Source organism: Citrobacter sp. S39, from assembly GCF_009495675.1.
In the GTDB taxonomy this organism is placed as follows: Bacteria; Pseudomonadota; Gammaproteobacteria; order Enterobacterales; family Enterobacteriaceae; genus Citrobacter; species Citrobacter freundii.
Genome location: NZ_CP045558.1, coordinates 1 through 41,152 on the forward strand (window position 1 = coordinate 1; position 41,152 = coordinate 41,152).

At 53.3% G+C, this 41,152-nt stretch carries 42 protein-coding genes and 3 pseudogenes; 33 read left to right on the plus strand and 12 right to left on the minus strand.

Annotation, left to right across the window (positions count from 1 at the left end; genetic code table 11):
• Nucleotide 1 precedes the first annotated feature (1 nt).
• On the plus strand, nucleotides 2-265 hold the full coding sequence (locus GFB57_RS25495) for a hypothetical protein (protein WP_001531263.1): 264 nt from the start codon (nucleotides 2-4) through the stop codon (nucleotides 263-265).
• Between the two features lie 47 nt (nucleotides 266-312).
• Here GFB57_RS25495 and GFB57_RS25500 read toward each other — a convergent pair whose 3' ends face one another.
• The gene (locus GFB57_RS25500) at nucleotides 313-1,290 is read right to left on the minus strand and encodes a tyrosine-type recombinase/integrase (RefSeq protein ID WP_000600827.1); all 978 of its coding nucleotides are present in this window, start codon (nucleotides 1,288-1,290) and stop codon (nucleotides 313-315) included.
• A 191-nt stretch (nucleotides 1,291-1,481) separates the two neighbouring features.
• Between GFB57_RS25500 and GFB57_RS25505 the strand changes: the two are divergent.
• A pseudogene (locus tag GFB57_RS25505) lies at nucleotides 1,482-1,839 on the plus strand (IS1 family transposase); the annotation flags it as partial.
• Nucleotides 1,840-2,697: 858 nt separating this feature from the next.
• Here the strand turns inward: GFB57_RS25505 and GFB57_RS25510 are convergent.
• Genes GFB57_RS25510 through GFB57_RS25525 form a run of 4 tightly spaced genes read right to left on the minus strand, consistent with a single transcriptional unit; the run spans nucleotide 2,698 to nucleotide 6,795 of the window.
• Nucleotides 2,698-4,416, minus strand: coding sequence for a hybrid sensor histidine kinase/response regulator (locus tag GFB57_RS25510; protein ID WP_000739198.1), 1,719 nt, complete (start codon nucleotides 4,414-4,416; stop codon nucleotides 2,698-2,700).
• Complete coding sequence (locus tag GFB57_RS25515) at nucleotides 4,413-4,901, minus strand: molybdopterin-dependent oxidoreductase (RefSeq protein WP_000238872.1); 489 nt, start codon at nucleotides 4,899-4,901, stop codon at nucleotides 4,413-4,415. The genes GFB57_RS25510 and GFB57_RS25515 overlap by 4 nt, the downstream gene beginning before the upstream one ends.
• Nucleotides 4,894-5,877, minus strand: coding sequence for a hypothetical protein (locus GFB57_RS25520; RefSeq protein ID WP_032201035.1), 984 nt, complete (start codon nucleotides 5,875-5,877; stop codon nucleotides 4,894-4,896). Before GFB57_RS25520 ends, GFB57_RS25515 begins: the two co-directional genes overlap by 8 nt.
• Before the next feature lie 3 nt (nucleotides 5,878-5,880).
• Nucleotides 5,881-6,795 carry a helix-turn-helix domain-containing protein gene (locus tag GFB57_RS25525; protein WP_000891983.1) on the minus strand — a complete coding sequence of 305 codons (915 nt, stop codon included), beginning with the start codon at nucleotides 6,793-6,795 and terminating at the stop codon, nucleotides 5,881-5,883.
• 313 nt (nucleotides 6,796-7,108) lie between these two features.
• Between GFB57_RS25525 and GFB57_RS25530 the strand changes: the two genes are divergently transcribed.
• The 22 genes from GFB57_RS25530 to GFB57_RS25635 all read left to right on the plus strand — a co-directional run bounded on the left by GFB57_RS25530 (nucleotide 7,109) and on the right by GFB57_RS25635 (nucleotide 25,370).
• Nucleotides 7,109-7,417, plus strand: a complete 309-nt coding sequence (locus GFB57_RS25530) for a hypothetical protein (RefSeq protein ID WP_064195765.1) — start codon at nucleotides 7,109-7,111, stop codon at nucleotides 7,415-7,417.
• Complete coding sequence (locus tag GFB57_RS25535; protein WP_001112907.1) at nucleotides 7,410-7,625, plus strand: hypothetical protein; 216 nt, start codon at nucleotides 7,410-7,412, stop codon at nucleotides 7,623-7,625. Before GFB57_RS25530 ends, GFB57_RS25535 begins: the two co-directional genes overlap by 8 nt.
• Nucleotides 7,626-7,627: 2 nt before the next feature.
• Nucleotides 7,628-8,290 (plus strand): lytic transglycosylase domain-containing protein, encoded by a 663-nt coding sequence (locus GFB57_RS25540; protein ID WP_000958205.1) that lies wholly within the window; start codon nucleotides 7,628-7,630, stop codon nucleotides 8,288-8,290.
• A 10-nt stretch (nucleotides 8,291-8,300) separates the two neighbouring features.
• Complete coding sequence (locus GFB57_RS25545; RefSeq protein ID WP_000175462.1) at nucleotides 8,301-8,600, plus strand: TrbC/VirB2 family protein; 300 nt, start codon at nucleotides 8,301-8,303, stop codon at nucleotides 8,598-8,600.
• Between the two features lie 9 nt (nucleotides 8,601-8,609).
• The gene (locus tag GFB57_RS25550; RefSeq protein WP_032201036.1) at nucleotides 8,610-11,360 is read left to right on the plus strand and encodes a VirB3 family type IV secretion system protein; all 2,751 of its coding nucleotides are present in this window, start codon (nucleotides 8,610-8,612) and stop codon (nucleotides 11,358-11,360) included.
• 18 nt (nucleotides 11,361-11,378) lie between these two features.
• A complete protein-coding gene (locus GFB57_RS25555; RefSeq protein WP_000770034.1) occupies nucleotides 11,379-12,095 on the plus strand; it encodes a type IV secretion system protein in 717 nt (238 codons plus the stop codon).
• 11 nt (nucleotides 12,096-12,106) lie between these two features.
• Complete coding sequence (locus tag GFB57_RS25560; protein ID WP_000769859.1) at nucleotides 12,107-12,391, plus strand: EexN family lipoprotein; 285 nt, start codon at nucleotides 12,107-12,109, stop codon at nucleotides 12,389-12,391.
• Between the two features lie 17 nt (nucleotides 12,392-12,408).
• On the plus strand, nucleotides 12,409-13,416 hold the full coding sequence (locus GFB57_RS25565; RefSeq protein ID WP_032201037.1) for a type IV secretion system protein: 1,008 nt from the start codon (nucleotides 12,409-12,411) through the stop codon (nucleotides 13,414-13,416).
• Nucleotides 13,417-13,492: 76 nt separating this feature from the next.
• Entirely contained in the window at nucleotides 13,493-13,633 is a 141-nt protein-coding gene (locus GFB57_RS25570) for a hypothetical protein (protein ID WP_000873539.1), read from the plus strand.
• Entirely contained in the window at nucleotides 13,626-14,312 is a 687-nt protein-coding gene (locus GFB57_RS25575; RefSeq protein WP_001293055.1) for a type IV secretion system protein, read from the plus strand. Before GFB57_RS25570 ends, GFB57_RS25575 begins: the two co-directional genes overlap by 8 nt.
• On the plus strand, nucleotides 14,305-15,198 hold the full coding sequence (gene virB9, locus GFB57_RS25580; RefSeq protein WP_001045307.1) for a P-type conjugative transfer protein VirB9: 894 nt from the start codon (nucleotides 14,305-14,307) through the stop codon (nucleotides 15,196-15,198). Before GFB57_RS25575 ends, virB9 begins: the two co-directional genes overlap by 8 nt.
• Entirely contained in the window at nucleotides 15,195-16,391 is a 1,197-nt protein-coding gene (gene virB10 / locus GFB57_RS25585; RefSeq protein ID WP_000980841.1) for a VirB10/TraB/TrbI family type IV secretion system protein, read from the plus strand. The genes virB9 and virB10 overlap by 4 nt, the downstream gene beginning before the upstream one ends.
• Before the next feature lie 3 nt (nucleotides 16,392-16,394).
• Entirely contained in the window at nucleotides 16,395-17,444 is a 1,050-nt protein-coding gene (gene virB11 / locus GFB57_RS25590; RefSeq protein ID WP_000342114.1) for a P-type DNA transfer ATPase VirB11, read from the plus strand.
• A complete protein-coding gene (locus GFB57_RS25595) occupies nucleotides 17,431-17,832 on the plus strand; it encodes a cag pathogenicity island Cag12 family protein (RefSeq protein ID WP_000979494.1) in 402 nt (133 codons plus the stop codon). The genes virB11 and GFB57_RS25595 overlap by 14 nt, the downstream gene beginning before the upstream one ends.
• A gap of 90 nt (nucleotides 17,833-17,922) precedes the next feature.
• Nucleotides 17,923-18,240, plus strand: a complete 318-nt coding sequence (locus GFB57_RS25600) for a TrbM/KikA/MpfK family conjugal transfer protein (RefSeq protein WP_000683352.1) — start codon at nucleotides 17,923-17,925, stop codon at nucleotides 18,238-18,240.
• Nucleotides 18,241-18,266: 26 nt separating this feature from the next.
• On the plus strand, nucleotides 18,267-18,602 hold the full coding sequence (locus GFB57_RS25605) for a hypothetical protein (protein ID WP_000610141.1): 336 nt from the start codon (nucleotides 18,267-18,269) through the stop codon (nucleotides 18,600-18,602).
• Nucleotides 18,578-18,886 carry a hypothetical protein gene (locus tag GFB57_RS25610; RefSeq protein WP_000212005.1) on the plus strand — a complete coding sequence of 103 codons (309 nt, stop codon included), beginning with the start codon at nucleotides 18,578-18,580 and terminating at the stop codon, nucleotides 18,884-18,886. Before GFB57_RS25605 ends, GFB57_RS25610 begins: the two co-directional genes overlap by 25 nt.
• The gene (locus GFB57_RS25615) at nucleotides 18,883-21,084 is read left to right on the plus strand and encodes a type IA DNA topoisomerase (RefSeq protein WP_001241818.1); all 2,202 of its coding nucleotides are present in this window, start codon (nucleotides 18,883-18,885) and stop codon (nucleotides 21,082-21,084) included. Before GFB57_RS25610 ends, GFB57_RS25615 begins: the two co-directional genes overlap by 4 nt.
• The gene (locus tag GFB57_RS25620) at nucleotides 21,081-21,473 is read left to right on the plus strand and encodes an H-NS family nucleoid-associated regulatory protein (protein WP_001079960.1); all 393 of its coding nucleotides are present in this window, start codon (nucleotides 21,081-21,083) and stop codon (nucleotides 21,471-21,473) included. The genes GFB57_RS25615 and GFB57_RS25620 overlap by 4 nt, the downstream gene beginning before the upstream one ends.
• A 708-nt stretch (nucleotides 21,474-22,181) precedes the next feature.
• Complete coding sequence (locus tag GFB57_RS25625; RefSeq protein ID WP_000575554.1) at nucleotides 22,182-24,089, plus strand: type IV secretion system DNA-binding domain-containing protein; 1,908 nt, start codon at nucleotides 22,182-22,184, stop codon at nucleotides 24,087-24,089.
• A gap of 14 nt (nucleotides 24,090-24,103) precedes the next feature.
• A complete protein-coding gene (gene mobC / locus GFB57_RS25630; RefSeq protein ID WP_000909125.1) occupies nucleotides 24,104-24,850 on the plus strand; it encodes a MobC family replication-relaxation protein in 747 nt (248 codons plus the stop codon).
• On the plus strand, nucleotides 24,843-25,370 hold the full coding sequence (locus GFB57_RS25635; RefSeq protein WP_290367007.1) for a phospholipase D family protein: 528 nt from the start codon (nucleotides 24,843-24,845) through the stop codon (nucleotides 25,368-25,370). The genes mobC and GFB57_RS25635 overlap by 8 nt, the downstream gene beginning before the upstream one ends.
• Before the next feature lie 31 nt (nucleotides 25,371-25,401).
• Here GFB57_RS25635 and GFB57_RS25640 read toward each other — a convergent pair whose 3' ends face one another.
• From GFB57_RS25640 to GFB57_RS25655, 4 genes and pseudogenes are all read right to left on the minus strand, one after another.
• A complete protein-coding gene (locus GFB57_RS25640; protein ID WP_001531161.1) occupies nucleotides 25,402-25,833 on the minus strand; it encodes a hypothetical protein in 432 nt (143 codons plus the stop codon).
• A 131-nt stretch (nucleotides 25,834-25,964) separates the two neighbouring features.
• Nucleotides 25,965-26,141, minus strand: a complete 177-nt coding sequence (locus GFB57_RS25645) for a hypothetical protein (protein ID WP_013438824.1) — start codon at nucleotides 26,139-26,141, stop codon at nucleotides 25,965-25,967.
• Nucleotides 26,142-26,312: 171 nt separating this feature from the next.
• On the minus strand, nucleotides 26,313-27,278 hold the full coding sequence (locus tag GFB57_RS25650) for a zincin-like metallopeptidase domain-containing protein (protein ID WP_001743098.1): 966 nt from the start codon (nucleotides 27,276-27,278) through the stop codon (nucleotides 26,313-26,315).
• Between the two features lie 454 nt (nucleotides 27,279-27,732).
• A pseudogene (locus GFB57_RS25655) lies at nucleotides 27,733-28,953 on the minus strand (ISL3-like element ISKox3 family transposase).
• A 100-nt stretch (nucleotides 28,954-29,053) separates the two neighbouring features.
• On the opposite strand from GFB57_RS25655, the gene umuD reads away from it, so the two are divergent.
• The 4 genes from umuD (at nucleotide 29,054) to GFB57_RS25675 (ending at nucleotide 31,439) form a co-directional block, all read left to right on the plus strand.
• Nucleotides 29,054-29,479: a translesion error-prone DNA polymerase V autoproteolytic subunit gene (umuD, locus tag GFB57_RS25660; RefSeq protein ID WP_000668788.1), complete on the plus strand. Its 426-nt coding sequence runs from the start codon at nucleotides 29,054-29,056 to the stop codon at nucleotides 29,477-29,479.
• Nucleotides 29,479-30,750, plus strand: coding sequence for a Y-family DNA polymerase (locus GFB57_RS25665; protein WP_000457544.1), 1,272 nt, complete (start codon nucleotides 29,479-29,481; stop codon nucleotides 30,748-30,750). The genes umuD and GFB57_RS25665 overlap by 1 nt, the downstream gene beginning before the upstream one ends.
• Nucleotides 30,751-30,828: 78 nt before the next feature.
• Complete coding sequence (locus tag GFB57_RS25670) at nucleotides 30,829-31,080, plus strand: hypothetical protein (protein ID WP_000181753.1); 252 nt, start codon at nucleotides 30,829-30,831, stop codon at nucleotides 31,078-31,080.
• 53 nt (nucleotides 31,081-31,133) lie between these two features.
• Nucleotides 31,134-31,439, plus strand: a complete 306-nt coding sequence (locus GFB57_RS25675; protein ID WP_000534920.1) for a hypothetical protein — start codon at nucleotides 31,134-31,136, stop codon at nucleotides 31,437-31,439.
• Nucleotides 31,440-32,386: 947 nt separating this feature from the next.
• On the opposite strand, the gene GFB57_RS25680 is transcribed toward GFB57_RS25675, so the two are convergent.
• On the minus strand, nucleotides 32,387-33,358 hold the full coding sequence (locus GFB57_RS25680) for a ParB/RepB/Spo0J family plasmid partition protein (protein ID WP_000817037.1): 972 nt from the start codon (nucleotides 33,356-33,358) through the stop codon (nucleotides 32,387-32,389).
• A complete protein-coding gene (sopA, locus tag GFB57_RS25685) occupies nucleotides 33,358-34,524 on the minus strand; it encodes a plasmid-partitioning protein SopA (protein ID WP_000523812.1) in 1,167 nt (388 codons plus the stop codon). The genes GFB57_RS25680 and sopA overlap by 1 nt, the downstream gene beginning before the upstream one ends.
• Nucleotides 34,525-35,264: 740 nt before the next feature.
• Here sopA and GFB57_RS25690 point away from each other — a divergent pair.
• Nucleotides 35,265-36,275 (plus strand): RepB family plasmid replication initiator protein, encoded by a 1,011-nt coding sequence (locus GFB57_RS25690; protein ID WP_000200069.1) that lies wholly within the window; start codon nucleotides 35,265-35,267, stop codon nucleotides 36,273-36,275.
• Nucleotides 36,276-37,086: 811 nt separating this feature from the next.
• Here GFB57_RS25690 and GFB57_RS25695 read toward each other — a convergent pair.
• A pseudogene (locus tag GFB57_RS25695) lies at nucleotides 37,087-37,410 on the minus strand (lipocalin family protein); the annotation flags it as partial.
• 117 nt (nucleotides 37,411-37,527) lie between these two features.
• On the opposite strand from GFB57_RS25695, the gene GFB57_RS25700 reads away from it, so the two are divergent.
• From GFB57_RS25700 to GFB57_RS25715, 4 genes are all read left to right on the plus strand, one after another.
• Entirely contained in the window at nucleotides 37,528-38,253 is a 726-nt protein-coding gene (locus tag GFB57_RS25700; RefSeq protein ID WP_000331736.1) for a MerR family transcriptional regulator, read from the plus strand.
• 99 nt (nucleotides 38,254-38,352) lie between these two features.
• The gene (gene uraH / locus GFB57_RS25705) at nucleotides 38,353-38,763 is read left to right on the plus strand and encodes a hydroxyisourate hydrolase (RefSeq protein WP_000750473.1); all 411 of its coding nucleotides are present in this window, start codon (nucleotides 38,353-38,355) and stop codon (nucleotides 38,761-38,763) included.
• A 102-nt stretch (nucleotides 38,764-38,865) separates the two neighbouring features.
• Complete coding sequence (locus GFB57_RS25710) at nucleotides 38,866-39,825, plus strand: DUF523 and DUF1722 domain-containing protein (protein ID WP_000208728.1); 960 nt, start codon at nucleotides 38,866-38,868, stop codon at nucleotides 39,823-39,825.
• A 145-nt stretch (nucleotides 39,826-39,970) separates the two neighbouring features.
• Nucleotides 39,971-41,059: an AAA family ATPase gene (locus GFB57_RS25715; protein ID WP_000633445.1), complete on the plus strand. Its 1,089-nt coding sequence runs from the start codon at nucleotides 39,971-39,973 to the stop codon at nucleotides 41,057-41,059.
• The last annotated feature ends 93 nt before the right edge of the window (nucleotides 41,060-41,152 follow it).

Sequence of the window (41,152 nt, forward strand, 5' to 3'; positions counted from 1 at the left end):
TATGTTACCGGAACAGCACGCCGCAGAAGCGCGCTATCCTATTCCTGTTGAGGATTTCCATTTCAGTATTTTCACTGCGGTGAACAATCAAACGGTAATGACATCCAGCGCTGAAATTGTGTTAGTGATTGAGGGGACCGCGACATTAAGCCATGCCAGCGGCGAGAGCCTTTTGCTTCACGTCGGGCTGTCAGCATTTATCCCAGCCTCCATCGGGCGATGGTTGCTGACTACGACTGGGAAAGTCTGTCGAGTATCGTGTTAATGTAAAATTAGAGGGGGTACAGCCCCCTTGTTTGTGTTTACTTAGCCCTAAATAAGGTTGAGTCTATCCCGCGCGTCCTGCAGGCGTTGCTCCCCGCGACGGTCATACTGCTGGGTGGTGGTGACGCTCGCGTGGCCCATCGCATCCTTCACGGTAATTAAATCCTCCCCGTTATCCAGCATCGCGGTGGCGAAGGTTCGCCTCAGATCGTGTGGAGAACATTTCGTGATGCCGGCCTGACCCTGGCGCACCTGCAGGATATGGTACACCGCCTGGTCGGTTAGCCGGTTTAGAGTCACATCCCCGAAACGACGGATGCGTGTGAACAGCGGGCCCGGGGTCTCGCCCCGGATCTCATCGATCCAGATCTGCAGCCGCTGCCAGGCACCGGCCGGGACATATGCCAGTCGCTCCTTGTTTCCCTTACCCAGCACTCTAAGCGCACGGTCCTGAGTGACAACGTCACGCAAATCCAGGCTCACTACTTCGGATCGTCGCAGGCCGCAGCCGAGAATGACCGCCAGCATCGCTGCATCCCGCGCCCCGAGGCAGCTGCGATCGGCTTCACAGACGGCAAACAGGGCGCGGATCTCCCCCTGGGGCAGCGCCCGACCGCTGGGCAGCCGACTGCCGCGCAGGTTACGGACCGCCCGGATATGCTGGAAGCTCTCCACATCCATGAGCCGGAGCATCCAGGCTTCCTTCGCCACGCCCTTGAGTGCCGAAAGATAGGTGTTGACGGTGGCGGTGGCCCGGCCGGTGTCGCGCAGCAGTTCGGTCACGGCCATCACGTGATGGCGCCGCAGGCTGCCCCAGCTGCAGGACTCCAGGGAGGCAGCTCCGAGCATAACGGCGACGATGTTCAGGAACGAGGCCATGGTCTGCCGGCTGCGGTGGGAATTGAGTGAAAGCAGGTAGGCCCGGGCCGGGCTGACCGGGGCATTCTCACCTGACAGCGCCGGCAGGAATTCCTCACTGGCTGCGGGCAGACTCAGCTCCGGTTCGTCATCGGGAATCAGGATCATGTCGGGCTCCGTCCGGCGCGCTGCGTAAAAAATCGGGGGCAAACTTACTGTCAGAGCGTACCGCAGAAAGTCTACTTTTTCAAAGGTACATTTTAATAAGTAGACTTGAAGCACTTGTTCTTAGCTGTACGATTACGGTGATGCTGCCAACTTACTGATTTAGTGTATGATGGTGGTTTTGAGGTGCTCCCGTGGCTTCCATCTCCATCAGTTGTCCCTCCTGCTCAGCTACTGAAGGCGTGGTGCGTAACGGTAAAAGTACTGCCGGACATCAGCGCTATCTCTGCTCTCACTGCCGTAAAACATGGCAGCTACAGTTCACTTACACCGCCTCTCAGGCCGCAGTCGGTAAACTCACGCATACAACCGGGCAGTGACGTCATTGTTTGCGCGGAAATGGACGAACAGTGGGGTTACGTCGGCGCTAAATCACGCCAGCGCTGGTTGTTTTACGCGTATGACAGGATACGGAGGACGGTTGTTGCACACGTCTTCGGTGAACGTACTATGGCCACGCTGGAGCATCTTCTGAGCCTGCCGTCGGTCTTTCAGGGCGCGTAGTTCCTTTTAAACACCAGTTCTGTATCTCTTTTAAAGATCCTTTAATAAATCCTGTAAACACATAACCTCTTCATCGCCTACCCTGTGGACAGGCTCCGGAGAATGCCCGCTCTTGCAGCGACCTGACGGTCGCGCCGGTTCGGCAACATCAGAAAGAGCTCCCATCGCTTCGCGAAGGGCCCCGACCGGAGAACCAAATTAGTTACAGCATTCAAAAGAAAGCTCATCATAAAACCGGCGCCGGTTTGCCGGCCGGGTGCCCCTCCCCACCACTGAAAAGCGCCGCCGCCCCCGGCCGAAGGCCGGGAGTAGTGTCGCTTTTAATGATGGGTGTTGTAACTACTCTTCTTCATCGCTGTGGGTGGAGCTGCGGTCAGTTGTCGGGTACACGCTCGTAAGCGGCCCTTCGGCCCGCTAACGCGGAGATACGCCCCGGCTGCGGCTGACGCCTTGCCGGGACCACTCCGACCGCGTACAGAGGCATCTGAGACATTTTTAGCGGGTATAGCTTTGCAACTACCGTGTTAAGTTCCCTGGTGTCGCTGAAATAACTGAAGAACATCCCCCTAAGCGTCAGCAGCAAGCTGCCGCCGCTAAGGCCCCGGAAATCACGCCCTTTACGTCGTAAACGCCGTAAAGCCCGCTCACCGGGGTTAAAAGGGATTACTTTTACTTCTTCATTGCTGTAAGCGGGTTAAGGCTAATCAGGGCAGGGGGTAGGGTGGCAGAGTTTATAGCCAGGTAACCGGCTACGCCGGGCTTTCGGCGCCATTTGACTCCACAAATTTTCAAAATTCGCAACGATCGAGAACACCAAAGCTATAATCGCAAATATTACGACAATGCCTACTCACTTTTGACTCGTCCTTGATTTGACATAACCTCATGTATTTTAAGGTTTATATCTTTTAACCTGACAGGTTTAGTTAACAAAGGAGCCTGTCCGATAGAGTGTGCATCACTGTATGCGCTGATGAATATGAAAGGCGTGGATCGATTAGGATTCTGACTGCTACTAACAGTTGCATACAGCTCATCACCTGTCATGCCTGGCATTTGTAAATCACTCAGGACAACGTCATAAGGTTTACGCAGAAGCTTTTCCAGGGCTCGTTCAGGCGAGGTTGTAGCCTCGACAATGTATCCAGCATTAGTAAGCAGACTGGAAAGAGACGAACAGGCCATTTCATTATCATCAATAACAAGCAAGCTAAGAACGCCGAAGACATCTCCGGGAGCTGAAGCAGATACCTCAGCTGTTGCAAGGCTGCTATCTCCCAACTTGATAGGTATTCTCACTGTAACAGTTGTACCTACATTTACTTCACTAGATATATGAATAGTACCTTTTAATAGTCTGATTATCCCTGCAACAATAGCAAGTCCCATCCCAAATCCAGGTACAGTGGATTTCGAATCTACAACTCGTGTAAATGGTTTAAATATGAACTTTAGTTTGTCTTTAGGGATTCCCTTTCCGGTATCAGAAATGACAATATTTAATACCTTACCTTTTTCTATAAAGTAATCTACATTAACTTCCCCGCGCTCAGTGTACTTAATAGCGTTACTGGTTAAGTTTTCAATTACTTGATTAAGGCGTAGAGCATCTGTAAAAATCACTGCATCATTATTGTTTTTTATTTTAACTGTGACATCCTTTTTTTCATAAATAGCAATGCAATCCTGCACAGCGTTAGTAACAATTGCTTGCAAGCTATTATAGGTGTTTTTTATCTCTACAGATCCGTTGTCAATTTTTGCAAATTCAGCCAAATCATTTAACTGGCGCTCCATTTTCGAAACAGCAGTTTCAAGTCGTTCTATCTGACCAGATTTAATCCCTCCACTCAGATTATTGGTTACGACATCAATGATAGACACTATTGCCTGTAAAGATGTTCTGAGTTCATGGCCTACCATACCTAAAAATGCATTTTTACTGGCAAAAGCAGCCCGTTCTGATAGTAACAATCGGTTAATTTTACTTATGTAAATAAATAGGACAAAAAGAAGTAAGGAAATCAACCCACCTGTAATAAAAAGCAGAGTCCATAACTGCTGACGTTTGCTCCTGAAATCTTTAAGAGCGTCATTCCTTTGTGCTATTTCAGCCATATCAGCAAGATTTGTAACGGTTTTAGTTAGCGGTTTTATATCAGCTATGATTGTACTTATTTTTTTATAATCAGGGTGATTATGCGAAAGCAGCCCGTCTATGTCTTCAAGCTTTTTGTTTATCGAATCAATTGTTTCTTCATAGCCTTGCTGTTTATATAGAGGTGCAGTCGCCTCACTCTTTACATAAATAACATTCAAACGAGAATAAAGGATATCGAATTTAAGCCTAACATCGTCAATAGTATTATCGCTATTGATTAGCGTGTAAAGCTCATTCAACTGTATAATGAATTTTGCCACTGAGAAACCGTAGTTTTCTTGGGTGCCAGCGACGGTGTATAAATTTTTCTCCGATAAAAGACTGGTGTACTTAACAACACTAGACACAGTGAATGCTATCAACAAAAGCAGAGCAACCAAAATGATAAAGAAATTTTTTTTCATTTGAGCACCGTAATTTTGTCTATCTGCCAAATGAACCGTGCAAGATAGTGTGGCGTGTTAAGCTCAATATAATGTTCATCTAAAGGATATACCAAAAAATAAGGTCCAAAATCCCTTATTTGAAGCCTTTTTCCATCCATTTCTGTAGCCAATAAAATGTTATATTTTTCAACGTCATTCATGTCTACAATGATTTCATAATCATTCAGAGCATGGAATTTTAGCTTTGCTCCATTAGCGCCAGCGAGTTTTAAAACATAACTTAGGTCGACGCCCTTGAATTTTACTTTTTTACCGGTTGGCGTCCAAGGTGTTGTCGTTACGATGGTATCCCGTGGGAACGAATCAAACTGCTTTTCAGTAATCACATAACCTTTATCACTGTTAGCATTAGCGATTGAACCATCTATAACTATATCCCCAATATTGCTATATGCACTAATTGACAAAAGCATTAGGGATAAGAATGATATTATTTTAACCATAAAGATACTCCCTGTAATTATTTTCCACCATTTTAACCAGTTGGAAATCTTCACTACTCTGAATTTTTTCTAATCTTTTATTCCCAACATAAATCGACTTACACTTACTGTAATACTTTGTTCTTAATTCTGGCGGTATTGTATTAAACACGCATTCAGTAGGTACACCAAATCCAGCGGCTATATGCAATGCAGAGGAGTCACAAGTATAAACGTTGCTAGCATACTTAATTAGCGCTATGAAATCTTTCGTATGGGGTGAATACTTTGATATGTTAATATAATTTTTATGATTCACATCCACGAAACCTAGTACCGTTTTTCCTTCGCGCCTAGAAAGCATATCAACTATGTCATAATAGAACTTCGACGGTATACTTCTTATTTTTGTGCTAGCAATAGGTGCAAAAAGTGTGTAGTTTTCAAAAACTGGCGCTCCGAGATCAATATTGCCTAACCATTTATTAGATAGCTCATTATGGTTAACATCATCAAGTTTCACGCCAAGACCTTGGATAAAATAATCATGCATTTCCATAATATGGAAATCTGGAGAATATAGCTGATTTCCCACATCAATATTCAATGCAGTACAAGGCAATTTCTGAATATGAAAAGGCATGTAATGAAGCTCATCTATAACCGAGGATGCTAATTCATACAGTTCCTCAACATATGACGGTGCAGTCTCCGGTCGAATAAGCTTAATTTTAATCTTGGGATTCTTTTTTTTGATTGCTGACAGCACAGAAATCCCGACGATAGAATCACCTAATGTCACTCCCATGCCATTGATCACATTTAGGTGTTCTATTTCAGAGTAATCACTTGAGAATTTTTGTATATTCCAGTTTTTTATAAGACCATTGTTTAATGGTAAAATATTTTCATAGCTTAGCTTCTGACAATCGTAAGGTGCTACGATCAAACTATCGTTACTTATCAAGCTACCGGAATATTCAAGTAAATTTCTCATAATCTATCTGGCGAAATATTTTTCAATGTTAGATTTGATGATGCCTGATTTAATCGGCTTTTCGTATGGTCCCACAATGTCATAATCATGAATTGACTTTACAATTTCATCATCTTTTATACCAGATAGTTGACCTGTAAGAACGATTATCATTGCATTTTTATTTTTTGACGACCTTATAGCTTTAACCAACTTAAAGCTTGTTTCATCACCGATGATCCAGTCCAAAACATATGCGTCATACGGATTTGTTGCGACAGCTTGAGTAAGTTTTTTCAAGTTATCATAAGTATCTACTTGATAATAATCGTTCGAAAGGATTTCTTTTAAGCTTTCGGTGATATTAGCATCGTCATCAAGTAGTGCAATTCGATACTTAGTGCTGCTAATTACCTTTGGATTTATGACAATACTTTCTATGCTTCGTTTTGATTCATAAAGCAGTTCATCTTTTAAATCATTTGTCGGAAAAATGTTCCATTGGTCAGCTACTTTCAGTGCTGAGTATTCTGTGTTTACTTCCGAACCTTCAGGATAGAGGCATACCTTACAAGAGTGTTCACTGCGGCCATCGTTCCAGATCGCATCTTGAATTTCTTTATTATCCTCATAATAAATACGGAAAAACTCAATCATATCCATGCCAACGGATTGGACTACTTTTATGAGTTGCTGAACCTCCCACTTGGTCGCACCATTCAACTTCTTATAGCCCGCTGATGTAGTGATCTGTAGCACCTTACTTATGTAACTATTGTGCTTTACCTTGGAAATACCTTTTTTGGTCAATACCTTCGCCAGTACCTCTATCACTTTTGCATCATCGAGATCTTGCATTTTTATTACTCTGAATTTGGAGATTTTCTTGATTTTATCCTGCCAGTATTTTTTTTCAATTTTTTCAAACATCTCCAACATTTTACACAGCTGAAAAAGTCCTAAAAATTGGAATCATTCTTAAATCGATACTATAAGTTATAATTTTATTGAATACCCAACTTATAAGCACTATTGTATTAATCAAATCATTAGCTCTTTAATAACCTAGCAGCGGCGTTCCCCGGTCAGGATAAGGAGGTGTTTTCTGTGACTGCGTAAAGAGATGACGTGCCGCGCCTGTAATGGGTAACACTCTCACTCCTCTGTATCGTTAAGCCTCCCGTTTAATCCTTCCCTGTCTCCCACTGTGCACCGCACGCGGGTGGCTTACTCATACCCAGGAGAAACAGCCATGAGCATGCAAACCATCCGCCGTAAGGCGCTGCGTCAGAATCCTTATTCAACTCTCGGCAAGCCGCCGCTACGCTCCTCCCGTGACCGTATCACGCGTGCCATTAATGGCACCTGGTCGCTCAGGGAGCTGCCGGATAACGTCCGAGAATTGCTAATTGAACGGGCAGCCCTGCGGGCAGAAATCACTACCCTGACTGTGAAAGCGCAGGGACTCAAAAAATCCGATGTATCCGTACTTATTGCCGACAGGCTGCGACGTATCGATGCAATCACCTCACTGCTGGAAAATAGGAAATGTAATGCCTGACATCACGCCTGCTCCGGCCTCACTGCTTGAAGCCGTATTCACCCCCATGACCGAGTACACGCACAACGTGTATTCGGTGAAGGGTGATCGGCTGGCAATGACGCTTACAAAAATCGGTGTTGCCCAAGCTAACAGCCAGGGCGACATTCAGTTATTTATCAACCCGGACTGTGCCACCGGTAAGGTACTGCTCTACAGAAAGGACTGACTATGTTAACCACTGCCGCGTTGTTTCAGCTCGCAATGCAGTGTGCTCCCGCCGTTCACCCCGATACCATCCACGACATCACCCGCACCGAATCCGGCTTAAATCCATATGCCATCGCTGAGATTGTCCCGGTAAAGGGCGGCAGGAGCCGCGTGATTTCTCATCTGCCTTCGTCGAAAGACGAGGCGCTAAAAATTGTGGAGGCCATAAAGCAGAAAAAGCACCGTTATTCAGTAGGGCTGATGCAGATAACCAGCACCAACTTCCCGCAGTTCGGCGTAAGCGCCGAATCCATGTTTAACCCCTGTGACAACATGACTGTTGCCGCGAAAATCATCACCGACTGCTATCAACGAGGAGGAACATTACAGCGCGCCCTGAGCTGCTATTACTCAGGCAACTTTGAAACCGGCCAGCGCCCGGAAAGCGCGTTCGGCAACACAAGCTACGTACAGCGTATTGGCTACGTTGTGCCCTCAACGCGGGCAGAACAGCAGACAGCATCTCCCTCATCCGGGGAAGCGCCTGCCGTCCCGTCCGACAACACTGTTTACCCGGATAGCGTCATACGCGGCGTAATTCCGGCACCCGACACCACCCCGACCAGCATCGCTGCTTATCCGCCACATGTCGTGCGCGGCGGCCTCGCTGTGTCTTCTGATTAAGGAAGAGATCATGACTTTACGTACTATCAAAACCGCTGCAACCCGCCTGATTGCCGCATTTTCCGCCCTGTCTGCTGTTCCAGCAATGGCGGCCAGCGCTGACCAGGCATTTCAGAAAGGCAGTGACGCCATTAACTGGGTCTTCCTCGGCCTAACTGGTATGTCAGTCGTCACTATCAGCTGTGCGGTGGCCTTTATCGCCTACAAGATGCTTGTTGACGGCAAGGCCTGGCACGATCTCCAGCGCGTGTTCTGGGCGGGTGTCCTGCTCGCCGGGGCGTCCGGGTTCGGTGCCTACTTCGCCGCCTAAGGAGGCAGCATGACCATCCTCAACAAGGCGCTGACCCGACCGGCGGCGCTGTGGGGGGTCCCGCTTGTCCCCCTGCTGTTCACCCTGTGCATCCTTACCCTGGCGGCCGTCTGGTCACGTTTTTACTGGCTTCTCCTGCTTCTCATACCTGCCTTTATCGAGCTGAGACGGCTGGCAAAAGAGGACATTCATTTCTTTGACCTGAAGTTGCTGGCGTTTAAAACGCGTGGCAACCGCGCGGCGACCCGGCATTTCGGGACAAAGGCGCTTGTCGCAAACCAGTACGACGCCATAGACGTTACGGAGTTTATAAAACATATGCGGCTCAACGAGAGTATCCCGCTGTCCCGCTATCTCCCCTGGTCTTCCCACCTGCACGAGCAGGTGGTGAAGAACAAAAAAGGTGACTTTGTCAGCACCTGGGAGATCGGCGGTATCATTTTTGAATGCGAGGATGAACATTACCTCGCCACCCTGGACATGCAGCTCAACAACGTTATCCGCTCCTTTGAGGGGCTACCCGTTACCTTCTATACCCATCTGGTGAGCGACGAATTTACCGACACGCTTGAATGTGAATCCGGGATTCCGTTTTCAGATGAAATCGCGCGTCTGTTTTACGCCTCCCGCGAGGGCAAACCTTTCTACCAGCGTCGCCTCTTCTTCACCGTCTGCTTCAATCCGCACACCGGCATTGAGCGGGCGACCATGAAACAGAAGTCCCTGGGCGAACGTAAAACCCTGCTCGACAATGCCCTGCAGGTGATGCAGGAGCACCGGCAAGCGATTGGCACGGCGCTGTCACGCTACGCGGCGCGGCCGCTTGGCACTTATGAGGAGAACGGGCACGTGTTCTCCTCCCAGCTGGCGTTTTACAACTTTCTGATCACCGGCAGGTGGCAGAAAGTCCGCGTCACCCGCACGCCGTTTTATGACGTGCTGGGCGGCACGGATATTTTCCCTTCCACCGACATTGGCCAGGTCAGCCACACCGACGGCCAGAGCTACTTTCGCGGGCTGGAAATCAAGGATTACAGCACTGAAACCATCACCGGGCTGTATGACTCGCTTCTTTATGCCCGCTGCCGGTACGTGTTCACGCAGTCCTATACCTGCATGGGTAAGGATGAAGCGCGGGGCTGCATCCGCACCATCGAGAAACGCCTGAAGTCTGCCGAGGATGATGCGATCTCCCAGCAGGAAGACCTGAAGGTCGCCCGCGACATGCTTCAGTCCGGCATTATTTCATTCGGGAAATATCACCAGACGCTTATTGTCAGCGCCCCAACCAGCGAGCAGGTTATCCGGGACACCAACACCCTGGCGGATACCCTGAAGGATCTCGGTTTCATCATGACCCTGTCCCGCGAGTCGCTGTCGGCGGCGTATCTCGCGCAGTTGCCGGGTGTGTATCACCTGCGCCCGCGTCTGGTGCCGGTGAGCAGCCTCAACTACGCCGAAATGGTGTCGTTTCACAACTTTCACCCGCACAAGCGGGACGGGAATGCCTGGGGGGAGGCGATTGCCGTTGTTCCGACCCCGTCCGGGGGATGTCAGTACGTGAATCTGCACAACAGCCAGGCCGATGTTGACGAGTTCAGCGAGAAGCCGCCGGGTAACACCATGCTGCTCGGCAGTACCGGGACGGGGAAATCGACCCTGCTGATGATGTTCCAGCATCTGATGCAGAAATACCGGCGTCCTGAGTCGTTTGCGCCGGGGGCGACGAAAAAGCGCTTCACCTCGGTGGTCTTTGATAAAGACCGTTCGGCGGAAATGTCGATACGCCTCCAGGGCGGCTCGTACTTCCGTTTCCGTTCAGGCGAGAAGACCGGCCTTAACCCGTTTGCGCTCGCTCCAACGAAACGTAACCGCAACTTCCTCAAGAAGCTGATGCGAATGATGTGCACAAGGGACGGCAAACCGCTCGACCCGCGCGATGAAGAACGCCTCAGCGAGGCAGTGGACACCATCATGCTGGACTACCCGCCTGAGCTTCGTCGCAACGGCATCACCCGCATGCTGGAAGTGCTGCATGAAGCCCCGACGAAGGACGCACGGATGAACGGGCTGCGCATCCGTCTCCAGCAGTGGGCGCAGGGCGGGGAGTTTGGCTGGGTGTTTGATAATGACGTGGACACCTTTGATATCGACAATATTGATAATTTCGGCATCGACGGCACGGAGTTCCTGAACGACAAAGACGTGCGCAGCCCGCTCACCTTCTACCTGCTCTACCGCGTGACCAGCCTCCTCGATGGCCGCCGCCTGGTCATTTTCATGGATGAATTCTGGAAATGGCTTCAGGACCCGGAGTTTTCAAAATTCGCCCTCGACATGCTGAAGGTCATTCGAAAGCTCAACGGCATTTTCTTCCCGGCCACGCAGTCGCCGGAGGAGATGTGCAAGCACGAGATCTCGGCGGCCATTATCGAGCAGTGTAGTACCCGCATCTTCATGGCGAACCAGCAGGCGAAGGAGTACGACTACGTGGACATGCTGCGGGTGCCGAAAGCGGTTTACGACATCGTGACCACCCTCGACCCCTACGCCCGCCAGATGGTGATCATGAAATCTCCGCTGCGGCGTGGTGACGTGCGCCCGTATATCGCACAAATCACCCTCGACCTCTCCGGGCTAGGTCGCTACACGAAGCTGCTCAGCGCCAGTGCGGACAACCTGAAAATTTTTGACGAGATCTGGCAGGAGGGTATGAAGCCGGAAGACTGGAAAGACGAAATGCTGAGACGTGCCGTTTAATCACAAAAGGATAACACCATGAAACTGAAAACCACCCTGACGGCGCTGACCGTCGCCTTGTGTCTCTTTCACGTCCCGGCTCAGGCCGGTATTCCCGTTTTTGATGAAGTAGCCAACGCCAGCAACATCCAGCAGTGGGCGGAGAAGCTCCAGCAGTGGCAGCAGACGGTTCAACATTATCAGTCGCAGATGAACGCTTATAAACAACAGCTGGCAACGGCCACCGGTATTCGGGACGTCCAGGCATTCCTGAATCAGGCAAAAAACCTGACGGCTGACATTAAAAATCTGAAAAACAGGGGGATTTCCTTAAACGATCTGTTAACCGGCTCAGGCGGGTCTTATGCTGGGGAACTAAACAGGCTGTATGACAAATACAAACTGTTCGACAACTGCCCGGAGAACGCCAGCGAGGCGTACCGGGATAGCTGCAAACAGATGCTCCTCAATCAGGCGGTGTCCGTCGAGGACACTTCTGACATCCAGGAAAAAATTTCCGACACGCTGAGCGATATTAGTAATCTCGCCAGTCGCATCGAGAATGCGAAGGACAGTAAAGAATCGCAGGATCTGGCGAACGTAGTGTCCGCGCGGAGTATCCAGCTGAACGCCCTGACCACTCAATGGGAAATGTCGGTCAAACAAAGTGAGATGCGCAACCAGCTGCTTGCCGAACAACGCCGAAAGGCGCAGGCCGAGCAAATGCGCACAGCTCCAATCGCAGACCTTAACTAACAGGTGACCCCATGAAACTGAAGACACTGACCTTTATTGTTCTGGCCTCAGTGGCCGCGCTTACTGGCTGCGAGGATAAAACCTCCGTAGACTGGTATATGGCACACCATGACGACATGCTGGCGAAATACAGGGAGTGCATTTTTAATCATAATTTTGTGCCCACCGATTGCCAGAATGCACGCTCCGCCCTTCACCGTGAAAAAGCTAAACCTGATGTTGCCGAAGGATATAAGCAAATCCTGAAAGACCTTGATAAAGCTCGCGTGCAAGAGCCTATTGCTGACCTGAATTAGCGACAGGAGAACGCACCATGAGTGGAATATTCGTCGGATTAAACAGCCACATCATGGAGGGGTTTGACAGCGTGCTCACCAGCGTGGCCGCCGATACGGGGGGGTGGATGGCACACCTGTTCTCCATCGCGGTGCTCTCGCTGTACATCACGTGGCGCGCCTACCAGACGATGGCAGGCAAGCTAGTCCGCCCCTTCGAGGAGATCGTGTGGGACGTGAGCCGGATGCTCATCATCATGATTTTCGTCACCAACGCCGGAGGCTATCTCGATCTGGTTTCGGATGCCATCACCGGCCTGCGGGACGGATTCAGCGGCGACGCGTCGATCTGGGCGCGGCTGGATACCGTCTGGGAAAAGGCTCAAGCACTTGGGGAGAAGCTTTACTCTTATGATGATTCAACCTATGTCGCTCTAAAAGGCACTCTGGCGCAGTTTCTGGTCTGGGCAGGCGTCATGTTACTGGTAGGCATCACGGCCATCATTAACCTGATAGCCGAACTGGTGATGCTGCTGATGCTGGCGACCGCCCCGATCTTTATCTACTGCCTGATGTGGTCGTGGTTCCGGGATATGTTCAGCAACTGGCTCAGAATTATTCTGGGCTGCATCCTTACATCCCTGTTCAGCGGCATCGCCCTGACGGTGGTAATGGATTACCTGGACTACATCCTGGCGGGCGCCACAAAAGCATCCGATGCCAACTACCTGACTCTGGCCGTTCAGGTCTTCCTCGGCACGGCGGGTGCCGCCGCCGTGATGGTCCTGACCTATAAGCTGGCCGAGGCGCTTGCCGGTGCATCCGCACAGGGTGCCGCTCAGGCACTTGCCGCGTCGGGAGTAGGTTCAGCCCGTCAATCCGCCTCCTCCGCAGCCGGTGCGGTGGGGGATAAAGCCTCACAGAACCTTAACAGCACCGGCAGCGCAACGGCCTCGTCTGCCTCCACGGCCTCCCGCGCCACCGGCGATGCGCGCAGCCGCAGCCGCGCCGCCGTTCAGCGGATGCAGGAACGCTACCAGAGATAACCCAGTCTGACTGAACTGCGGGACGCCGCAACGGCGTCCTGCGGCTTCGTCACGTCTTTACCACAGGAAAAACACCATGAAATACGGCATCACGCTGCTGATGCTGTGCCTGCTTGCAGGCTGCGCACAGCGAAACACCCAACTTCCGCCCGTGTCGGGCAACCCGGAGCCGGTCAATTCCCCGGCCATTATTCAGGAGTTAACCCCCCATGTCTGAACTTACCGCCAAAGCCCTGAGCGACTCGCGCTCGTTTGAGAACGCCATTCTTGAGCGGGATATGCGCATGAAAAAGGCGGGCTGGATCGTGGCGGCGCTCGCCGGTCTGCTGCTCGTCTTCGCCCTTGCCGCCCTTATCCTGCTGCTACCGCTCAAAACCACCACCGTGGAGCTGTACACGCTCGACCGTCAGACCGGGCGCATCGAGCGCGTCACCACCGTCGGCGAGGACAAGCTGGACACCTCCGAGGTGCTCAATCTCTCGCAGACTGCGTCCTACGTGAAGCGCCGCGAGGGGTACAACTATTTCGCCCTTCAGCAGGACTACAGAGAGACGCAGATGTTCAACAGCGACGAGGTCAACAAGGAATACCTCGACTGGTTTAACAGCCCGGACGCGCCGGACGCTGTGTTTCAGCAGGCGGCCTATGTAGTCACGGTGGAAGTCCTCTCCAACGTACCGTCAGAGGGCACCGGCTCCAGCATGGTGGAGATGCTGCGCATCAAGCGCACCATTCGAAAGGTCAAGGACAACACCGAAACGTATGATTACTGGACGGTGCGCATGACCTACCGCTATTTCCCGCAGAAGAAAATGACGGCCTCCGAGCGCGAGGTGAACCCGTTCGGCTTCATCGTCACCAGTTACCAGCGGTTTAAGGAGAAAAGCGATGAATAAGGTACTGATGTGTGCCCTCCTGCTGACCGCAGCGTCAGCATGGGGGGCGGCGACACCGCGCGGCAGCGCCTATGACAGCCGCATGCAGAACATCCCCTACAACAGCCAGAACACGACAGTGATTAACACGCGGGCGGGTTACATCACGACGCTGGTTTTTGACGCCGACGAGGAGGTGATCACCGCCACCGCTGGTTTTCCGCAGGGCTGGACGATCACACCCGACCGTAACCGCGTGGGGATTAGCCCCGCGCCGGTGAAGCAGCCGGTAACGGATGCGGACGGCAAAACCGTCCAGAAGATTTTCACCCCCACGCAGCAGGACTGGCAGACCAACCTGTTTGTGACCACCACAAAGCGCGACTACAGCCTGATGCTGAACGTGATCGATAACGATCGCGAGGCGGGAAATCTGGCCTTTGTGGTGCGCTTCAGCTACCCCGACGATACCCGCAGGCAGAACGACGCAGCCCGCCTCGCCCGTCAGCAGGAGCTTCAGGCCGCGCAGGAGAAAGAACGCATTCAGTTTGCCCTGAAGAAATCCACTGCGCCGCGCAACTGGAACTACACCCGCAGGGTGGCGGCAGGTTCGGAGTCGATCACCCCGGATTTTGCGTATGACGACGGCCGGTTTACCTATCTCGGCTTTTCACCGCAGAAGCTGATCCCGTCGCCGACCGTCATCGTCGGCGGCAGCGAGCAGGTGATCACCCCGACCTTCAGCACCGAGGGTAACTACCGGGTGATGGTACTGCGCTCTCTTTCTCCACGCTTTGTGCTGCGCTACGGCAGCCAGGTCGTGGGGATTGAAAACGGCAGTTACGGGAAAGTCACCGTGGCGAACGGCAGCACCGTCTCACCGGATGTGAAACTGGAGAGCAAATGATGAACGAACAGGAAGACATTAAAACCGCCGCCGAACTGGAGGCGGAAGCCCGCGAGCGGGCGCGGGCAGAGATTGACGGCGATAAACCCGCCGCAGGCGCGGTGCCACCCGGACAGCCACAGGTGGTGCAGCACGCGAAGCGCCGCAGCCGCCGCTCGCTCGTGCTGGCCGCCATCAGCCTGGTGTTACTGGTCATTATCGCCACCGGCGGGGATTACCTGATGGCGAAACTGAAGGGTGACGGCAGCGGAAAAAGCGCGAGCCATGAACCGGAATCGCACGCCACCTCCCCCGCCCGCGAGCGCAATAACCTCGGACGGGATCTGAACCCGCTGGGACAGCTGGCAGACACAACCGGCCAGGAGAAGACTACTCCGACTGATACCGCCGCGCCGCCGCAGGCATCACCGCCCCCCCTGACGTTTGACAAGGTCAGCGCCCTGGCAGACAGCGCCCCAACCACTGCAAGCAGCGCCCCGAAAAGCACGTCCAGCAGTAACGTATCACCTGCGGGCAGCGCGTCCGCGCCAGGCTCTGCAACACCCGCCGGGCAGTCGCAGGATAACGGGCTGGCGCGCATTACCGGCGTGAAGCGGCTCGGCCTCGATCCGGATTTGTACATTCCGGCCGACCGGCATATCCCCTGCGCGATGATGCAGCGCTTTGTATCGGACGTGGGCGGGCGCTTTAACTGCCTTATCAGCGAGGACATTTACAGCGCCAGCAACGCCGTGCGCCTTATCCCGGCAGGCACTGAGGCGCGCGGCCTGTACCGCACCGGCACGCTGAAAAACGGGCAGGGGCGTCTGTTCCTCGCCATCACCGAGCTGCGCACGCCGGAACCCGGCCGCCTGGTTATTCCGATGGTTGACAGCCAGGCCGTGGGGGCGCTTGGCGAGAACGGCGTCGCGGGCTGGATAGACAATCACTGGCTGGAGCGGATAGGTAATACCCTCCTGCTCGGCACGGTACAGGACTTTGCCGCTGCGGCCTCCGGCTCGTCGCCGGGCAAGGATCGCAACACGGACTACACGGAGAACACCCGCGCGGCCACGGCGGAAATGGCAAAAACGCTCCTGGAAAACAGCATCAACATCCCGCCGACGATGTACCTCAACCAGGGTGACGTGATTGGCCTGGTCACGGGGGCGGACATTGATTTTTCAGACGTCTACAGACTGCGCATGAGGTAAGCGATGGACGATAAACTGACTGATACCCCGTCAGAGGGCAACGTCGCGCTGTCACACCTGCGCGATCTGTTGTTCGGGGACTACCTGAGCCGGGAGGGGCTGACGGAAATTGCCATCAACCGCCCCGGAGAGCTGCACACAAAAATCAACGGGGCGTGGGAAATGCACGCCTCGCCGGTCACGCTGCGCCAGTGCTCGTCCTTTGCCAGGGCGCTGGCCGTGTGGAACAACGACACCATTGATGAAACGTCGCCTATCCTCTCGGCCACGCTCCCTACAGGAGAACGCTGCCAGATAGTGGTGCCCCCGGCCTGTGAGCGTAACACCATCTCAATCACCCTGCGTAAGCCGGACTACTTCCAGCGCACCCATCAGTCGTATATCGATGCCGGGTTTTATGACCGGGTGCAGGGTACAGAAAAGGTGGAATCAAAAGACGGGGAGCTGAGCCGCATATACCTGTCCGGGAATATCCCGCTTTTTATGGAAAAGTGCGTGGAGTACGGCAAAACGCTCTTTGTGGTGGGGGAAACAGGCTCTGGGAAAACCACCTACATGAAGATGCTGCTGCACTACATTCCCGAGACGCTGCGCCTTATCACCATCGAGGACAACCCGGAGCTGAAGTTTTACAGCCAGAAAAACTACGTTCATCTGTTCTACCCGGCGGACGCCGGAGAGGGCGCAATAGTCACCTCTGATCGCCTGGTGCGCGCGATTTACCGTATGAACCCCGACCGCCCCCTGCTCGCCGAGGTGCGTGGCCGCGAGGCGTGGGACGCACTCAAGCTGATTGAGTCCGGGCACGAGGGGTTTATGTCCTCCCTGCACGCGGGCAGCCCGCGCGAGTGTATCTCCGGGCTGATTGACCGCTGCTACGAGCATCCGGCGTGCCGGGGCATGCCGGTTGACGTGCTGCTGCGCAAGGTACTGCACTGCGTCGACGTCATTGTGAGCGTGGACGTTCACGGCAACGTGCGCCGCATGAGCGACGTCTATTTTAAACCCCTGCACATGCAGGCTATGAAGGAGAGTTTCAATGATGCTGCCTAAACTGACCGGCCTGACGGCGATCGTCGTCCTCCTGGCGGGCTGTTCTTCGCCACCGGAGCCTGCGGCCGTTGACTGGTCACAACCGGCGCAGCCGGTAACGACCACCCGGCCGGTATGGGAACCCAACCGTCTTATCGTGGCCTCGCCGGTGACGGAAGGGCACTGGTCGCAGGTGCTTACGCGTTTTGAACCCGGCGGGATTTACCCGGCCGCACAGTGGTACGCGGTTGCGCACGCCTCGCGCGCGGTAGTAAATGCCCCGGACGGCCAGCGCTTCTTTGCGGCCAAAACCTGGCTCCGCGAGGGCGGCTACAAGGGTGTGGTGGAGTTTCGCCCCCGCTCCGGCTGCCTGACCTGCGACACCTCAGAAATCGTCTTCTACCGATAACGTCGGTGACGGTCTGAGTCCTTCAGACCGTCACCGACGTTGAACAACCAACGGGCGTTAGCGCCCTGCTTCCCTTCAGAGGAAATCATCATGAAACACACCGTAATCACGGCGGCGCTGCTGTGCGCCCTTACTTCTCCGGCGTTCGCCGCCGATGGCCAGAATGCCGACCCGAATGACCCGTGCGCGATGGTGCTGTGCCTGGCCGGAAAGCTCGACGGCAGCAGTCCCGCCGAGTGTGACCCGATGTACAAAAATTTCATGAGCATCAAAAAGAAAAAAAAGGGGTCGTTTTTACCCGATCACACCGCCGCAGCGCGGCAGAAAAAACTGAGCGCCTGCCCGTCCGCTGACAGCGCCATTGTCGGCAAGATCATCTCGAAATTTGGCCGTATGAACGGTTGGTAAAACGGCAGCCGTAAAGGAGACACCACGTGATTAATCAAACCGTTTCTATTAATAACTTTTCCGGGCTGCTGAAAGATGAGGAGCTTCCTGCAGGTGATTTGCAGACGGTGCTGCTCGTTTTGTCGGAAATCAGCCAGAAACAGGATCATTTTCAGGCCAACACGTCCGAACTCGTCCAGCTCGCCGCGCAGCACTCGCCGACCTTCCAGGCATTACCAGCAGAACGTCAGTCGTTCTTCCGCTCCGTGCTCAGTATGCCGGTCTTCTTTTACACCGTTCCGCTGAGCGACGACGAGGCGGCGGAATGGGAAAAACTCAACGATAAGGATGCACTCCAATGGCAACAAAAACCGGATTTATAGCCCCGCCGTGGCCGCATGTGCGTGGTGATTCCGTTAGTGCCGCGAGCCTGATTTCTCGCATCGAGAAAGAAGCGCATCGCGGCTGCGGCCTGCATTACGAAATCTACCAATATCGCGCCCTGTGCGAATTGCACGATGTTCTGACCAGTCTCAGCGTCCGTGATGCTGAGACGTTCATGACAGTAGCGGCGGATCATGGCTTTAGTCTGTCTGATAACGACTTTCAGGAAAGTCGAATGATGTACTTCGAAACGATGGATGAAATCAGGAGAGATCAAGAATGAGACTGTGGATTGCAGAAAAACCCGCAGTCGCGAGCGATATCGCGAAAGCGCTGGGCGGCAACTTCACCCGGCACGACGGCTATGCCGAATCGGCGACCGATATCGTGAGCTACTGCGTCGGCCACGTGCTGGAAATGGTGCCCCCGGAGACGATCAACCCGGCCTACGCCACCTGGTCGCTCGACACCCTGCCGCTGAAGCTGTACCCGGTACAGCTTCAGCCAAAAGCGAGCGTGGCAAAGCAGGCTAATACCCTGGTGAAGCTGATTCGGCGCCCGGATATCAAAATGGTTGTCCACTGCGGCGACCCGGACGACGAGGGGCAGCTCCTGGTTGACGAGGTGCTGGAGTTCGCCGGAAACACCGCGCCGGTGAAACGGGCGCTTATTAACGACAACACCGCGCCAGCGGTGAAAAAAGCCATCAACTCCCTGCGCGATAACAGCGATTTTCGTGGGATGTACCTGAAAGCCCTGATGCGCAGCGCAGGAGACGCGATTTTTGGCTTCAGTATGAGCCGCTGTTACACCCTCAAAGCCCGCGATAAGGGCTATAAGGGCACGATTTCGGTTGGCCGCGTCCAGACGCCGGTGCTGGGAATGATTGTGCGCCGGTGGCGCGACAATCAGGCGCACAGCGAGGCGTTTTACTACCAGCTCGCAGGGCAGTTTATCAGCGGTACGGACGTTGTCTGCGCCCGCTGGCAGACGTCCGAATACGCGCCGGTGGACGATAAAAAGCGGCTGACGGATAAGGCCTGGGGGGAAGGACTCGCGAGGGCTCTGGCCGGAAAACCGGCCAGCGTGCTCGCGGCCGCCACCGACCGGGGAAAAACCACGGCCGCACCGCTGCCGTTTAACCTGCTGCGCCTCCAGGTGTATATGAACCGCAGGCACAAACTGACCGCGCAGCAGACGCTCGATATCACGCAGAAGCTCAAGGACAGTAAATACATTACCTACAACCGCTCTGACTGTTCTTATCTGTCCGATGAACAATTCAACGACGCGCCACAGGTGGTGGCGGCCTTAAAAACGCTCGACGTTTTTAACGGCCTTACCACCGACACGGCGCAAAAAAGTGCGGCGTTTGACAGTAAAAAAGTCACCGCCCACACCGCCATTATCCCGACGACGAACATGCCGGATTTAAGCCGCCTTACCGACAAGGAAAAGGCGGTTTATCTCACCATCGCGCAGTTTTATCTCGCGCAGTTCGTGGCGAAAAAGCGCTATGACGAGTCGATCGCGGAGATTAAATGCGGTGACGAGATGTTTAAAGTCTCGGCGCGTAAAATCACCGATGCGGGTTTTACGACGTTCCTGAACGACGCGGAAGAAGACGACGAGGAGGACGAAAACAGCACCTCGTTTGAGGCCATCAGCCGCCTGCAAACCGGGGCGACATTAACCTGCCGCGAGGTGGTGATTTCGGAGAAAAAAACTAAACCGCTGCCGCTGTTTACCGAGGCGACCCTGCTCGCTGCCCTCGTTCGCGTGGCCGATTTTGTCGCCGATCCGCGCATTAAAAAATTGCTCAAGGAGAAGGATAAAGACAAAAAAGATGAACACGGCGGCATCGGCACACCGGCGACCCGCGCGGCTATTATTGAGACGCTGAAAACCCGCGATTACATCACCGTGGAAAAGGGCAAATTTATCCCAACTGCCGCCGGGCTGGCGTTAATTGATGCCCTGCCCGACTCGGTGACGCAGCCGGATATGACCGCCGTATGGGCTGAAAAACAGGCGGCGGTTGAAACCGGCGAAATGACCATCGAGCGCTTTATTGATGGTCTTTACGCGGAAGTTTCCCGCCTGGTTGAGAGCGCCGATATTGCCATCAGCGCGACGGAAAAACATCCCGTTAAAACGGCGCTTAACCGCCTCGCGGTTAAATGTCCGTCGTGCGGTTCTGAGCTGGTTATGACGCCGAAAACCTGCGCCTGTACGGGCTGTCAGTTCAAAATATGGCTGGAAGTGCGCGGCAAAAAGCTGACGGAAAAACAGGCCGAGAAGTTAATCGGCAAGGGCAAAACCGACGTTATTAAAGGTTTTAAATCGAAGAAAAACGACGACACCTATTCGATGATCGTCACGCTGAAAAACGCGCAAACCGGGGAACTCGGTTTTGAATATCCACCACGCGATCCGCTGAAAGGATTGAACGTATCTATGCCGAAGGAGCTGAAATTATGAACCGTATCCAGGACGAATTAACCTCAGAGCGCGCGCTGAAAAAGTTTTTACGTGAAAGTGATTTTGCCTTTCTGGAGATGCTGAGTGCACGTATTTCAGCAGCGCTTGATGAAAAACGCGCAGAGCATATCGAGCAGGAAAAGCTACGCCGACAGCGGGAAGAAAAGCGCAATGAATTGCTGGCGCTGATTGAATCGGAGGGCTTTTCACCGACAGAGCTGGTTAGTACAACTCCCGCCAAAAAGTCGGCAAAACGCAAAGCTAAATATCAGTATTTTGAAAACGGCGTGCATAAAAAATGGTCAGGCGTCGGACGCGTGCCGGTTGTAATTCAGCAAGAACTTGACGCCGGAAAACCTCTTGAATCCTTCCTTATTACCACCGACTAACAACGGCACAGGGTCGGTTTTGACCTGGCTTTTCGGGCTTCGAAGACTGGCGAGCATGGCGATTCAATTTTGAAAAAATTGCTAATCGACAGGCCGCCTGAGTCTGCGAAGTGGCAGGAGGCGAGTAAATTCAATTTCGAAGAAATTGCTAATTTGCGTCGCCGATTCCACTTTTTGAGCGCTCACCCCAAGTGAGCCGAAAAAAGCCGGGGGGGGCCGAATAAATTTTGCCGCCCCAGCGAGCAAAAAGACGCGCCCACGCGTCGGTTTATTTGGGGGGCTTGCCCCCCACACCGTCGTGCCTAAGTCTCCGGCCAAAAGCCGGTAGCGTGGCGCGACCACCCCCTAAAAAGCCTAGTTTCCCTTTAATTCGTCTTGTGAGGAACGAACAAGGCGAAGAAAAGGGCTAAAACAGGCGTCTTTTAGGGGGTGGTCGCGCGTAGCGCGCGACGGTGTGGCCTCTTTTGACCTTGGGGGTTTTGGCCGGGCGTTCAGCCAGGACATTACCCCCATGCGACATGCAGTAAGGGCGTCCAGCCCGCGCGTAATGCCGCACGCCGTTAGATCGCGGGAGTGTACCTCCTGCGATCATGGCCGCTTAGCGGCCACTTCTTTTGCAGCATGGAATCGGTCAGTCAGAACGATCACAACCTGTGACCGTTCTGACTGACCGATGGTGCTGACCGAATTTAAGTGAAGGAGAATATCGTGATATTCGACAAACTGAATCATTTGCTGTCGCCGATAGCAAATGCCGTCCTGGCCTTTATCGCCTTTTTGCAGGCGCATCAACTGGCGTTAGCGCTGCTGTCCGGCGTCATGCTGCCTTTTATATTTTCTGCGAAACACGGCGGTCAGGAAAAGCCGACGTTTCTGCAAAGGATCTTAATTCTGCTTTCCATGATCTGTTTTGTTTTCGGCTCGATAGCGCCAGTGGCCGTCTGGTTTTTACAGCGCATTTATGGCCGGGAAGATATCGCCAGTCCGCCGCTGCTTACCTGGACAATGGCGCTACTGTTTACCGTCGCCGGTTTTATTCTGCACGTGGTTTTACGGCGTTTGATCTCGCCTGAATTTGATAAGGTCAAATGCGGCATGGTGAAAAAAACCAGCATGGAGCGCGACCGCAGAACCGACGTTCGCCGGGTAAAAGAAATTTTACCCGTCACCACAGAATACGATCCGATGGATTACATCGATCTGAATAAGGGGATTTTTATCGGGCTGAGCCGCGAGGGTGAGCCGCAATATATTCCGTTAAAAGAATGGCAGACCCAGCACGCCGACATTATCGGCACCACTGGTGCCGGTAAAGGCGTCGTAACCGGTATTCTGCTTTATCAGAGCATCCTCGCCGACGAGGGCGTTTTTGTTCTCGACCCCAAAAACGACGAGTGGGCACCGCACCTGTATAAAAAAGCGTGCGCGGACGCCGGAAAACCCTTTGTGCTTATCGACCTGAATAAACAGGAATACCAGATGAACCTTATCGACGGTATCACCGCCGACCATCTGGAGGAATTATTCGTGGCCGGTTTCAGTCTGGCGGAAAAAGGCGAGGCGGCGGATTTTTACCGTATCGACGACCGCAAGGCGGCGAGAACGGCGGCGCAGTTCGTGAAGGATAATCCGGGCGCAACCGTGCGGGATATTTATAACGGCGATTATGTTCAGGGCATTGGCGAGACGATTAAAGCCTTTCACGGTAAAACCGAGGAGCTGGCAATGCTCAACAGCATTAACGCGCCAGGCGGTTTTGCGCTGAAGGAGATTTTCGACAAGGGCGGCTGCTGCTATATCATCGGTTCGATGCGTAACTCTAAAATCATTACCGCGCAGCGCATGATTTTAGTTCGCCTGTTCCAGCTCGCGGAATTGCGCGACCGCGTCGCGGGGAATATCCGCCCCATCGCCATCTTTAAGGACGAGGTGAAATATCACCTGTCCAAACCGGCGCTCGAAGGGTTAGGCGCGGCACGCGATAAAGGCGTCCATATATTAATGGCGCACCAGTCAATTGCCGACCTGCGCGACTGTCCGGCGGATTTAAACGGCGACGCCGTGGTTGGGGCGGTTGTGGAAAACTGCAAGTTTAAGCTGGTATATAAACTTCAGGATCCAGACACCGCCGAATGGATTGCGCGCATGTCGGGCACGATTTTAGTCGATGATGAAAGCCGGAAAGTCACCACCACGGCGGTGCTGACAGAAAAAGTCGATAACGAGCGCATGCTTCGGCAGGCGGAAAGCTATTACATCGACAGCAATATGCTCCAGAACCTGCCGAAGTTCGTCAGCTATATCTTCAGCCAGAACGCGCTCGCGTTCCCGTCGTTAATCTCACCGCTCAAGGTTAAAAAAGCCCCACTGGAGCTGTTTACCCTGCCGCCGGTCGCAGTCGCTACGGTGGCAGAAGTTAAACCGGTGCTGGATCTGGATTTTGATAAAACGGCTCCGGCAGTTCCGGCACCTGACATTATTCCGGTCAGCGCAACAACCACCAAAAAACCCTCAGCAACGCCAATACCCACTCCGCCGGTGCAACCTGACGAGGAGTGGCTGATGGCATCACAGCCCGCTCCAAATGACGAAATACATTCGTTGCTGGATTTATAAAATAAGGAGTTTCTATGCTTATTTCGTCGTATCAGGAACGTTATGCACGCAGCACTGAAAAAATTCGCGTACTGCTGAATTTTCTCAAGGAGGAAACCTACAGCGATTTTCAAATCATAAAGCTGCTTTTTGATTTTAAATCTGACCGCCCTCTCTACCGGTTGTTGGAGAAGGTGGAGAAAATGGGGCTGATTCAGAAGCACGTGCATGAATCCCGCGCGTCGAGAATATCCCTGTGGGGCATTACCACCGACGGGCTGGCCGTTATCCTCACGGCGGACGACAACATAATGCCCGCCCGCTTTGAACCCTACCGCCTGACCGGCTGGTCACTCGACCATCACCTTGATAACCAGCTAGTGCGCCTTACGCTGGAGAAGAACGGCGCGACAGGGTGGATTAACGGCGACCGTTCAACGTTCCTCAGTCAGTACAGCGTCAAACACCGTCCCGACGGGCTTATCAGCCTGCCGGACGGCAGGCTGATCGCCGTTGAAACCGAACGACGTATCAAAACAAAGGCGCGCTATCAGTCCATCATGGCGAGCCACCTGCTGGCTATCAGCGATAAAAAATGGCGGTACGCGTTTTACGTCGCCCCGGACGAGGCGAAAAAGCGCGCCCTGAAGATTATTTTCGACAGCATCGCCAGCGTGATCGTGAAAAACCAGCATGTGCAACTGGAGGCAAAACACCGCGACGTTTTCCGCTTTTACACCCTCGATGAACTGAAAAACCTGGAGCTGGACAACTATGCGTAAAACCACCCTTCTGGTGCTGGCCGCCGCCCTCTGCGTGCCCGCGTTCGCCACCGCCGCGCCCGTCCTGACGGCGGGTTTTTCGCCGTCTGACGGGCGCCCTGCTCTTGAAATCGTGCTCGGCGCCATAAACAACGCCAGGCAGAGCATTGACGTCGCGGCCTACAGCTTCACCAGTAAGCCGGTCGCGACGGCGCTCGCCGGTGCTAACCGGCGCGGCGTGGCCGTGCGCGTGGTGGCCGACGAAAAGGCGAACAGCGACCGCTACACCTCCGTGACGTATCTGATAAACCAGGGCGTGCCGGTGCACCTTAACGGCCGTTACGCCATCATGCACAACAAGTTTATGGTGATCGACGGCAAAAACGTCCAGACCGGGTCGTTTAACTACACGGCAAGCGCCGTTTCGCGCAACGCGGAAAACGTGCTGCTGATCGAGGATGCGCCGCAGCTGGCGGAGGCGTACCAGCGAGAATTTAACCGCCTGTGGGATGAGGGCATCCCGCTGAATGCCCTGTACTGAATCAGCCCCGTCTGCGGACGGGGCTTTTTTTTTACTCCACTTCCAGCCAGGCTTTGCGTCCTTCAAGATGCAGCGCTTTCAGCATGGCGATCACGTCTTCTGCTGAACGTCCGCCATAGTTGAGACGGGTCTGCTCCCCTTCAAACTCCACCACGATAATGGTGTCCAGCGTCACCGACAGCAGCTCGCGGAGATCACGTAGCGTCTGCCCTGTACTGCGTGAATGCATGCACTGGGTTATCCGGTTGGCCGCCTCCTGGCACAATCCCTCTACGGCCTCGCGATATACCAGACGCTGATCGAGGTTGCCCTCGATGTCGCTGATCAGTTTAACCACCGCCGTTTTGACGGTTTTGATTTCAGGAAATTTCGTTTTTGGGGAGCCTGACTGCTCCAGCGGGGATACGCTGGTCGCCGGTGCAGCTTTAGGGGCGGTTGTCGGGGTGTGCAGGTTCATCGTCATGGTCGTTTCTCCGTCAGTGTGAATTTCGTCTTCGTATCGCCTGACGGTTCGGCCTGCCCGGAGTCGTTCTGGTCAGCAAGGGCGCGCAGCGTGCCATTTACCCTTGCTGTCCAGGTTGTGACGGGGGACGATTACCGGAAGCTGATACGCAGGAGAAAGGCATCACAGGAGAAAATGACGATGTGCACACCCGGACTTACCGCCCCTTTAGCTGCGGCGGCGAAAGCCGTTACGTCATTTTTTACGTAAGACATCGCGCCGTTACGTATCCCGGATACGTAACGGCTACCGCCTGAAAAAGGGTTCATTTTTTTTGAATCTGTCCGGTTTATTTTTCCGTGCCGGCCTCAGCTGCAGGACGTCCTGCAGCTGAGGCCGGCCGCGTTACAGAATTCTAAAAAACAGTGACTTATATAATTCCCTCCCTGATTCTCTCTCTTTCAAAAATTCTGAAGCCCTGCACCGCAGGGCTCCAGCTGTCAGCAGTCCATCAGCCAGCGGTGCGCTTTTGAGGCCGCTGCCGCCGCTTTAAAGATGTAGCGCTTGTCTCCCTTCAGCGCTTTCAGCCAGGACGCGATATAGCTTTCATGCTGCACCTCTCCCGTAATCCCCAAATCCGCCAACAGAAACGCGCTGCCCAGCTCGGCGATCAGTTCCTCAAACGCATACGCCTCAGAGCCAAACTTATTGCCTTTTTCACGATTGAGGCGGGACGCTGCACCCGTCCAGTGAACCAGCTCATGCAGGCCGGTGGCGTAGAAGTTCGCCGCGTCCGCGAAGCGGAACCGCTCCGGCAGGACGATTTCATCGGTGGCCGGACGATAGAACGCCTTTACGCCCTGCTCGGTGATTTTTGCCCCGCTCCGGATCATGAGTGCTTCCGCCTGCGGCAGCGGATCGAAACCGGCAACCGGCTGCGGCACGCTCTCGATGCTCAGGCCGTCGATTTGCTCCACGTTAAACACGGTAAAGGCTTTCAGCATCGGGATTTTTTCGATTTCCCCGTCCTCGTCCTCTTTCTCCAGCGTCTTGTAAAAGATGGCCGTCGTGCCGTGTTCACCTTTACGAACCTGGCCGCCCAGCTCCTGCGCCTGTTTGTAGGTCAGCCAGCGCTCGTCCTGAAAACCCTGTTTTGCCGCACTACACCACAGCAGCATGATATTAATTCCGCTGTATGCCGTGCCGGTGCTGAAGTTGGCCGGTAATCCCACCGCTGCGCCGTTGCGAACCCACGGACACACCCACGGCTTAACGCCGCTTTCCAGGGCTGCAATGATGCTGTCCGTTACTGTCTGGTAAAGGTCTGTTTTGACTGCGCCAGCACGGGCTTTGCTTTTGCCCCTGGAAAATTTCGTTTTTGAGGAGCCTGACTGCTCCAGCGGGGATACGCTGGTCGCCTGTGAAGCTTTAGGGGCGGTTGTCTGAGTGTGCAGGTTCATCGTCATGGCTGTTTCTCCGTCAGTGTGAATTTCGTCTTCGTATCGCCTGACGGTTCGGCCTGCCCGGAGTCGTTCTGGTCAGCAAGGGCGCGCAGCGTGCCATTTACCCTTGCTGTCCAGGTTGTGACGGGGGACGATTACCGGAAGCTGATACGCAGGAGAAAGGCATCACAGGAGAAAATGACGATGTGCACACCCGGACTTACCGCCCCTTTAGCTGCACGGGTGAAACTGCCCTTCAGCGTCCGGGAGGACGGGTAAAAAAAGCACTGACGACGTCAGTGCTGCCTTTGTGACATGCGGTGTTACACTGCCTCTGCCGGTCAGTTCGCCCTTCCTGAAACCGGGGGCGGTTTGTTTTCGGGGACGTTCTGACCGGCTATCCCCCCATCACTTGCAGAAATTTCACCGCCCCTTATACTGTATGCATATGGGTCTTCCCCGATCATGGTGGGAAGGCTCAGAACGCCATATTCAGCTTTCCGTAGTGGAACATCACCCCCAGTTTAAAGCGCTCCCGGTTTCGGTATCCCCTGGCTTTTATCCTCAGCAGCCTGATCTTGCTGTTAAGTGCCTCCGCATTTCCGTTTGAGACACTGTGTCGCATCGCATTCAGGATCCCCTACAGCCTTTTTCCTATCGTTTTCGCGGCATTTTTCATCATGGGAACGTCACTGTTAGCCGCCAGCGCCAACCATCTCTGCCAGTCACTCCGTCTTTCCTCGCTCCATGGCCTGTTCCAGATATCCTTTGCCAGCTCTTTCAGCGCCCAGCACTGGCTCGTCAGCTTCATCTGTGCACGCAGCCACATCAGCTTTTCCTGCCGGGATTCGGTCATCCACTTATCGCTGTACTGCCACAGGAAGCGGGTTCCTTTTGCCTGGTGTCGGCTTTCAACAGGGAGGTGCGGATGTTCATTCTGACGGGTTTTATCAACTACCTCGCCCAGTTGCTTCGCCACATGGAAGCGGTCAAAGGCGATTTTCTCAACCGCACTGGGTAAGTGGATACGCGCTGCTCTTATATAGCCCGCGTTCATGTCCATTGAGAGCGTTTTGATAGCCAGCAACTGCCCATCAGTGAGCGTGCGAAGATAGCCGGCAAGACTCTCTGTGCCGCGATCATCCGTTAAGGCCAGCGCCCGACCATCGCGATCGGAGATCACCGTTATGTAACGATGTCCTTTTTTAAAGGCGACCTCATCCACATTCATATGACGGGCGGATAATGGCTTTTTTATCCGGGCAAGACCTCGCTTAACTGCCCGGGTCATAATGCCGTCAACCGCATTCCAACTGAGCTTAAGTTGCTTCCTGACAGCATCAACGGTGCTGATTTTCAGCCATGAGAGAACGAACGATTCGAATAGCAACGTATACCGGCTTCCGGGGCCAGCCCACGGAACAGGCAACGTCAGGCAGCCATGCTCCGGACACATAATTCGTGGAACATCGGCTTCAACAATAGTGGTGAACTGGCAGGTATCAAGATGGCGCCATTTACGATGACGGTGATCGTGAACAGAACAGGATTTACCGCAGGTCGGACAGGCTAGCCGGGTGTTTTCAGCGATCTCAATAGTGACAGTAACAGAACCGGCATTTTCATCGAGAGAAAGGGACTTTACCTGCCACGGATCGGACAGGTTGAGAATATGAGCGTAGAGGGACTTTTCGTCCATGGCGGTGACCTCTGGCGATTAAATACACCATTATCATGCCTTCAGCCACCACAACAAGGGAAGACCCATGCATATACAGTTTTAAGCGAGGGAAAAAACGATGAAGTTCATTCCTGCAGTATCAGAAGCCAGCATAGTAAAAATTCCTTTGTTCACAGAGCGATGCCCTGCGGGTTTTCCGTCACCGGCAGCAAACTATACTGAGTCTGAACTGGATCTGAATGAGTACTGCATTCACCGGCGCCACTCCACCTATTTTGTCAGAGCGATTGGCAACTCAATGACTGATATTGGCCTCTATTCCGGCGATCTGATGGTCGTGGATAAAGCAGAACAGCCGCGGCACGGGGATATTGTTATCGCGGAAATTGAGGGTGAATTTACGGTAAAACGCCTGCTTCTGACGCCGCGGCCAGCCCTGCAGGCGATGAACCCGGACTTCCCTTCCCTGTACCCGGATCCGGAAACTCTGCAAATTTTCGGCGTGGTGACGGCCTTCATTCATAAAACCCGGAGGGCAGACTGATGTTCGCCCTGGCAGACGTCAACTCCTTCTACGCCAGTTGCGAGAAGGTTTTCAGGCCGGATTTGCGCGGCAAACCTGTCGTCGTTCTCAGTAACAACGATGGCTGCGTTATTGCCCGGAGTGCTGAAGCCAAACGGCTGGGTATAAAGATGGGAACCCCCTGGTTCCAGCTCAAAGAGGCGCAGTTTCCTGAAAAACTGTACGTTTTTTCCAGCAACTACGAGCTCTACGCGAGCCTGAGTAACCGTGTGGTCGCCCTGCTGGAAGAGCTGTCGCCCCGCGTCGAACAATACTCAATTGACGAATGTTTCCTGGATGCCCGGGGAATTAGCCACTGTATGGATCTGGAGGATTTTGGCAGGCAGCTGCGTGGGCATGTTCTCAGTGGAACCGGACTGACGATCGGTGTCGGCTTCGGCGCCACAAAAACACTGGCCAAATCGGCGCAGTGGGCGTCAAAGGAATGGCCACAATTCAGTGGGGTGCTGGCGCTGTCGCCCGAAAATCCACGCAGAACGGCAAAATTACTCAGCCTGCAGCCGGTGGAAGAAATCTGGGGCGTGGGGAACCGGATAGCGAAAAAGCTGCACGTTATGGGGATCACCACCGCCCTGCAGCTGTCGCTGACGAACCCTACATTTATCCGGAAAAACTTCAACGTAGTGCTGGAGCGCACGGTACGTGAGCTGAACGGCGAGAGTTGCATTTCGCTGGAGGAAGCGCCGCCGCCGAAACAGCAGATTGTCTGCAGTCGCAGCTTCGGGCAGCGGATCACCACCTACGGAGAAATGCGCCAGGCCGTCTGCCAGTATGCCGAGCGCGCGGCGGAAAAGTTGCGCGGTGAGCGACAGTACTGCCGGCATATCAGCACCTTCATCAAGACATCCCCTTTTGCGGTTAATGAGCCGTATTACGGTAACGTGGCCACGGAAAAACTGAACACCCCTACCCGTGACACCCGGGACATTATCGCGGCAGCGGTCAGGTCTCTGGACAGGATATGGCTCGATGGCCACCGCTACGCAAAAGCGGGGATAATGCTCAATGATTTCAGTCCGAACGGCGTCGCGCAGCTGAATCTGTTCGATGACGTGCAGCCACGGCCGCACAGCGATGCGCTGATGAAGGTACTCGACGGCATTAATCATTCCGGACTCGGGAAAGTCTGGTTTGCCGGACGGGGTATTGCGCCGGACTGGCAGATGAAACGGGAGATGCTGTCACCGGCATATACCACACGCTGGAAGGAGCTGCCGGTTGCCCGTTTCTGACCGTTGAAATGACAGAAGGGACTTGCCGCCAGAGCTTACTTTACCGATCATACAGGTGACTTGTCTCAGGGGGGAACCATGACAAATATCATTCTGTGTGATGTGACTGCCAGCGTCAGCGAACTTAAAAACGATCCGGTGGCCACCGCCAGTGCCCGCGGCGGCTACCCGGTCGAGATAATTGACCGTAACCGCCCTGTTTTTTATTGTGTGCCCGCGGCTTTGTATGAACAAATGCTCGATGAGCTGGACGAAAAAGACCTGGTGCAAACGATAACAGAACGTCAAAACCAGCCGCTGCGTGAAGTGGATCTCAATCAGTATCTGTGATGTGCTCCGGTGCGAGGAGCAAGGAATGTATTAAGCCAATGTTAAGGAACAATATGGGTAGCAAAATCGCAGGTGTGGTTTTCTTATACTTCGCTGTCTGGGGAATGGCTTCAGTGATTGAATTGCAGTACTGGCGTAACGCTGATACCTATCCTGTCTGGCTGACAAAACATCTCCGGATCTCTCCTGAAAATAACGACAAGAGCCTGATAAGGATAGAAATGGAAACCTTTGACAAGGTATGTGGTGATAAAAGGGGCCTCCTTGCCGTCACCCAAAAACAAAACGGTATGTTTATGCGCTGTGATGATTCCCCCGGTTTTTTTTCATGGTTCAGCGGCGTTTACAAAGTCAATTAATCAGATAACGTGTTGCACTTTCAATATGTTACCCACATGGTTATCCCCCGTTACTGTGGGTAATCAATATATTGTGTCTCTGGCAGCTGCTTTTCCTACCATATGTTGTCCCTGCCCGTTCTATTTTGTGATCGGACAGTGTGAAAAACGACATCACAGTGGAGACGCTGCTGACGGGATGATGTTCATCCAGGGTCGTAAGATCGGCCGGTACTGGTTACCCGCCGGACGAAGGGCCGGCCAACGCGCAGCGTCGGTAGCTGGCTTTAAAAATGCTGGCGGAAATTTAAAGATGAAGCCGCATACTCTGCGAAATTTTGCAAATTTCACTCAACATGCTTCGTTCAGATCCCAACAGAGCTTTCACCATCGCCTGTAACAGCCGTCCTGCTGCGTGATTACTCCGCTCAACGGGTTGCTGGCGACAAGCCAATACCTGTTCGTGACAGGCATTGATTGAACCGTTGTCCCTAACTAATAATGTGCCGACGATGCAGGTGGGACCGTGGTCCCAGGCAGATAACCTGACCGGCGATACAGGTGGCACCGTGGTCCCAGACAGATAACCTGACCGGCGATACAGGTGGGACCGTGGTCCCAGGCAGATAAGCTGACAGACGATGCAGGTGGGACCGTGGTCCCAGGCAGATAACCTGACCGGCGATACAGGTGGGACCGTGGTCCCAGGCAGATAAGCTGACCGGCGATGCAGGTGGGACCGTGGTCCCAGGCAGATAACCTGACCGGCGATACAGGTGGGACCGTGGTCCCAGGCAGATAAGCTGACCGACGACGCAGGTGGGACCGTGGTCCCAGGGAGATAACCTGAGCGGCGATACAGGTGGGACCGTGGTCCCAGAGAGAATATTCAGGCCAGTTATGTTTTCTGGCCTGTGAGAAAGGAAATGAAGTAAAGGGAGATCACCGTAGACTAAAGCGTGTCCGCATCAGACTCCTGGTTTCTCAAGCTCCTTAAGAATGGCTTCTATTTTCTCTATACACTCCGCAGGAATGCGGGACCTATCCAGGTTAAGCACCATTTTATCGCCCTTATACAATGCTGTTGCCCCTGGAGCAAACTGATGACGTGAGCTCAGATTAACTCTTGATGCGGGAGATTGTTTCAGTACGGATGTTAAAAGACTAATGACCTCTTCAGCTTCAAAGATTAGTCCCGCTTTCTTCTGATCGTGGAGAGTCTCAGCCTGCTGCTTCAGTAATTCTTCTTTATCTGCAAAAGCCTTCTGAAGGGCTTCACCTGACCGGGCAGACAGTTCTCCAGGATGTGCAAACAGGGCAACAACGGATTTAGGCAATTTGGCCGTATTGATACAGCGGGTAATGATCTTACGAGAGATGTTTTCCGCATCGGCAAGCGCAGAAATATTTCCTGCAAACTCATTCTGCAGCCGGCTTGTATAACGCAGGCCACGTTCATAAGCACTCGTCGGCCGATAATCGTTACCCAGTCGGGACAATGCAGCCATCTGCTCATCGTCCAGTTCACCAACCAGAACGCGATAATCACTTTCCGTCAGGATTGCGGCTTTACGGCGACGGCTGCCGTCGGCAATTTCTATGACATCAGAAACCCGGCGGCCGAAAGCTGGAGTCTGCTGACCGGTCAGTAAAAATGAAGGAATGAGATCATCCAGAGCATCTTCGGTAAGTAGTTCCTGATCGCGCTCATTGCCTGACCATACGCGTGAAGCGCTCTCAACAGAGTCTCCCCGGAGCACCTCAAGGGTAAATTTCACTTCCCGTCCACATACCGGAAGAGAGATTGCATTACCGCGGGCCATAGCACCCACGCGCGCAATTAATGAATCCACCATCGGCGCGGCCGGCGCCGGTGATGAAGTATCTTCAGTCGATTGACTATGTGTGGTATGTCTTGGAATGACAGGAGCACGCTTCATTATCTAATCTCCCAGCGTGGTTTAATCAGACGATCAAAAATCTCATTGCAAACAGGCTCCCAGATAGAGAGGGCATTACGCCAGGCACCGGTTGAAGAACGTTGATCAATAGCCTGTTCAAAAACGGTTCTCATACGGATCTGACCTTTACCGACTTCATCCGTTTCGCGCACAACATTTTTAAGGACCATGCTTCCCCAGGCATCCCGAATTTGTTCTTCCATCCACGGGGACTGTGAGCCATTATTATTACTGTATTTGGTAAGCAGAATACGGACATCTGGCTCGAAGCCTTTAAGATCCACGTTCTTAAGCAGGTCACGAAGCATATCGAAAAACTGCAGTGCGGAGGTGTAGTCGAACAGCTCTGCCGGAGTAGGGACAATCAGAACATCAGCAGCGCATACAACATTTATCGTACCGATACCAAGGTTGGGTGCACTGTCGATAACTATCACGTCATAATCATGAGCGACAGTTTCAATGGCCAGACGGAGCATCAGGTGCGGGTCAGCAGGTAATTTGCCTTCGTCAAATTTCCCCATCAGCTCGGTTTCAATGCGGTGCAGTGCCAGACAGGACGGGATGATATCAAGGCCAGGCCAGCAGGTGGGCTTTATAGCGTAGCTGGCGTCATCCTTTTCCCCAAGATAAAAGGGCAGGAGAGTGTCCTCAGCATGAATATGAAGATCGGGCACCCATCCGTGATACATAGAAGCAGTTCCCTGTGGGTCATTGCCTTCAACAAGCAGAACACGGAGTCCTTTCAGAGCAAGATCCTGAGCCAGGTGAACGGATACTGAGGTTTTGTAAACACCACCTTTGTGAGCTGCAACGCCAATCACCGGCGGAAACGCATCTTCAGCACGGCGCAGTCGTGTACCAAATACATCCCGCATGTGATTGATTTGTTCGATGGTATAACCAACGCGTTGCTCAACTCTCCCACGGGTTTCCATATCAGGGTGCGGCAGCCGGCCAGCTTTCTCGGCATCCCTGATAGCCTGAGATGACACGCCAACTAAATCTGCCGCTTCACCAATCCTCCAGCGCCGGGTTATTTTCCGGGCTTCCGGACTGTCATCATTAAACTGTGCAATGGCGATTGCTTTCGTCATTTCATGACCAGCACTTATGCACTGGTTGAGTGTATCCATGAGTCCCATACTGAACATCCTTTAATCATCACTTTGCATTATTTTATTAAATCTTGGAATTTATTGCAAAGCAACAATAAAATCGCAAAGCACACGAAAAAGTGCAAAGTGAACCACATTGGGTAATGAAAGAACGCAGGGGATTACAAAAGAGTACATACCGCAGTCAATATTAATCACTGCCGCTCGCCGCAGTAAGCGATCTCACACAGTGAGAAAGCGGCGAGGAAGCGGAAAATCACAGAACTCACAGATTGCACGTACGTCGGGTTGCTAAAGATGACTCGGGATCAGCCAGTTATAATGAAATTGACTGCGGTATGTAATATATTGACTATGGTATGATGCTTACCGCATCTGTAGGAAAGACGACTCAGCATACCGCAGTCAATGTTTCATTGTTGTACCTGTAGATCTCAATCTTCCAGAGCGTATTCAGGAAAATCAGGCCAGGGGTCTGGATATCTGGTGTGGCGCTTCCGGCCTTGTATCTGGGTTATTCATGGTCTCGATCCAATAATTGATCCCAAGGAGATCATAGTGAGATCCAAAAGAGATCCCCGGATCGCTCCAGCATGCGCTGTAACTGGCTTTAACGTCTGTCTGGATCGACTGCGGAATGTAAAATGTTGACTGTTATATGCATAATCTAATACTGTGATATGCAACGGTATTTACTGAGGTATGTATATCCGTTGACTGCGATACGTATTACTACATCCTTTTGTGGATAACCGTTGAGGATCAAGATGACGAGCGAAAATAATAGCTTACTTCTGAACCTTCAGGAAGTTGATAAGACAACCGGTGAAGTTGTTAAGCTGGATGTCAACAGCACCAGTACCGTGCAGCCAGTAGCGCTCATGAGACTCGGTCTCTTCGTCCCAACTCTGAAATCAACAGGGAAGAGCAAGGCGAACCGGAAAAACGTTACAGACGCGACTGAGGAGCTTGTACAGCTGGCCATTGCCAAAAGCGAAGGATACACTGACGTTAAGATCACCGGTTCGCGTCTTGATATGGACACGGATTTTAAAGTCTGGCTGGGGATAATTCGCTCCATGTCGGAGTATGGGGTAAAAAGTGACACCCTGGAACTGTCGTTCGTCGAATTCGTTAAGATGTGCGGATTTGACTCCCGTCGTTCAAACAAAAAAATGCGCGATCGCATCAGTAATTCCCTGTTTAAACTCGCCTCGGTTACGCTGAAGTTCCAGAGCGAGACCAAAGGATGGACCACCCATCTGGTGCAGTCAGCCTATTATGACATCAACGAGGATATCGTTGAGATCAAGGCTGAACCTAAGCTGTTTGAGCTTTACCACATGGACAGAAGGGTACTGCTGCGGCTGAAAGCCATTGACGCCCTGCAGCGCAAGGAATCAGCCCAGGCGCTTTATACCTACATCGAAAGTCTTCCCCAGAATCCTGCACCTATTTCCATGAAACGGATGCGTGACCGGCTGAATCTCACCTCAAATGTCTATACACAGAACCACACGGTGCGTAAGGCGATGGAGCAGCTGCGTGATATTGGTTATCTGGATTACACCGAGTTTAAACGTGGCCGAGCCACCTATTTCAGCGTGCATTATCGCAACCCCAAACTCATCAGTAGTCCTGTGAAGGTTCCGCGCAAAGAGGAAGAAGAGAAGGCGCCAGAGCAAAATTATGACGAAGTCATTAAGGCGCTGAAGGCTGCTGGCATCGATCCTCTTAAACTGGCTGAAGCCCTCTCAGCGATGAAGCCAGAAAATTGACTGCGATATGCATATCATGACTGCCGTATGCCGCTAAGGACATTCCATTGACTGTGATATGCATCACGCATACCGCAGTCAATATTTATTCTCTATCATGTCTGCCCGGATCGAACAATATTGACTGTCATATGTGATTTCGGGTCATGATACGCAGATATTGACTACGGAATGCGGGTTTAATGGGGGTAATCCCTGGTCTGTTCACCATTCCATGGGGGATAACATGCCACAGTCAATTTTTCAGTAACGCTCTATATCCCTTACGAAAATCTCAATCGGGTGCTGAGACGGTCATGTTACCTGACGGTATCCGTTCCCCTGTGTACTGCAGGTTTAGCCCGGCAGGATGAGACTGCAGCTGTCTGTATAACCCGGCGCCAGCTTCACACTGTTAAATGCGATCAGGAAACGGGAGCCGAATGGCAGAAAGGTGTTGGCTAGGGAAGGTGCGAATAAGCAGGTTATTTCTTCCCAAGCTGACTCGCTGATTAAAATTTCGCGGATCTGGGCCGATTTTTTTCCCGCAAACACATCGAATCAGCCTATTTAGGGGTCAGTTTGGAGATCGGAAATTTTTGTACGTTAAGCACATTATTTAACCAATTCGGATACGTAAGTGATTGATTTATCGTCATTGGCTATCGCTTTTAGGTTGTCGCTCTTGCTGTATCGCATTTAGGTTATCCGATTAAGACAAAATCCCCTGAAAACGCTGTATAGCGCGGGAGTACACCCTATTGCTACAGGTAAGCCTGTTCAAAAAACAGGCTTACCGTACAATAATTCTCTATATCCAAACTGACCCCAAGAAGGACACCTTCAGCGCGGCCGTGGTCGGTTCGCCGGTAAAGTAGGCTTTACCCTCGCTCTCATTCCACTTGTTCTTCACAGGGTCGTAGCCGCGGTTAAGCACGCTGATGCCGCCGTCGCTGCGCTTGCCGTAGGTGGCGGTAACCTGCTCTAGGCCGCGTTCAAAGCGGTTTTCCAGGCGAGCGACTTCGTACCATTTGCCAAGATAGCGGCTGGCGTCAAAACCGGAAATGGGCTGCACGCCCTTCGGTGGGGTAGGGGATTTACAGGCTACCAGCGTCAGGGCAATGGCAACACCGGTCACAACAGGCCATAGCTTCATGAGAATTCCTTTCATTTGCACGGTTGGAAATTAAGTGTAGTGCACCGCGGCGGCGCTTCATCCCATCCGCGAAAATTCGTAGTATATTGAGAGTATTCCTCAACTCTGGACACGGACATGGCTTACTCCATCGGCGAATTCGCCAGACTCAGCGGGATCACCGCCACCACGCTGCGGGCCTGGCAGCGGCGCTACGGCTTACTCAAGCCTCAGCGCACGGAGGGCGGCCACCGCCAGTACAGCGATGAGGACGTCCAGCAGGCGCTAAAAATCCTCGACTGGGTAAAAAAAGGCGTCCCGATTGGCCAGGTCAAACCGCTGCTGGAGCGCCCTACGTCGCGCCTGACCAACAACTGGCTCACGCTGCAGCAGAGCATGTTACAGCGCCTGCAGGACGGCAAAATCGAGTCCCTGCGTCAGATGATTTACGACGCAGGACGCGAGTACCCAAGACCAGAACTGGTCGCGAACGTGCTGCGTCCGCTGCGCAGTCAGGTGTCGGCAAACGTCGCCGCCGCCATGACCCTGCGGGAGATCCTCGACGGCATCATCATCGCCTACACCTCGTTTTGCTTGGAAGGCGATAAAAAAGCGCCGGGCGACAACATCCTGCTCAGCGGCTGGAACCTGAATGACCCGTGCGAAGTCTGGCTCGAAGCCTTAACCCGCACCGGGCAAGGCCACCGTATCGATATTTTACCCACGCCGCCCGCCACGCTGGCCCCGGAGATTTTCCCGGACCGCCACTGGCTTCTGGTCACGCGCGGTAAACTCACCGCCGCGCGCAAAAAGCAGATCGAGCAGTGGCAGCAGCAGGTATCGCTTGAAGTGATTATCCTCTAATCATTTTCTCCTGCGGGAATCTTCACGAAAAGTTGAATATTTTCCCGCGCCACAAATGCTAACGTTTTCCTGTGACCGACAACCCCACAGGAAAACACAATGAAAAAAACTGCCTCTCTGCTGATGCTGACCACCCTGGCCTTTGCCCCTGCCGCCTTTAGCGCCCCTGCCGGCACGCTGAGCGTACACATTCTTGACCAGCAAACCGGGATGCCGCCATCGGACGTTACCGTCACGCTGGAAAAACAGCAGCAGGACAAATGGACCCCAATTGCCAGCGGCAAAACTGACCATGACGGCCGCATCAAATCGCTTTATCCGGAGGATCAGGATATGCAGCCCGGCGTCTATAAAGTGGCCTTTAAAACCGCAGATTACTTCCACGGGAAGAAGCTGGACTCCTTCTTCCCGGAGATCCCGGTGCTGTTCACCGTAACCCGGACCAACGAAAAGCTGCACATCCCTCTCCTGCTGAGCCAATACGGTTATTCAACTTACAAGGGCAGTTAAGAAACGTTGATTTTAAAGGCAAATAAAAAATAATTCCGCTAATACTTGGACAAATTAGTTATGTTGTGTAAGTTTTAAAGAGAAGAACGGGAGGACCACACCATGACAACAAAACCTGTGCTCGGTATTAGCGGATGTTTGACCGGGTCTGCCGTTCGCTTCGACGGCGGACACAAGCGTATGGGCTTTGTCATGGATGAACTGGCCCAGTGGGTGAGTTTCAGGCCCGTCTGCCCGGAAATGGCGATTGGCCTGCCGACGCCACGCCCGGCCATACGCCTGACGCTGACGGACAGCGGCGAAACGCAGCTCCGCTTCAGCAAGCCGCCCCATGATGATATAACGCAGAAAATGGCCGACTTTACGGCGGACTATCTGCCAAAAATCGGCGATCTGTCGGGATTTATCGTCTGCGCGAAATCGCCAAGCTGCGGCATGGAACGCGTGCGGCTATATGATGAAAACGGCAACCGGGGCCGCAAGGAGGGTGTCGGGCTGTTCACCGCCGCCCTGCTTGAAACCTACCCGTGGCTGCCCGTGGAGGAAGACGGTCGGCTGCACGACCCGGTGCTGCGGGAAAACTTTATCGAGCGGGTATTTGCCCTGCACGAGCTGAACACGCTGCGCGCTAAAGGCCTGACGCGCCGCGCGCTGCTGGATTTCCACAGCCGCTATAAATTGCAGCTTCTGGCGCACCATCAGGCGGGCTACCGCGAGATTGGCCCGTTCGTTGCGTCGCTGCATGAATGGGAAGATCTGGACGCGTTCTTCGTGGCGTACCGCGAAAAGCTGATGACCATCCTGAAAAAGCCCGCCTCGCGGAAAAACCATACCAACGTGCTAATGCATATCCAGGGCTATTTCCGTAACCAGCTGAACAGCCGCCAGCGCGTCGAGCTGCGCGATGTGATCCTGCACTATCGCGACGGGCTGCTACCCATCCTCGCGCCGTTGACGCTACTGAAACACTACATGGCCGAATACCCTGACCGGTATCTGATGACGCAAAACTACTTTGATCCCTATCCTGATGATTTGGGTCTGCGTCTGGCAGTAACCTGACGATAAAAATGCGAAGGCCCGTTTGACCCACAGAGGCCCAAAGCAGTACCCCGTTTAGACGACACCCTCACTGTCGTCTCTTTTTTGCATTCCACACAAAAGACTGTAATTATGTACAGGATTGTAACGCAAAAAGGGACTGCCTGTGATCACCACCCTGCACATTCAAAACTACCGCTCGATTCGCGAAATGTCGCTGGAGCTGGAACAGCTCAACATCGTCTTTGGCCCAAACGGCACCGGAAAATCCAATATCTACAAGGCGATCCACCTGATGCACAGCGCCGCACAGGGGCAGTTTTCGCAGGCACTGGCGAACGAGGGTGGGATTTTAAAAGTGTTCTGGGCAGGCAAAACCCGCAGCGACCAGCTGCGGCGGATGAATTTGGCCGTTGAAACCGAAACCTACGAATACGAGCTGCAGGTAGGCTTTGTCGAAAAACTGCCTTACCCCTCACAGTTTCAACTCGATCCGGTGATCAAAGAAGAGTCCATCTGGCTGAGTGGTCAATACCGCCGCCCGTCGTCACAGCTGATGAAGCGTAAAAATCAGGCCGTATTTCTGAACAACGTGCATCACGAGAAAGTCACCCACAGCGGCACGCTGTATGAGAACGAATCGGTGTTCGGCCAGCTTGGCGAGCCGCATCTTTACCCGGAAGTGTCGCAGATGCGCGAGTCGCTGCGTAACTGGCGCTTTTATCAGGAGTTTTCTGTATCAATCGGCTCGGCCATGCGCGCGCCTCAGGTCGGTTTCCGCTCCCCAGTGCTGGCCAGCGACGGCGCAAACCTGGCGGCGGCGTTTCAGACCATCGTGGAAATTGGCGACGAGCTGCTGCTGATGCGCATCCTCGACCAGGCCTTCCCCGGCTGCGTGTTTTACAGCGACAACACCGGCGGACGCTTCCGGATGATGATGCAGCGTGAAGGGCTAAGCAGACCGCTGGAGCCGGCGGAATTCTCCGACGGCACTCTGCGTTTTCTGTGCCTGGCGGTGGCGCTATTAAGCCCGCGTCCACCGGCCTTTATCGCCCTCAACGAACCGGAAAACAGCCTGCATCCGCAGATGCTGCCCGCGCTGGCGAGCTTAATCGCCGAGGCCAGCCGCTACTCGCAAATTTGGCTGACCAGCCACTCGCCGGAACTGGCGAATTTAATTGAGAAACAGAGATCGTTTTCGCTGTATCAGCTGTCGATGGTGGAAGGAGAAACGAAGGTGGAGAGGCTGGGGTAGTCTCCCAGAGGGCACTGTTGCAAAGTTAGCGATGAGGCAGCCTTTTGTCTTATTCAAAGGCCTTACATTTCAAAAACTCTGCTTACCAGGCGT

Coding starts and splice junctions, on each gene's coding strand:
- GFB57_RS25600 (WP_000683352.1), top strand. CDS start 17,923: ATGAAACACACCGTAATCACGGCGGCGCTGCTGTGCGCCCTTACTTCT.
- GFB57_RS25680 (WP_000817037.1), bottom strand. CDS start 33,358: ATGAAGCGTGCTCCTGTCATTCCAAGACATACCACACATAGTCAATCG.
- GFB57_RS25500 (WP_000600827.1), bottom strand. CDS start 1,290: ATGATCCTGATTCCCGATGACGAACCGGAGCTGAGTCTGCCCGCAGCC.
- uraH (WP_000750473.1), top strand. CDS start 38,353: ATGAAAAAAACTGCCTCTCTGCTGATGCTGACCACCCTGGCCTTTGCC.
- GFB57_RS25635 (WP_290367007.1), top strand. CDS start 24,843: ATGCGTAAAACCACCCTTCTGGTGCTGGCCGCCGCCCTCTGCGTGCCC.
- GFB57_RS25565 (WP_032201037.1), top strand. CDS start 12,409: ATGAGTGGAATATTCGTCGGATTAAACAGCCACATCATGGAGGGGTTT.
- virB9 (WP_001045307.1), top strand. CDS start 14,305: ATGAATAAGGTACTGATGTGTGCCCTCCTGCTGACCGCAGCGTCAGCA.
- GFB57_RS25620 (WP_001079960.1), top strand. CDS start 21,081: ATGAACCGTATCCAGGACGAATTAACCTCAGAGCGCGCGCTGAAAAAG.
- GFB57_RS25495 (WP_001531263.1), top strand. CDS start 2: ATGTTACCGGAACAGCACGCCGCAGAAGCGCGCTATCCTATTCCTGTT.
- GFB57_RS25650 (WP_001743098.1), bottom strand. CDS start 27,278: ATGACGATGAACCTGCACACTCAGACAACCGCCCCTAAAGCTTCACAG.
- GFB57_RS25530 (WP_064195765.1), top strand. CDS start 7,109: ATGAGCATGCAAACCATCCGCCGTAAGGCGCTGCGTCAGAATCCTTAT.
- GFB57_RS25545 (WP_000175462.1), top strand. CDS start 8,301: ATGACTTTACGTACTATCAAAACCGCTGCAACCCGCCTGATTGCCGCA.
- GFB57_RS25670 (WP_000181753.1), top strand. CDS start 30,829: ATGACAAATATCATTCTGTGTGATGTGACTGCCAGCGTCAGCGAACTT.
- GFB57_RS25615 (WP_001241818.1), top strand. CDS start 18,883: ATGAGACTGTGGATTGCAGAAAAACCCGCAGTCGCGAGCGATATCGCG.
- GFB57_RS25575 (WP_001293055.1), top strand. CDS start 13,626: ATGTCTGAACTTACCGCCAAAGCCCTGAGCGACTCGCGCTCGTTTGAG.
- GFB57_RS25555 (WP_000770034.1), top strand. CDS start 11,379: ATGAAACTGAAAACCACCCTGACGGCGCTGACCGTCGCCTTGTGTCTC.
- GFB57_RS25710 (WP_000208728.1), top strand. CDS start 38,866: ATGACAACAAAACCTGTGCTCGGTATTAGCGGATGTTTGACCGGGTCT.
- GFB57_RS25675 (WP_000534920.1), top strand. CDS start 31,134: ATGGGTAGCAAAATCGCAGGTGTGGTTTTCTTATACTTCGCTGTCTGG.
- GFB57_RS25550 (WP_032201036.1), top strand. CDS start 8,610: ATGACCATCCTCAACAAGGCGCTGACCCGACCGGCGGCGCTGTGGGGG.
- GFB57_RS25560 (WP_000769859.1), top strand. CDS start 12,107: ATGAAACTGAAGACACTGACCTTTATTGTTCTGGCCTCAGTGGCCGCG.
- sopA (WP_000523812.1), bottom strand. CDS start 34,524: ATGGGACTCATGGATACACTCAACCAGTGCATAAGTGCTGGTCATGAA.
- GFB57_RS25515 (WP_000238872.1), bottom strand. CDS start 4,901: ATGGTTAAAATAATATCATTCTTATCCCTAATGCTTTTGTCAATTAGT.
- virB11 (WP_000342114.1), top strand. CDS start 16,395: ATGGACGATAAACTGACTGATACCCCGTCAGAGGGCAACGTCGCGCTG.
- GFB57_RS25640 (WP_001531161.1), bottom strand. CDS start 25,833: ATGACGATGAACCTGCACACCCCGACAACCGCCCCTAAAGCTGCACCG.
- umuD (WP_000668788.1), top strand. CDS start 29,054: ATGAAGTTCATTCCTGCAGTATCAGAAGCCAGCATAGTAAAAATTCCT.
- GFB57_RS25525 (WP_000891983.1), bottom strand. CDS start 6,795: ATGTTGGAGATGTTTGAAAAAATTGAAAAAAAATACTGGCAGGATAAA.
- GFB57_RS25510 (WP_000739198.1), bottom strand. CDS start 4,416: ATGAAAAAAAATTTCTTTATCATTTTGGTTGCTCTGCTTTTGTTGATA.
- GFB57_RS25520 (WP_032201035.1), bottom strand. CDS start 5,877: ATGAGAAATTTACTTGAATATTCCGGTAGCTTGATAAGTAACGATAGT.
- GFB57_RS25690 (WP_000200069.1), top strand. CDS start 35,265: ATGACGAGCGAAAATAATAGCTTACTTCTGAACCTTCAGGAAGTTGAT.
- GFB57_RS25665 (WP_000457544.1), top strand. CDS start 29,479: ATGTTCGCCCTGGCAGACGTCAACTCCTTCTACGCCAGTTGCGAGAAG.
- GFB57_RS25540 (WP_000958205.1), top strand. CDS start 7,628: ATGTTAACCACTGCCGCGTTGTTTCAGCTCGCAATGCAGTGTGCTCCC.
- GFB57_RS25535 (WP_001112907.1), top strand. CDS start 7,410: ATGCCTGACATCACGCCTGCTCCGGCCTCACTGCTTGAAGCCGTATTC.
- mobC (WP_000909125.1), top strand. CDS start 24,104: ATGCTTATTTCGTCGTATCAGGAACGTTATGCACGCAGCACTGAAAAA.
- GFB57_RS25610 (WP_000212005.1), top strand. CDS start 18,578: ATGGCAACAAAAACCGGATTTATAGCCCCGCCGTGGCCGCATGTGCGT.
- virB10 (WP_000980841.1), top strand. CDS start 15,195: ATGATGAACGAACAGGAAGACATTAAAACCGCCGCCGAACTGGAGGCG.
- GFB57_RS25570 (WP_000873539.1), top strand. CDS start 13,493: ATGAAATACGGCATCACGCTGCTGATGCTGTGCCTGCTTGCAGGCTGC.
- GFB57_RS25595 (WP_000979494.1), top strand. CDS start 17,431: ATGATGCTGCCTAAACTGACCGGCCTGACGGCGATCGTCGTCCTCCTG.
- GFB57_RS25700 (WP_000331736.1), top strand. CDS start 37,528: ATGGCTTACTCCATCGGCGAATTCGCCAGACTCAGCGGGATCACCGCC.
- GFB57_RS25645 (WP_013438824.1), bottom strand. CDS start 26,141: ATGAACCCTTTTTCAGGCGGTAGCCGTTACGTATCCGGGATACGTAAC.